Annotated in this window: 42 protein-coding genes; 36 read left to right on the forward strand and 6 right to left on the reverse strand. The window is 59.3% G+C overall.

From position 1 onward, the window contains the following. Positions 1-176: 176 nt before the first annotated feature. Genes GOB87_RS11355 through GOB87_RS11375 form a run of 5 tightly spaced genes read left to right on the forward strand, consistent with a single transcriptional unit; the run spans position 177 to position 5,247 of the window. Entirely contained in the window at positions 177-1,568 is a 1,392-nt protein-coding gene (locus GOB87_RS11355; protein ID WP_166316710.1) for an ANL family adenylate-forming protein, read from the forward strand. Then, positions 1,561-1,806, forward strand: coding sequence for an acyl carrier protein (locus GOB87_RS11360; RefSeq protein ID WP_166316713.1), 246 nt, complete (start codon positions 1,561-1,563; stop codon positions 1,804-1,806). Before GOB87_RS11355 ends, GOB87_RS11360 begins: the two co-directional genes overlap by 8 nt. Then, positions 1,803-2,816 carry a ketoacyl-ACP synthase III gene (locus tag GOB87_RS11365; protein ID WP_166316716.1) on the forward strand — a complete coding sequence of 338 codons (1,014 nt, stop codon included), beginning with the start codon at positions 1,803-1,805 and terminating at the stop codon, positions 2,814-2,816. Before GOB87_RS11360 ends, GOB87_RS11365 begins: the two co-directional genes overlap by 4 nt. Positions 2,817-2,843: 27 nt before the next feature. Next, positions 2,844-3,491 (forward strand): prephenate dehydratase domain-containing protein, encoded by a 648-nt coding sequence (locus GOB87_RS11370; RefSeq protein WP_166316719.1) that lies wholly within the window; start codon positions 2,844-2,846, stop codon positions 3,489-3,491. 43 nt (positions 3,492-3,534) lie between these two features. Continuing rightward, the gene (locus tag GOB87_RS11375; protein WP_166316722.1) at positions 3,535-5,247 is read left to right on the forward strand and encodes an alpha-keto acid decarboxylase family protein; all 1,713 of its coding nucleotides are present in this window, start codon (positions 3,535-3,537) and stop codon (positions 5,245-5,247) included. Positions 5,248-5,292: 45 nt separating this feature from the next. On the opposite strand, the gene GOB87_RS11380 is transcribed toward GOB87_RS11375, so the two are convergent. Beyond that, a complete protein-coding gene (locus tag GOB87_RS11380) occupies positions 5,293-6,003 on the reverse strand; it encodes a UvrD-helicase domain-containing protein (RefSeq protein ID WP_242006331.1) in 711 nt (236 codons plus the stop codon). Positions 6,004-6,159: 156 nt separating this feature from the next. On the opposite strand from GOB87_RS11380, the gene GOB87_RS11385 reads away from it, so the two are divergent. The 5 genes from GOB87_RS11385 to GOB87_RS11405 all read left to right on the forward strand — a co-directional run bounded on the left by GOB87_RS11385 (position 6,160) and on the right by GOB87_RS11405 (position 14,797). Then, positions 6,160-6,975, forward strand: a complete 816-nt coding sequence (locus GOB87_RS11385) for an ImuA family protein (RefSeq protein WP_242006332.1) — start codon at positions 6,160-6,162, stop codon at positions 6,973-6,975. 10 nt (positions 6,976-6,985) lie between these two features. Next, entirely contained in the window at positions 6,986-8,413 is a 1,428-nt protein-coding gene (locus GOB87_RS11390) for a DNA polymerase Y family protein (protein ID WP_264805305.1), read from the forward strand. Further along, positions 8,410-11,577 carry an error-prone DNA polymerase gene (locus GOB87_RS11395; RefSeq protein WP_166316728.1) on the forward strand — a complete coding sequence of 1,056 codons (3,168 nt, stop codon included), beginning with the start codon at positions 8,410-8,412 and terminating at the stop codon, positions 11,575-11,577. Before GOB87_RS11390 ends, GOB87_RS11395 begins: the two co-directional genes overlap by 4 nt. Before the next feature lie 369 nt (positions 11,578-11,946). Further along, the gene (locus tag GOB87_RS11400; protein ID WP_166316731.1) at positions 11,947-12,546 is read left to right on the forward strand and encodes a glutathione S-transferase family protein; all 600 of its coding nucleotides are present in this window, start codon (positions 11,947-11,949) and stop codon (positions 12,544-12,546) included. A 163-nt stretch (positions 12,547-12,709) separates the two neighbouring features. Next, complete coding sequence (locus GOB87_RS11405) at positions 12,710-14,797, forward strand: ParB/RepB/Spo0J family partition protein (RefSeq protein ID WP_166316734.1); 2,088 nt, start codon at positions 12,710-12,712, stop codon at positions 14,795-14,797. 76 nt (positions 14,798-14,873) lie between these two features. On the opposite strand, the gene GOB87_RS11410 is transcribed toward GOB87_RS11405, so the two are convergent. After that, on the reverse strand, positions 14,874-15,791 hold the full coding sequence (locus tag GOB87_RS11410) for a LysR family transcriptional regulator (protein ID WP_166316737.1): 918 nt from the start codon (positions 15,789-15,791) through the stop codon (positions 14,874-14,876). A 50-nt stretch (positions 15,792-15,841) separates the two neighbouring features. On the opposite strand from GOB87_RS11410, the gene GOB87_RS11415 reads away from it, so the two are divergent. The 6 genes from GOB87_RS11415 to GOB87_RS11440 all read left to right on the forward strand — a co-directional run bounded on the left by GOB87_RS11415 (position 15,842) and on the right by GOB87_RS11440 (position 20,501). Further along, positions 15,842-16,735 carry a 2OG-Fe dioxygenase family protein gene (locus tag GOB87_RS11415; RefSeq protein WP_166316740.1) on the forward strand — a complete coding sequence of 298 codons (894 nt, stop codon included), beginning with the start codon at positions 15,842-15,844 and terminating at the stop codon, positions 16,733-16,735. Next, complete coding sequence (locus GOB87_RS11420) at positions 16,732-17,358, forward strand: LysE family translocator (RefSeq protein WP_166316743.1); 627 nt, start codon at positions 16,732-16,734, stop codon at positions 17,356-17,358. Before GOB87_RS11415 ends, GOB87_RS11420 begins: the two co-directional genes overlap by 4 nt. Further along, positions 17,355-18,038 carry a bifunctional phosphoserine phosphatase/homoserine phosphotransferase ThrH gene (gene thrH / locus GOB87_RS11425; protein ID WP_166316746.1) on the forward strand — a complete coding sequence of 228 codons (684 nt, stop codon included), beginning with the start codon at positions 17,355-17,357 and terminating at the stop codon, positions 18,036-18,038. The genes GOB87_RS11420 and thrH overlap by 4 nt, the downstream gene beginning before the upstream one ends. 146 nt (positions 18,039-18,184) lie before the next feature. Then, positions 18,185-19,372, forward strand: a complete 1,188-nt coding sequence (locus tag GOB87_RS11430) for a DUF932 domain-containing protein (RefSeq protein ID WP_166316749.1) — start codon at positions 18,185-18,187, stop codon at positions 19,370-19,372. 81 nt (positions 19,373-19,453) lie between these two features. Next, positions 19,454-19,864, forward strand: a complete 411-nt coding sequence (locus GOB87_RS11435) for a hypothetical protein (RefSeq protein WP_166316752.1) — start codon at positions 19,454-19,456, stop codon at positions 19,862-19,864. Then, positions 19,857-20,501: an antitoxin of toxin-antitoxin stability system gene (locus GOB87_RS11440; RefSeq protein WP_166316755.1), complete on the forward strand. Its 645-nt coding sequence runs from the start codon at positions 19,857-19,859 to the stop codon at positions 20,499-20,501. The genes GOB87_RS11435 and GOB87_RS11440 overlap by 8 nt, the downstream gene beginning before the upstream one ends. 16 nt (positions 20,502-20,517) lie before the next feature. On the opposite strand, the gene GOB87_RS11445 is transcribed toward GOB87_RS11440, so the two are convergent. The 4 genes from GOB87_RS11445 to GOB87_RS11460 form a co-directional block, all read right to left on the reverse strand. Further along, a complete protein-coding gene (locus tag GOB87_RS11445; protein WP_166316758.1) occupies positions 20,518-21,306 on the reverse strand; it encodes a hypothetical protein in 789 nt (262 codons plus the stop codon). Then, a complete protein-coding gene (locus tag GOB87_RS11450; protein WP_166316761.1) occupies positions 21,275-22,258 on the reverse strand; it encodes a nucleotidyl transferase AbiEii/AbiGii toxin family protein in 984 nt (327 codons plus the stop codon). Before GOB87_RS11450 ends, GOB87_RS11445 begins: the two co-directional genes overlap by 32 nt. Next, complete coding sequence (locus GOB87_RS11455) at positions 22,239-22,670, reverse strand: DUF6088 family protein (protein WP_166316764.1); 432 nt, start codon at positions 22,668-22,670, stop codon at positions 22,239-22,241. The genes GOB87_RS11450 and GOB87_RS11455 overlap by 20 nt, the downstream gene beginning before the upstream one ends. Before the next feature lie 114 nt (positions 22,671-22,784). Continuing rightward, positions 22,785-23,066, reverse strand: a complete 282-nt coding sequence (locus tag GOB87_RS11460) for an HU family DNA-binding protein (RefSeq protein ID WP_264805304.1) — start codon at positions 23,064-23,066, stop codon at positions 22,785-22,787. Between the two features lie 191 nt (positions 23,067-23,257). Here GOB87_RS11460 and GOB87_RS11465 point away from each other — a divergent pair, with 191 nt between their 5' ends. The 20 genes from GOB87_RS11465 (at position 23,258) to GOB87_RS11555 (ending at position 40,786) form a co-directional block, all read left to right on the forward strand. Continuing rightward, positions 23,258-27,562 carry a bifunctional class I SAM-dependent methyltransferase/DEAD/DEAH box helicase gene (locus GOB87_RS11465; RefSeq protein ID WP_166316767.1) on the forward strand — a complete coding sequence of 1,435 codons (4,305 nt, stop codon included), beginning with the start codon at positions 23,258-23,260 and terminating at the stop codon, positions 27,560-27,562. Continuing rightward, on the forward strand, positions 27,523-28,623 hold the full coding sequence (locus GOB87_RS11470) for a DUF7146 domain-containing protein (protein ID WP_242006333.1): 1,101 nt from the start codon (positions 27,523-27,525) through the stop codon (positions 28,621-28,623). Before GOB87_RS11465 ends, GOB87_RS11470 begins: the two co-directional genes overlap by 40 nt. A gap of 322 nt (positions 28,624-28,945) precedes the next feature. Continuing rightward, positions 28,946-29,881 carry a DUF2493 domain-containing protein gene (locus GOB87_RS11475; protein ID WP_166316770.1) on the forward strand — a complete coding sequence of 312 codons (936 nt, stop codon included), beginning with the start codon at positions 28,946-28,948 and terminating at the stop codon, positions 29,879-29,881. A gap of 136 nt (positions 29,882-30,017) precedes the next feature. After that, complete coding sequence (locus GOB87_RS11480; protein ID WP_166316773.1) at positions 30,018-30,614, forward strand: hypothetical protein; 597 nt, start codon at positions 30,018-30,020, stop codon at positions 30,612-30,614. A 541-nt stretch (positions 30,615-31,155) separates the two neighbouring features. After that, a complete protein-coding gene (locus tag GOB87_RS11485; protein WP_166316776.1) occupies positions 31,156-31,371 on the forward strand; it encodes a hypothetical protein in 216 nt (71 codons plus the stop codon). An 18-nt stretch (positions 31,372-31,389) separates the two neighbouring features. Beyond that, positions 31,390-31,713, forward strand: a complete 324-nt coding sequence (locus tag GOB87_RS11490; protein ID WP_035378674.1) for a DUF736 domain-containing protein — start codon at positions 31,390-31,392, stop codon at positions 31,711-31,713. A 343-nt stretch (positions 31,714-32,056) separates the two neighbouring features. Next, positions 32,057-32,203: a hypothetical protein gene (locus GOB87_RS11495; protein WP_014106184.1), complete on the forward strand. Its 147-nt coding sequence runs from the start codon at positions 32,057-32,059 to the stop codon at positions 32,201-32,203. Positions 32,204-32,367: 164 nt separating this feature from the next. Beyond that, positions 32,368-32,805 carry a hypothetical protein gene (locus GOB87_RS11500; RefSeq protein ID WP_166316779.1) on the forward strand — a complete coding sequence of 146 codons (438 nt, stop codon included), beginning with the start codon at positions 32,368-32,370 and terminating at the stop codon, positions 32,803-32,805. A 115-nt stretch (positions 32,806-32,920) separates the two neighbouring features. Then, positions 32,921-33,133 (forward strand): transcriptional regulator domain-containing protein, encoded by a 213-nt coding sequence (locus GOB87_RS17165; RefSeq protein WP_408737142.1) that lies wholly within the window; start codon positions 32,921-32,923, stop codon positions 33,131-33,133. After that, positions 33,099-33,740 carry a DUF2285 domain-containing protein gene (locus GOB87_RS11505; protein WP_166316782.1) on the forward strand — a complete coding sequence of 214 codons (642 nt, stop codon included), beginning with the start codon at positions 33,099-33,101 and terminating at the stop codon, positions 33,738-33,740. The genes GOB87_RS17165 and GOB87_RS11505 overlap by 35 nt, the downstream gene beginning before the upstream one ends. 213 nt (positions 33,741-33,953) lie before the next feature. Further along, entirely contained in the window at positions 33,954-34,220 is a 267-nt protein-coding gene (locus GOB87_RS11510; RefSeq protein WP_081477936.1) for a helix-turn-helix transcriptional regulator, read from the forward strand. After that, entirely contained in the window at positions 34,217-35,044 is an 828-nt protein-coding gene (locus GOB87_RS11515) for a replication initiator protein A (protein ID WP_166316785.1), read from the forward strand. The genes GOB87_RS11510 and GOB87_RS11515 overlap by 4 nt, the downstream gene beginning before the upstream one ends. 253 nt (positions 35,045-35,297) lie before the next feature. Beyond that, complete coding sequence (locus GOB87_RS11520; RefSeq protein WP_166316788.1) at positions 35,298-36,041, forward strand: DNA-methyltransferase; 744 nt, start codon at positions 35,298-35,300, stop codon at positions 36,039-36,041. After that, positions 36,038-36,514 carry a DUF2840 domain-containing protein gene (locus tag GOB87_RS11525; protein WP_166316791.1) on the forward strand — a complete coding sequence of 159 codons (477 nt, stop codon included), beginning with the start codon at positions 36,038-36,040 and terminating at the stop codon, positions 36,512-36,514. The genes GOB87_RS11520 and GOB87_RS11525 overlap by 4 nt, the downstream gene beginning before the upstream one ends. After that, positions 36,511-37,140 (forward strand): S26 family signal peptidase, encoded by a 630-nt coding sequence (locus tag GOB87_RS11530; RefSeq protein ID WP_166316794.1) that lies wholly within the window; start codon positions 36,511-36,513, stop codon positions 37,138-37,140. Before GOB87_RS11525 ends, GOB87_RS11530 begins: the two co-directional genes overlap by 4 nt. Before the next feature lie 54 nt (positions 37,141-37,194). After that, entirely contained in the window at positions 37,195-37,536 is a 342-nt protein-coding gene (locus GOB87_RS11535) for a DUF736 domain-containing protein (protein ID WP_166316797.1), read from the forward strand. Beyond that, positions 37,533-37,982 (forward strand): hypothetical protein, encoded by a 450-nt coding sequence (locus GOB87_RS11540; RefSeq protein ID WP_242006335.1) that lies wholly within the window; start codon positions 37,533-37,535, stop codon positions 37,980-37,982. Before GOB87_RS11535 ends, GOB87_RS11540 begins: the two co-directional genes overlap by 4 nt. Before the next feature lie 145 nt (positions 37,983-38,127). After that, positions 38,128-38,793, forward strand: coding sequence for a lytic transglycosylase domain-containing protein (locus GOB87_RS11545; RefSeq protein ID WP_166316800.1), 666 nt, complete (start codon positions 38,128-38,130; stop codon positions 38,791-38,793). Further along, positions 38,790-39,044, forward strand: a complete 255-nt coding sequence (locus GOB87_RS11550; protein WP_166316803.1) for a hypothetical protein — start codon at positions 38,790-38,792, stop codon at positions 39,042-39,044. Before GOB87_RS11545 ends, GOB87_RS11550 begins: the two co-directional genes overlap by 4 nt. Then, the gene (locus tag GOB87_RS11555; RefSeq protein ID WP_035353783.1) at positions 39,041-40,786 is read left to right on the forward strand and encodes a relaxase/mobilization nuclease domain-containing protein; all 1,746 of its coding nucleotides are present in this window, start codon (positions 39,041-39,043) and stop codon (positions 40,784-40,786) included. Before GOB87_RS11550 ends, GOB87_RS11555 begins: the two co-directional genes overlap by 4 nt. Positions 40,787-41,589 lie beyond the last annotated feature (803 nt).

Raw genomic sequence — 41,589 nt, forward strand, 5'->3', positions numbered from 1 at the left:
GGAATTCAAACGCATCGCAATGCGGGCAGACAAAACAGACAAAAGCTTCAGCGCCATGATCTATCTCGCCGCAGCCATTATCCATTCACGGTGAATCCCCACAAGCCCTAGCGCAAAATGCGCTTAATGGAAAATAAAATATCTCAAAATAGGCATCTGGAAATTGGGGGGAAGGCATGGAACTGGAGGAATTTCTATCACCGCTGCCGTCGGTTCGCGCACGTGACGCGATCGTGTTCGGGAACGACATCATTTCATATGATGATCTGATCCTGAAAATAGAGGAAATTAAGTCCAATCTTGTGAATCGTAACCTATCGGGAAATACGATTGTATTTATTGGAGATTATGGATCAAGTGCAATCGCAACGCTTGTTGCGCTCTGGCTCTGCGACAATACCGTATGTATGATTTCCAAGGACAAATGTGATCAAGTTCGAGAGATTTCAGGTTTAACTGGCGCCGCGGTCGTCGTTGATGTCACAAATGATAATGCTATCGTCTTCACGAATATCGAAAACGAAAGCTATGAATCGCATAATAGTGAAGATGAAACAACACACGCACGTGCCAAGTTTATCATTTTTTCATCGGGCACAACCGGATCACCAAAAGGAATAATTCATAGAGTTGATAATTTCACAAATCTTTACCGTGATCTTTATTCGTCTCCTCGAAAAATGCTTGGCTTTTATTTCTTTGACCACATGGGAGGGATCATAACGGTATTAAGTACACTTGCCTCTGGTGGTACTCTCGTTATTCCGCAATCCAGATCTCCCGCTGACGTTTGGAAAACCATTCACGCGCACGAAGTTGAAGTCGCGTCATTTTCACCAAGTTTCATAAATCTCTCCCTGGCAAGCGGGATATTTCACGAAGCTTCTTTCCCTGCGTTGAAGGAGGTGAGATTTGGTACTGAACCGATGAACGACATCACCTTGACCGGCTTAAAGGCGGCGCTGCCCACTGTTGTGATTTCACAGTTGTACGGCATGTCAGAAGTTGGGGTGCCCCCTGCCTACACCAATCCGTCCAACCCGCTCGAGTTACGGTTCGACCCGAGATTTAGCGATACGAAAATCGTCAATGGCGAACTCTTTATTCGCACGACCACTATGGCCGATGGTTACGTGGGAAAGGGCAATCTTCCGTTAACGGAGGGATATTTCGAGACAAGGGACCTAGTCCAGGAAGATTCCTCGGGCTTTATAACTATCCTGGGGCGCCAGGACGACCTGATCAACGTTGGCGGCGAAAAATATGTTCCTTCCGAGATCGAACGTGTTCTCATTTCGGTACCCAATGTTGAAGATGTCGCGGTCTACGCGGTCCCGCACGTTTTGATGGGAAATGTGGTTGGCGCGACCTTCAGGTTAAAGGAACCTGAAGATCCTATTGAACTCCGAAGGCGCATACGATGGGCCGTGCGAGATATACTCAAGCGTGGCCAGGTTCCGCAGCAAATTGAGATTGTTGAGGATCAACTTTATACCGATCGGTATAAAAAGAAAAGGAAATCCTTAACAGATAACGGCAATCAAAGGATCCAGAAGAACCATGTCTGATAGAAATAAGCTACTCGAAGATCTCGCATCTGTTCTGCAAGTTGAATCGTCTGGGCTCGGGCAGGATAGGAAGCTGAATGCAGATGGACTTTGGGATTCCCTCGCGCGAATGTCCATGACGGCAGCCCTGATTGCATATGCTGGCGCTCAGGTGTCTGTCGACGATCTTCAAAATCTCGAAACAGTAGGAGATTTTCTTAATTTCGCGGATAGGCAACGCGGAGATACAGGAAAATGATGCGCGAAATAACAGGTATTGATATTCGTTCTATCGCAAGCGCCGTTCCACAACATACAGTGGGACAAGATGAATTTTGTAAGATGTTTCCGCGTGAGGAGGTTGAGCGTATTGCTCAGGGCGTGGGCATTCACACTCTCCGACGAGCGCAGAATCTCAGCACGGTTGATCTCATGGTCAGTGCCTGCGAGCAGATATTCAAAAGCGATACCGCCGGTAGGGAGGATATCGATGGATTGGTTGTTCTGACACAGACTCCACCCAGTTGGGCACCTGGTGCTTCGTATCAGGTGCATCAACGTCTGGGTCTCCGGGAGGATTGCCTGAACGTTGATATGGTTGGAGGATGTAATGGCTATGTGGCAGGCATTGTACATGCGTGCGCGATGGTCGCATCTGGCGCCGCGACGAATGTTCTTGTCTGTACGGGCGATACGATGAGCAAGTTAGTGGATTTCAGTGAAAGGCAGCTCTCTATGCTTTTTGGTGATGGCGCTTCTGCCACGTTGATCACTCAGGGCGCAGGCAGCATTCGGTTTCTTAATCGCGTAGATCCCACCGGAGGGCAGGCGCTTTCTATTCCGTTGTCATATGCCGAAACGGAAAGTGGCTCGGTTAGCGCAACAATAGGGCGACTGTCGATGGACGGACACTCTGTCATGAATTTCGTTTTGTCGCGTGTGCCGAAGCTGATCGCAGATCTGTTATCAGTAGAGAATTCTTCTAATGTAAAGCCGACTTTGTCGGTCTTTCATCAAGCGAACGCGTTTATCGTGGGTTACTTGCGGCGCGTTGTCGGGATTCCGGAGGACAAAGTGGTTCTCTCGGTGGATGGATACGGAAATACGAGCGCTACCTCAATCCCTCTCGCGATTTGTAGCGATCGACTAAGCAGTACACGAGATTATTCAAAGACTCTTCTTTGCGGTTTCGGTGTCGGGCTGAACTGGGGAGCGTTGGTGACAGATCTTTCTAAGACGGTGCGATTTCCAGTCATTGAAATCCCGTGATTGCAGATGTTTTTGGGGGAATTCCCAATGAAGCCGTACAAGGTTAGCCATGTGAGAGATAAAGAAAGCGGATTTTTCCTGTCTTCGGGCAGGTTGCTCCAATCGAAGGCTCACTACCGTTCGGTGATGAGTTTCTCCGCTATCGGATACCTTGGCCCTTGTGGATCTTTCTCTGAGCTTGCTTGTGAAAATGCGGCTCCTGAGACCCCTCGCATCCCTTTCACGACGTTTGGTGATATTTGCCGCGCGTTGTTTAGTGGGATTATCGAAGCGGCCATCTATCCCATTTATAACTCAACAATTGGATGGATTGCTGAGACGCAGGGTTTCCGTGCTTGCACGGAAATATGTGAACTAGCGCGTTGGCGACAGCGTATCGAGTTATGTCTGATAGGCGCAATTGCGTCCGAATTACCCAAGATCAAACGGGTTGTATCACATCGCGCGGCTCTCGAGCAGTCCAGAAACTGGATCTTCGCACATCATTTTTCAACGCAGGAAACGACGAGCACGGCTGCTGCCATGCAATTGGTGTTGAGTGATTGTACCAAAATGACTGGAGCTATTGGTTCCCGAAGGATGGCGTTAAATAATGACGCAAAGATTCTTGCTGTTGGAATAGAGGATAGCAATCGAAACTACACGGATTTCTCTATTTCACGATTATTATCCTAGGATGGTATTTTTTCTATCTCAATAAGAATATGGAGGGGCCGACATGACACAGAATGCGGGTTCGAGTGAAAATACTGAACAAATTCGTGGAACGGTTGGAGAAATTCTTCTGGATGCGCTCATACAAACTGGTGTGAGATATATTTTCGGAGTTCCAGGCGATTTTAACCTGACATTTCTTGATGTTGTCGAAAATCATCCAGACGTTGATTTCATTTCATGCCGTAATGAACTTAATGCTTCATACGCTGCGGATGGATATTCAAGGGTGGCGGGACTTGGTGTTCTCGTGACGACGTATGGTGTTGGAGATCTGAGCGCACTGAACGGTGTCGCGGGTGCATATGCGGAAAAAATTCCTTTGATACACATCAGCGGTTCTCCGCCTACGCATGCGGTCGATCGAGGACTGCCACTACATCATACCGCCGCAGATGGAAATTTTAATAACGTGTTGAACTGCTTCAGGGAGTTTACGGTAGAGAGCTTGCGGTTGTCTTTGTCGGATACAGCTTCCGAAATTTCACGAGCTATCCGCATCGCTCTGACCCAGAGCCGGCCTGTCTACATTCAACTTCCTTCCGATATAGTGAACCGTGAGATTTTCGGTAATGTTGTTGCGCGACCGTCTGCGTTATTTGCAGACGCTGTTACAAAAAAAATCGCACGGAGAATATTTGACCGAATTGACCGATCCGTAAATCCTGTTTTCTTGGTCGGCGGTGCATACCCCCGATCTCATTTTATGGAACTCTTGCTGGAATTGGCGGGTAGTAGAAAGATTCCTGTCATTCTTTCACCGACAGCGAAAGGTATTTTGTCCGAGTACGATACTAGATTTTGTGGGTATTATAAGGGAAAGCAATCGGAAAAAAGCACGAGCGATTTGTTAGATCGCGCTGACAGTATTGTGGCAATCGGAATGAGATACTCTGACGTAGAGACAGGACTTTTCTCTGATAATATCGACCCGTCGGCGCTGATTGATATCCAGCCAGAGATAGTGACGTTCGATCAAGATGCGGTTACCATCCCGTCTGAAAACATCCTGATAGAAGAGATAGTTAATATCGCGGATCTTCCCTTGGCAGCTGAGGGTGATACGAGCAGAGCCGCCCCTGCCCAAAAACGGGACTATAAACGGGGTGAGCAACTTGACTCACTAACTCATGCTTCACTCTGGACATGTATTGAGGATTTTCTTGACGAAGACGATATTGTGGTAGCGGACACGGGCACCGCATTTTCTGGATTAATGTCAGTGAAGATGCCGCAAAGGATCACTGTTATTTCTCAACCGACCTGGGCTTCACTCGGATATGCTTTGCCGGCGGCATTAGGGGCCTCGGTGGCTGCCCGAGGTCGCAGAGTAGTGGTATTTCTTGGGGATGGAAGTCTTCAGATGACCATTCAGGAATTCTCGACAATAGTTTCATTGAATTTGCCCATTCTATTCTTTTTTATAAATAATAAAGGATATACCATAGGAAAATTAATAAACGGGTTCCATGCTGAGTATAATAAAATTCCTGGATGGGATTATTTACAAATTATAAATGCGATGTCACCTGGATATGATATTTTTTATCGCAAGGTCAGCACCGTAGATGATTTTTATTCCGCGATGAACTGTATGGTCTCGCATAGTAAGCTATCTTTCATCGATATGGTGCTACCTGCGGATGATTTCCCGAAGGGTCTTGATAAATTCTGTGCTGAATTCGCGAATTTCGATTACGGAAAACCAAGGGAGTAGCACAATTTTACGTCGTTTTTTCTGTGTGATGTCTCCGGTCATCTCTCATGAGTAAACGTGAGTGCATGAATGGGCTTCGATGTGCCGAAAGCGATCATTCAGCCTGCTTAGCTGATTGCGATGAACGTGACGCCTCTCGAAGAATTTCTGTAGCTGGGCTTCCCAGCCCGCGCACCACGGATAGTGCTTCAGCAGCACATCGGCGAGCGGCGCACCGGAGTTCACCACGCGGGAATAGATGGCAAGGCACGTGCCCTTGCCGGGAAACCGATTCTCGGTTTTCGAAAACCCCAGATCGTGCCGGATCAGATTCATCAGATCGGCTGAATCCTCGCGGTCATGGATCGAAAAGGCCGGGTCCATGCCGATCTGCCGGGCATATTCCCGCAGCAGCCGCGCGCCGATGGAATGAAACGTCCCGGCCCAGGCCAGCGCGTCGGCCAGAGGACCAGCCTTGTCTCCCAGCACCGTCTTGCAGGTGCGCTCCACACGCCGCGTCATCTCGACGCTGGCCCGGCGCGAGAAGGTCAGCAGCAGGATGCGCCGTGGATCAGCCCCCGAGGCGATCAGATGCGCGACCCGGTGCGCTAGTGTGTTGGTCTTGCCCGATCCGGCGCCAGCGATGACCAGCAGCGGGGATGAATCCGCGCCGCCTGCCGAGACTCCGGTCCCATGCGTGACGGCCTGCCGCTGGGCATCATTCAGACGGGACAGATAATCGTCGTTGCCTGGAGAGGAAGAAGGTTCTGGATTCAATTCCTTAGCGCACTTTCATCAACGATACCGAACCGACATCGCTACCCAGCATGCCGGATACGGAGCGAATTTGCATTGACTTGCGTAGCATGAATGGAACAAATCAAGAACATATAATCAGGAAATCCGTATGCTCAAGGGACGCCAGACCGTGAAATGACTGCTGAACCCCATAAAAAACCCGGCCTGGAGACGCTGCGGGCTGCGATCAGCCGTCTGGAAGGACACACTAGCCGCAAGCGTGCCACACTGCCCTTCGGCGTCCGGGACATCGACCGGAAGCTCCCGGGCGGTGGTCTGACGCTGGGTACCCTGCATGAGGTTGCGGGGGGCGGCAACGACGCCCTGAACGCCGCCGCTGCGGCGCGTTTTGCCGCGGGGATTGCCGCGCGAACCAAAGGTCAGGTTCTTTGGATCGTCACGGTCGCCGATCTGTTCGCACCCGCGCTGCAACAGGCCGGGCTGGCGGCCTCGCGGGTGCTGTTCGTCGAGGCCGGGACTGATCGCGACGTACTGGCCTGTTTCGAGGAAGGGCTGCGTCACCCGGGTCTGGGCGCGGTCGTGGCGGAAGTCGGACGCCTGACCATGACTGCTTCGCGTCGGTTGCAACTCGCCGCCGAAAGCGGCGGTGGAATCGGTCTCGCCCTCCGGCGCTGGCGCCGGCAGACGGATGCGGCGGATTTCGGCCAGCCGACGGCGAGCACGACGCGATGGCGGGTCTCACTCCTGCCTTCTGCTTCGCTGCCGGTGGCGGGAGTCGGCGATAGCCGGTGGTTGCTGGAACTGATCCGGACGCGTTCGGGGGAAAGTGCGGATTTCGAGGTGGAGGCGAGGCATGGACAATCGAAATTGCGGCTCGCAGGAGCATCGGACCGGCCTGCGACCGACACGGCGGATCACGTCGATCTGGCTGCCTCTATGGGCGACCGACCGACTTCGCCGCGAGCAGGGCGACGCCGCGCCTCCGCCTGAGACGCCACTGGTGCTGGCGGGCCGTAACGGCCGCCGCCGTGTTGTGTTCGCGGCGGACCGCGCAGCGCGCAAAGCAGGGCTCGTGGTCGGCATGCCAGTCGCCAAGGCTCAGGTCCTGCTGCCGGGCCTGAGCGTGATGGACGCGCGGCCCGACGAAGATCGCGCCGCCCTCGAGCGGCTGGCACTCTGGCTGCAACAACGCGTCACGCCGATCGTTGCGCTCAATGGGATGGACGGCCTGATCCTCGACACGACCGGTGCCGATCATCTCCTGGGTGGCGAGGCGGTAATGCTGCGCGACATCGTCCGTCGCTTGGAAGGCGCCGGGATTTCAGCGCGGGCAGCGGTTGCCGACACGCTGGGAGCCGCTTACGCCGTGACGCGAACCACGTCGGGCGCGGCGATCGTCGTCCCACCCGGTGAACATGCGGCAGCTCTCGCGGATATGCCGGTCGCGGCCCTCCGTCTCCCGGCCGAGACCGTGATCGGCCTTGCCGATCTGGGCCTGACCCGGATCCGCGATATCGAGACTGCGCCCCGCGCTCCTCTGGTGCAGCGCTTCGGCGCGGAAATCACCCGGAGGCTGGATCAGGCCTATGGCCGGGTCGATGAACCGATCCTGCCGATCCGTCCTGCCGATCCCGTTGCTGTGTCGCGCAACTTCGCCGAACCGATTGCCGCGGCTGAAACCATCGCGCGCTATATCGGTAAACTGGTGCCACCGCTCTGTGCCAGTCTGGAAGAACGCGGCCTCGGCGCCCGGCGACTGGACCTGCTGCTGCACCGCGTCGACAGCGCCGTGCAGGCGGTGCGCGTGGCATTGGCCCGTCCGGTCCGTGATCCGAAGCATCTCCTGCGCCTTCTGTCCGAACAGATCGAGATCATCGAACCCGGTTTTGGCATCGAGCGTATGGACCTGGTTGCGGTGCTGGCCGAACCGATGGAACGGCGTCAGCAGGTCTCGTCCCTGATTGAGGAGCCGGAGGCCGATCTGTCGGGACTGATCGATATGCTGGCCAACCGGCTGGGTGACGGGGCGCTTTATCGCGTCGCGCCGGTGGAAAGCGACGTGCCCGAGCGCTCGGTGCAGCGCGTGCCACCGCTCGCCCCCGTCACTGACGCCGCCTGGCCGGAAGGCTGGCCACGCCCGACCCGGCTGTTGCCGCGTCCCGAGCCGATCGAGACCATGGCCATGCTGCCCGACCACCCACCGGTGTTCTTCGTCTGGCGTGGGATCCGCCGCAAGGTGAAATGCGCCGATGGGCGGGAGCGGGTTTTCGGAGAATGGTGGAAGGGTGATACGGAACTGACCGCCGCCCGGGACTATTTCCAGGTTGAAGATACGTCCGGCGAGCGCTTCTGGATCTATCGCGCCGGCGACGGTGAGCACGGCGAGACCGGATCGCAGCGCTGGTTCTTGCATGGCCTGTTCGCATGAGCGCCACAGCGCCCCGCTATGCGGAGTTGCAGGTCACGACCTATTTCTCCTTCCTGCGTGGCGCGTCGTCGCCCGGCGAGCTGTTCGGACAGGCGAAGGCGCTCGGGATCACCGCTCTTGGCGCCACGGACCGCAACACGCTCGCTGGCATCGTTCAGGCGCATCTGGCGGCGAAGGAATTCGGGGTGCGCCTGGTCGTCGGCTGTCGGCTCGATCTGGAGGACGCGCCGCCGGTCCTGGTGTATCCAATCGACCGGGCCGCCTATGGCCGGCTCTGCCGCCTGCTTTCCCTCGGCAAGGCCCGCGCGGGAAAGGGCAAATGCAGCCTGCTCTGGCGTGATCTCGTGGAGTGGGGCGAAGGGCTGATTGCCGTACTGGTGCCTGATGTCGCGGATGACGAGTGTGCCGCGCATCTACGGCGGTTGCGGGACGCTTTCGGCGATCGGGCCTATATGGCGCTGACCCTGCGCCGCCGCCCCAACGACCAGATGCGGCTGTACGAACTGACTAATCTCGCACACAGCCAGCGCGTCCGGACTGTTGTTACCAACGACGTGCTGTTTCACACCCATGACCGGCGCATTCTGCAGGATGTCGTGACCTGCGTGCGGCACAACACCACCATCGAGCACGCCGGCTTCGCGCGGGAGCGTCATGCCGACCGCTATCTCAAGCCGCCGGAAGAAATGGCACGCCTGTTCGGCCGCTATCCGGAGGCGATCGATCGAACGATGGAGATCGTGGAGCGTTGCCGGTTTTCTCTCGACGATCTGGCCTATCAGTATCCCGACGAAATCGAAATCCCCGGCCAGACCCCGCAACAGGCGCTGGAAGCGCTGACCTGGCAGGGTGCGCGGGAGACATATGGCGCAGACGTGCCTCCGGATGTGGCAAAGATCCTTCGCCACGAACTCGCTCTGATCGGGCGCATGGATTACGCGCCCTATTTCCTGACGGTCCATTCCATCGTTCGCGAAGCCCGACGGCGCGATATCCTCTGTCAGGGGCGGGGCTCGGCTGCCAACAGCGCGGTGTGTTTCGTGCTCGGCATTACCGCCATCGATCCCTTGCGCACCACACTGCTGTTCGAGCGCTTTATTTCCGAAGAACGGGCTGAGCCACCTGATATCGACGTTGATTTCGAACATGCGCGCCGTGAGGAGATCATCCAGTGGGTCTACGACCATTACGGACGCGATCGTGCCGCGCTGACCGCCGTGGTGATCCGTTACCGCGCCAAGGGCGCGCTGCGCGACGTCGGCAAGGTGATGGGTCTGCCAGAAGATGTCATTGCACTATTGAGCAAGCAGATCTGGGGCTGGTCACGCAATGTCGATGCGGAGAAATTCGCCGAGACGGGAATTGACCTCTCCGACCGGCGTATCCGCCTGACGTTGGATCTGGCGCGCTGCCTGATCGGCGTGCCCCGCCATCTCTCTCAGCATCCCGGAGGCTTCGTGCTGACACACGACCGGCTCGACGAACTGGTGCCGATCGAACCGGCTGCGATGGACGACCGTCAGATCATCGAGTGGGACAAGGACGATATCGACGCGCTGAAATTCATGAAGGTCGATGTCCTGGCCCTTGGCATGCTGACCTGCACGAAGAAGGGCCTCGACCTGCTGGCCGCGCATAAAGGGCAGCATTTCACGCTGCAGACGATCCCGGCCGAGGATCCCCGCACCTATGCCATGATCCGCAAGGCCGATACGATTGGCGTGTTCCAGATCGAATCCCGCGCCCAGATGTCGATGTTGCCGAGGCTGAAACCCCGGACCTACTATGATCTGGTAATCGAAGTGGCCATCGTCCGTCCCGGCCCCATACAAGGCGATATGGTCCATCCCTATCTCCGCCGGAGGGAAGGGCTGGAAGATCCGGATTATCCGACACCCGAACTGGAAGAGGTGCTGAAACGCACACTCGGCGTACCGCTCTTCCAGGAGCAGGTGATGCAGGTCGCGATGGTCTGCGCGGATTTCACCGCCGCCGAAGCGGACGGATTGCGCCGGGCGATGGCGACCTTCAAGAACACCGGCACGGTGTCGCACTTCCAGACCCGTCTGCTCGAGGGCATGACCCGCAAGGGTTCCCCCGAGGAGTTCGCCCAACGCATCTACCAGCAGCTCGAAGGGTTCGGCTCCTATGGCTTCCCGGAAAGTCACGCAGCCAGTTTCGCGATCCTCGCCTACACGTCGTCCTGGCTGAAATGCCACCATCCCGACGTTTTCCTGGCATCCTTGCTCAATTCCCAGCCCATGGGCTTCTATGCTCCGGCCCAACTGGTGCGCGACGCGCGTGATCATGGCGTTGCAATCCGACCGGTCTGTATCAACGCCTCGCGCTGGGACAGCACCCTGGAAGGTACGGAAGACGACAAGGGCCGCTTCCCGGTGCGGCTGGGTATGAGCCTGGTCAAGGGACTGGCCAACGCGCATGTGGCGGCGATCGTCGCCGCCCGCCAGCGGCGGCACTTCGCCTCGATCGACGATCTGTGGCGCCGGGCCGGCGTGCCGCAGGAGGCGCTGGTGCGCCTGGCCGAGGCCGATGCGTTCCGGGAGGCGTTCGGGTTGGCGCGGCGGGAGGCGCTGTGGGCGATCAAAGGCCTGCACGACGCACCCCTGCCGCTGTTCGCAGCGGCCAACGAGCCGCGGGAGGCCCACGAGTCCGTCATGGTGCTCGCACCGATGACCGACGGTGCAGAGGTCGTGGGTGACTACAACCATATCGGGCTCAGTTTGCGCGCCCATCCCGTGTCATTCCTGCGTGAGGATTTGCGGCAGCGGAAGATCGTGCCTTGTGGGGTCGCCATGGCGTCGCGTGACGGAAAGCGTGTTGAAGCGGCCGGGCTTGTGCTGGTCCGCCAGCGGCCGGGATCGGGCGAGGGGGTATGCTTCATCACGCTGGAGGATGAAACCGGCATCGCCAATCTCGTCGTCTGGCCGGATATTTTCGAGAAATACCGGTCCATCATCCTCTCCGCGAGCATGATCGCAGCGAAAGGACGCATCCAGCGGGAGGGTGACGTGGTGCATCTGGTGACGCTGGAACTGACGGACCTTTCGGGGCTGCTGCGGCACGTAGGGGAGCGGGGTGGAAAGGATGATCACGCGAGGCACGATCTCGCCCCACTCAATTTCAGATCGCGGAATTTCCATTGATTTCTTTCAATTGGCTTTTCTTGATGCCCGGATTTGGGTAGATTCCGCATCGGCGTGTGGAAACGCTTTTTTGCACTGGGCGGCCTCCTATGTCGGGTGGCCTGCCAAATAGAACACCCGGACCTATGGTCCTGTGGTGAACGGCCTCGGCTGCTCACCGCTGGGAAATAGGCAGGAGGTGAATACGCCCAGCGCAAAACACCTTTCCAACCGCCCGACGCCAGGGAGGGGCGCGGGGAAGTGCGGGCAGTCAGTAGTGTACGAACCGGTCAATCAGAGCGTCGTTTAAGGTTTTCGTTTTGACTTAAAACTGCAAACGCTGAAGATGCGCCACCTCGCACAGGCGGTGGAGCAAAGGAACGACCGGTCATGACATTACCGATACTCTATAACTGTCCACCTTCCGGAAACTGTTACAAGGTCCGGCTGTTCGCAGCATTGGTTGGCATCGAACTCGAGATACGAGACGTCGACCTCGCCGCCGGAGCGCAAAAAACAGCAGAATTCACAGCACTCAATCCGTGGCAGCAGGTGCCCGTGTTCCAGGACGGCGAAACCGTCATCTGGGATTCTCAGGCTATCCTCGTCTATCTGGCGGAAACCTATGGCAAGCATGACTGGCTTCCGTCCGATTCTGTCGGACGCGCCAAAGTGACCCAGTGGCTCTCAGTCGCCGTGAATGAGATCCAGCATGGTCCCGCAGACGCACGACTGGTCAAGCTGTTCGGCTATCCGCTTCGGTATGATGATGCGGCCAAAGCGAGTGAACGGACCCTGAAGATCATCGACGTTTATCTTTCGGAGCACACATGGTTGGCGGCAGAGCATCCAACCATAGCCGACTGCGCGGCCTATCCCTACCTGGCGCTCGCGCCACAGGGCGAAATTTCACTGGAGTCCTACCCATCATTACGTCGCTGGATCAGCGATGTCGAAGCATTGCCTGGCTACATACCGGTCGATCAGTAAGCAGATATATCGACCGGCGAAAGTAATTTTCCCTGCTTCTGGTCACCATGGCTCCGGCTTTTTCGGTGGGGGAGCACGGAGAGAAAGAGTGAAGTTGGAAATTTCATGACAGGTTGAAAGGAGGGGAGAGAGTCTCCGCTCCGCCCGTCATGGAGTTTTCGCCATGGCTACCGCCATCCAGAAAATCAGCCTGAGTTCGTCACGGGATATTCCCTTCAATAAGCTTGTTCTGTCACAGTCCAACGTCCGGCGTGTGAAGTCAGGGCTCTCGATTGAGGAACTGGCCCGCGACATTGAACGCCGCGGCCTGCTACAGAGCCTGAACGTCCGTCCCGTCCTCGACGACGAAGGCATCGAAACCGGTCTGTTCGAGGTTCCCGCAGGCGGCCGCCGTTTCCGGGCACTCGAACTGCTAGTCAAACAGAAGAAACTCAACAAGACGGCGCCGGTGCCCTGCGTCGTGCGCGAGGCCGGTTCAGCCATTCTCGCCGAGGATGACTCTCTCGCCGAAAACGTCCAGCGCGTGGCCCTCCATCCGCTGGACCAGTTCCGGGCGTTCCGCGGCATGCTGGAAAAAGGCATGTCCGAAGAGGAAATCGCAGCCGCGTTCTTCGTTCCGGTCTCCGTCGTCAAACAGCGTCTTCGTCTGATGACGGTCTCTGAAAACCTGCTTGAGGTTTATGAGCAGGACGGCATGCGGCTGGAACAGCTGATGGCCTTTTCCATCAGCGACGATACCGCCCGCCAAGAGCAGGTCTGGGGGATCATTGCCCAGAGCCATAACCGCGAGCCCTACGTCATTCGCCGCATGCTGACCGAGAAGACCGTGCGCGCGTCGGACGCGCGTGCCCGCTTCGTCGGGCTCGATGCCTATGTCGCGGCCGGTGGTCACGTGATGCGTGACCTGTTCGAAGCCGATGATGGTGGCTGGCTTCAGGATCCGGCCATTCTCGACCGGCTGGTTATGGAGAAACTGCATGCGGCAGCCGAACAGGTCCGGGCCGAAGGCTGGAAATGGGTTGAAACCGACCTGTCGTTCCCATGGGGGCATACACGTCATCTTGCCGAGATTGACAGTAAGGCGGTTCCACTCTCGGAAGAAGAGACAGCACGCCTTGAGGCGCTCCGCAGCGAGCAGGAGGCGATTGAGGCGGAATATGCTCAGGCGGATGAACTGCCCGATGAGGTGGATAGCCGTCTCGGTGAGATCGAACAGGCGATCGAGGTCCTCGAAACTCGTCCTGCGATCTTCGACCCTGGCGACGTGGTTCGCGCAGGGGCTTTCGTCAGCCTCGATAGCGACGGCACCCTCCTGATCGAACGCGGTTTTGCCCATCCGGAAGATATGGAAGATGAAAGCCCATCGGACACGCACACTTCTGCGCAGGCCGAGGAAGCCAGCGCAGCGCATGACGAAAACGATTATCCCGCAGTCGACGGGGCAGGGGAAACCGAAGGGTCTGATGATCCCGAGGATGAAGAAGATGTCCGCCGCCCCATCCCGGACCGGTTGCTCTCCGAACTGACGGCATGGCGCACGCTCGCCCTTCGTGACGCGCTGGCCAACAATCCTCATGTGGCGCTGACCGAGTTTCTCCATACACTCTGCCTGAACCTGTTTCGCGATGACCGCTCGGGCTTCTGCCTCGAAGCCGGTGTTCGTTCCGTCGGCCTGCCGATGCAGTCCGCGGATCTGGCGACCAGCATGCCGGCGCAAGACGTCCGCGCACGACATGAGGGATGGAAGCAGGATCTGCCGCAGGATGAGGACGCATTGTGGGTATGGCTGGATCGTCTGGATGAAACCAGCCGTCTGGCGCTGCTGGCGCATTGTCTGTCATTCGGGGTTAACGCCCTGTTCGAGAAGACAAACCCGCATGCGGCGGTCTCGCCGCGAACCATTGAGCGGCGTCTGGCCCGAAGCGACCGGCTGGCCTCAGCCCTGCGGCTAGATCCGGTGGAAGCAGGATGGCAGCCGACGGTCGAAAATTACCTGGGACGCGTCACCAAACCGCATATTCTCGACGCGGTAAGTGAAGCGCGGGGCGAGCAGGCGGCAGAGATGATCGCCCATCTCAAGAAGGCCGACATGGCCCGCGAGGCCGAACGGCTGCTCGAAGGGGCAGGCTGGTTGCCCGATGCATTACGGGCGGGCGCTCCTCAAACAGGAGATTCCGTCACTGAAGACGATAACGGAACAGGTGACGTCACGTTACCGACTTTCCTGAGCGAGGAGATCGCTGCGGAGTAAATCATCGAGGTTTCTTGCACGAATGCGACTTCCGTAGTCCGGAAGTCGCATTTTTTATTGGTTCGTGTTTTCCCGATCAAGGTCTGGATACAGTTTCACGATCCACAAATTTTTCGAGGGTGCGATTCATCCGCTCAGCAAGCCACGTGCAGAATGCCCGTTTTCGGTCATCCTGTGCGATGTTGGCCGACGACAGGCAGACATAGCGCGTTCCGTCGCGCGCAAACCGCCGCGGCGCGACGAGGAGCCCTGCCTCGATATCCCCGGCCGCCATGAAGACTGATACGAGCGCCGCACCTTGTCCGGCCTGCGCGGCCTGAAGCGCCAGGTAAAAATGCTCGAACGTGAGTTTGGGAGCACGTGTGCGTTTTAAACCCGAAAGACTTAACCATTGTTTCCACGCGTCGGGACGCGTCATCGTGTGCAGCTGAGCACTCCTGAACAAAGAGTCCGCCTTTCCATCCGCGACCAACATGGGGGTGACCACGGGCCCGGTCGCCTCGTCGCAGAGCGGATAAATGTGCAGGTCCCGATCGACCCGAAAATCTTCCCGGCGAATAGCAAGATCGATCCGGTCTTTCTCGAAATCGATCGGTCCCCCGGCGGCAAAGACCTTCACATCCAGACCGGTATCGCGCTTCAGGTCGCCAAGTGCCGGTATCAGCATTTTCAGACACAGCGTTGGTTCACATGAGATCGACAACGGCGGAATAATGCCATCGCGATGAAAGTCCTCCAGTGCCTGTGCAAGATCCTGAAAGACGTCATGAAGCTTTGCCGCAAGTGCACGGCCACGGTCGTTCAGAACGTTGGCACGCGCACGACGTATGAACAGCTCTTCGCCCAGTTCATCTTCGAGTTGTCTGATCTGCCGGCTGACGGCTCCGTGGGTGACGTGCAGTTCGTCTGCGGCCGCTTGCAGCGTTTCATGCCGGGCTGCGGCCTCGAAAGAGCGAAGTGCGTTGAGCGACGGAAGGCGGACAGGAATACGCATGCTTTATTCATCTCCGCGTTGCGACCGGGACATGTGAGATTACCTCACGAATGAGCGTCAGAACAAATCGATTTTTTGCCCTGCCACAGCATGTCATTTGCAGAATTTTCGCGAGTGCGGCACTGGCAGAAACTGTTGTGGACACAATCATGTCGTTACCAATATTCGCCGATAGTTCCGATGGCCATCGCACAATCGAACACTCCTTGCAGGCTGCTCAGAATGCAATCACGTCACAAAGCTATTTCATGTCGGACCGACAGATACTGAGAAACGTTTTTCAATCTTCTTCGGGATGCAGCACTGTTCGTCTCAATGACTTCTGTGATTCCTGGAACGATATGCCAGTCGATACCTATATGGGGGATCGCGGTGTTTATCGCCGACGTCGACATGCCGCATATCATGTCTCGAACGATCACAGAATTAAGAGACTGCCGCACCGACCACATTATCAAACGGTCAGCTACAACCATCTCAATGGCGGGGTAGAGCGTCATTTCGAGCCGATCCCTGACACGATCGCCGACGGGGTCGTGCTCAATACTCTTCTTCAGTTTGCTTCGGCGGTCTTTTCCGGTGTCGATCCCGTGGCATCCTGGTTTGTCGAAGTCCACCAGTTCCGCATCGAAGCGATCGAACACGGCGGGAAACCGACCCCGGAGGGGGCTCATCGCGATGGGGTCTCCTATGTGCTGATGGTGCTGATTGATCGTCAGAATGTCACAGGCGGGGAGACGACCATCTACTCCCTCGCGGGCGTTCCCCTGACGGATTTCACGCTCCAGGAACGTTTCGATATCGCGCTCGTGGACGACGAAAAGGTCGTTCATGGCGTCAGTCCGGTGTTTCCGAAAGACGGAAACCAGTTGGCATATCGCGACGTGCTCGTCATCACGTTCCGGGCGGAACGAAACTCTGTCGTAGAGGAGGCATGTCCATGAACCAGCTCGCTCTCGTCTTCGGTGTGACCATGCTGGCTGTGATAAGTCCGGGCGCGGATTTCGCCATGGTGTCGCGCAACAGTTATCTTTATGGCCGACAGGCAGGCATTCTCTCGGCCCTGGGCATAGCGGCATCATGCTGGACCCACGTTTTTTACGCCGTCTTTCTCCTCTCATCAATGCAGGTGATCCTGCCTGATCTGCTTCTCTATGTTCGTTACGCCGGAGCCGCTTACCTGCTGTATGTGGGTATCAGGACCATTTTGTCCGGGTCTGCGATCGAGGAGGCCGAGGAGCGTGTCTCATTGGTGACCCCTTCGCGCTCCTTTCTCGACGGTTTCCTCACCAATGCACTCAACCCGAAGACCGCCGTCTTCGTCATCAGCCTCTACACGCAGGTCATCGGACCTGCGTCACCGCTCAGCTACGCGCTGATGTGTGGCATGATGATTTCGCTTTGTCATCTGGCCTGGTTCGTCGCTGTCTCCTATGTGCTGTCACAGAGTGCGACCCGCCGCTGGATACTTGCCCGGGCCGGAATGTTCAATCGTGTGATTGGTGTGTTTCTCGTCTGCATTGGTCTCGCTCTTGGCTTCTTCGATCATGGGGGGGCGCACTCATGAAACAGGAAAAGACGGTCTTTCTCGATCTTGAGGGCGTTCTGGCCCCTGAAATGTGGCCTTATCTCGGCAAGAAATTCGGCCTCGACGCATTGATGGCCACGACGCGCGAGGAGCCGGATTACCGGCACCTGATGACGCGGCGGGTCGAAGCCCTGAATGCGCACGGCATATCCATGTCAGACATTCAGAAAACACTCGCGACGCTTCCCCTTTTTGATGGCGCGGTCGATTTTGTGAAGCACCTCGCCCGCGAGATGACAGTCATCCTGGTCACGGACTCGTTCCGACCGATGAACCAACCCTATATCAGGGAACTGAAGCCCGACGAGGTCTTCTGCCACCATTTTCTCCTGGACGACCGGGACCAAGTAGTCGGCTTTGATTTCTGGAACGATTTGCGGGGCAAGCATGAGGCAGTCTCCGCCTCCAGCACGACCGCCGCGATGACGTTTGCGGTAGGCGACGCGTTCAATGACCTGAGCCTCTTACGGGCGGTCGACCGGGGTATCCTGTTCAGACCGTCTCGAGCCACCCAGGCAGCGGCGACTGACCTGCTCTGGGTATCCACTTACGAAGAACTGCTCGGATTGTTTATGGCAGAGCAGGAGCCAGCAGTTATTGCCCACACCGTAGTGCCTGACGGACGTGATGGCTTTGCCGACGATAACAGGCGAGCATAAAGTCCTCCGTCCGGGTGGCAATCATGGTGTTTTCTCGCTGCTTCCGGTTCCCGGAAGCAGCATTTTCCATGCAGGTCCGGCCCTGAAAGAGGGAGAGGGCGGCTTCGCCTTTTGTGCCGAATATCCGGCGCAAGAGGAGAGTTTCCATGACCATGACCGTTCTTCCTTCGACCCGCTCGGGCAGCGGGTTTCGCGTCGATCCGTCCCGTGGCCGGGTGGATCACCGTGTATCGTCCGAATGGTTTTCCCGTCCTGACGATGAACGCTATCTGTCTCTCGCTGACCTGCACGCTGCGACCCTGAACCGTGCGGAGCGGGCAACCGCACGCACCGTGGAGAGCCGCGCCATTCGCGTCGAGGCCTCGCGCGATAATGCCGAACGGCTTACCCTTTCGGTGCCCGGACAGAGCGCACCCGTTGCACCGACCCACTGGTCCTTCGGGCAGTTGTGCAGTCTGGTCAGTGCGCCGTCGTCTTACCTGCGCAGCCTTCCGGCTCCGCTCGCCGCCATCAACCTGCAGCACGGACTGCTGTCCCATCGGGCCGAACTGGTCAAGACACTGGAAACGGGTGATGGCCGTGTGGAACTGCGCGCTGTCACCGGCCCGGATTATGGCCGGATCTGGGACCATGAACTTGTCGGCGCCGTGCGCAAAATCGCTGGAAACGGGACGGGCGATACGAACTGGAAGGTTCCGGGTGTCATCGACTGGGCGACGATGACGCATAATCCGCATGTCGATATCACGAAGGAAACCACGACACTTTACGCGTCAGACAGGGATGTTTTTCTGTTTCTTGTCGACGATACGCATCCGATCGAGGCCGGACGACTGCCGAATGGTGAACCTGATCTGTTCTTCCGGGGATTTTACGCCTGGAATTCGGAAGTCGGTAGTAAAAGTCTTGGAATTGCCTCTTTTTATCTTCGCGGGGTGTGTCAGAACCGCCTGATCTGGGGGCAGGAAAACCTGCAGCAGATCACGATCCGTCACAGCAAGTTCGCCGCAAACCGCTTTGTCCATCAGGCGACGCCAGCACTGCGTAATTTCGCAAATGCCAGTGCAGCGACGTTCATTTCCGGCATTCAGGAATCACGCAGGCAGGTTGTCGCGCGTGACGAGGAGGATCGTGAACGGTTCCTGCGGCGTCAAGGTTTCTCGAAGCCGGAAACCGCAAAAATCATTGAAACCGTGCTGCATGAGGAAGGCCGGCCCCCGGAAAGCGTGTTCGACTTCGTTCAGGGCATCACGGCGTTCGCGCGGACGAAGAGCAACCAGGACACGCGCCTCGACCTTGAAGGCAAGGCACGCAAACTCATGGAGCGTGTCTGACACCGCACCAGATCATTTTGCCCCGTTTCTCGCGAAAGCCCGGATCCATTCCGGGCTTTTTCTTTATAGGGAGGTTTCCCGATGGCCGACTATTTCACCCATTTTTCGTGTGTCCTGGATGTCGGGACGTATGAAAACGCGACGCGTGCGCTCGAGTTATATACAAACGAGCCGGAAGATAGTGATGGATTCCGGGTTGCCGACGGCTTCACGCTTTCCCTGTCGGGCGAATGCAGCTCGGAGCTGTGGATCCGTGACGACATCAGCGGAGACCCTGAATGTGTCATCGCGTTCGTCCTGGGATGCGCGGCAGAATTCCATCTCTCGGGCTTATGGGGTTTCGAATACGCTAACACATGTTCCCGACCCCGTCTGGAAGCTTTCGGGGGAGGGGCGCACATGATCGATCTTGGCGCGCGAAAGTCCGTTGGCTGGACCAGCACCAACGAATGGCTGGCAAGCGCCCTTGAAGGAGATGATCCCGATGCCTGAGATCATCTCCATTACGGTTTATCAGATTGATGAACTGTGCGACGCGGCCCGTGAAAGAGCCCGCTGCTGGTATCGCAACACTCTGGACGGCTTTCCCTGGTGGGATAGCGTTTATGAGGATTTTTTGAGGATATGCACCATAATCGGGGTGGACGTAGCGATGGCATCATGGCACTCGGCAGGCGCATCCCGCGTAAGCGATCCCTGTATCTATTTCCGGGGGTTCTCCAGTCAGGGGGACGGCGCTTCGTTCGAGGGTGTCTATAAATATGCCCGACATGCGTCCTATGAAATCCGTCAGTACGCGCCGCAGGACGAGGCACTTCATGCCATCGCAGACCAGCTATTGGAGATCCAAAGGCGGAATTTCTACCAGATTACCGCGCGGATCACGCAACGCGGCCTCTATTACCATGAATATACGATGCGTATCGACGTCAGTCGCGACAGCCCGTCGGGTCAGGACATGACGACAGACGCGGAGGAGGGGATTATCAAGGCCCTGCGCGATCTGGCGCGCTGGTTGTATCGTTCTCTTGAACGCGAATGGGACTATCAAACCACCGATGGGGCGATTGATGACGCCATCCGCGCCAACGGATATACATTTACCGTAGGAGGAGACCGGTTTTCATGATTGGCAAAGGCGCAAGCTAGAGACGTGGAGACAATAAATGCGCGAGACTGGAGAGCATGTGCCAAAAATGTATCCCGGATATTTTAGCCGAAAAATATCCCACCCCCCACATAGTAAGAGCGTTACGTAACAAAATAATAAAAGCGCATAGCAAAGGAGGAAACCCCTCCATAGATTTTGATGTTGTCAGTAAGCGCAAGAATAAATAGAACCGAGTTTCTAGGTATTTTATAAATCCAGAGAATGAGGAATATGTGTTGGACCACGCATTAAAATTAATGCCTCGGGCAAATATTTCTTGGCGTCGTATGAGTCCTTTTTCCCACTGATTTTCTGTCGTTAATAAGAACTCGCGCGCGATGGCAGAAAGCGCATGGGCAAAGAAAAACAGATCCATTCCAATCATGATCATGTTGCCTGATATGGAGGACCATTCCTGCGGCTGCGCGATATGTGGCAGACAAAGGTAAAGTCCCATCGCGGTTAGGCCACCAGTCAAAGTGCCCCTGAACAGCGGCCGGATAAATTCAGGACCTCCTCTGACAAGACCGTACCAGGTTCCAGCAGCAGCTACGGAGGTGACATAGACCCATATCGGAAGCTGGCCGGAATCCGGATGTTTGTCAGCCCAGAGGAATGCCATGAGTGTGAGGACGGCGGGTGCGGTGACAGTTTCATCAACGGTTTCTGGCCGCTTGCCAACGCGGAGCAGCCAACGGACGATCCTGCCGGTTTTTCCTTTGGAAAAGTGATAATATTTATCGTCGTTATCTTTATTTCGGTCGTTTTTTATTTGGTTCGACATCGTTCTTTTCATCTACATGATTTTCGGTTTCTTTAATGGCGGCATACAGGCTCTGTACTGACGCCATTGCCGTGTCGTAGGTGAAATGTTCGCCGTAAACCATGGATGCCTGAAACCGATCGAAGGAATCACGACATTCTGAATTCGTCATAAGATAAGCTAACGCCTGTTCGGTGCATGCTTCTGAGTTTGCGCCATACGCAGGGAACCACTTCTTAAACTGCTCTGCGTCACTGACCATGATCTGTCTGGCAAGTGTCGAGACACGAGGCAGATCGAGATGGGGCAGGATGCAATGCAGGTCGTAGACGTGCCTGATCAGGAAGCGGTCATAAGCGTCTGTCTTCCGTCCTTCCAGATAACCTGCTGTCCGACGGGTCAGGGCCACGAATTTCTCTGCTGCGGTCTCGTCCACGGAAATGCAGGTGATCTGCTGTATTTCCGGTTCGGCATCCGTCGCCTCGCTTACGAAAGACCGTACCGATCTTTCGACGGTCGGGAGAGCCGCAGGCGCATATGTCAGTTCGACGAGAAGGTGCGGGCGCAGTTCGACATCTTCGCCCGTACTGTCCGCATAGCTCAGTTCGGCACGGATATAGTGGTTTTCGTTTTTGGCGGAAATGACGGGTTCGGGAAAACCGAGGTCCATCGCGATTTTACTGATGGTGTCCTTCAGCGTGCCCAGAATCTTCCGAGCCGCACTCTTGCTCGACGGCAGCGGCGTTATGGCGACCTTCAAATCCACGTCTTCGGACATCCGGGCAACCAGTCGATGGGCGCGAGCTAGGCATGTGCCGCCAGCAAAAACCAGACTTATCCCTTGAGGGAGGTCCGCATGCTGAAGTGCTGCCAGCACCTCTACAACGCGATAGTCCTTTTCCACGAGAGCTGCGGATGACAGGTCAAGCGCATCGGCAACTTCGGCGAGCAGATCAGGCGTAAGGCTTTTCAAACCGCGCCTCAAGATTTCGATAGCGCAGCTTCCGGTTGAACCGGCTCTGGACTTCGAAGACCGGATTGGCCTGAACCTGTGTCGTGCGCCCGTTATTGTATTGTCGGACCGTATCGGACTCCCGCCAGTCGACCTTCAGTTTGCTGAGAGTCTGACGCACGGCTCCATCGAAGCCGCCGCGGACGGCAAGCATCGGCCGACCAGTCAGGCCGTTCGTTTTTACGCGGGCATAGACCCCGTAGCCCAGACGCGCGATCTCGCCTTCGACAATGAGCTGTCGAAGGGCTCTTTTGACACTGTCATATTCGCCGAGATCGGCGAAGTCACGCGGCACGAAGACGTCGCCGCGCGCGCGGCGAATGCGTGTCTTCAGCCGCTCTTTCAGCGTTCTGGTGCGACGTAGCTGGGTCATGATGACCTCAATGGACCTCCCTGATGGTCCTACACAGTAACAGAAACAGGACATTCCGATCCACAAAAATAGGACATCCTCCTGTTTGACGGGACCATCGGGGAGGGAGTGTTTTCAGCCGTTCAGCGCGTCTTTCAGGGCTTTGGCAGGTGTGAACGACAGCTTGCGCGATGCCGCGATCTGGATCTTGTCGCCGGTCGCCGGATTGCGTCCCTCGCGGGCCGGCACGTCCTTCACCTTGAACTTGCCGAAGTCGGGCAGCGAGATCTCCTCGCCCTTTTTGGCGGCAGTGGTCATCGCTTCCACGAGGGCGTCGAGCACCTTGCGGGTATCGGTCTTGCTGGCGTCGGTCGTCTCGGCGATCTGGTCGACCAGTTCTGAAATCTTCATGCGCAATGCCTTCTGTACGAATGGTTCAGGCGTGAGCCTCACAGAACCGTTACGGGGAGATTGTGGCGGCTTCAAGCCCGGCGTTCTCCTGTGGGCGGGGACGGGAAGGGAGAGGGCTGTTTTGGGCCGGGTGGTTCCGGCGCGGGAGAGAGAGGCGTGCCGGGACCGTTCCTCCTTCCCTCCCGGAGACCACCGTTATGGATTGCCCTGTTACACCCACTCCCAACCTGCGCGGCTTTGCCGCCGCGGGGTTGCTTTTGTCCCACCTCGAACGCGGGGAGACGCTCGACGCCAGCCGACTGCGCCGCGCCATGCAAACCGCCTTCAACGCGGCTGACGCAACGGGCGCATGGGACTGGAAGATGGCCTATGACGCCGCCGAGGCCGCGTCCGTCCTGTTCCTGCGGCGCTACGGTCCGGCCCTGATGACCAAAGCATCCGACTACACAGATTTGCTGGCCCGTATCGCGCGTCTGGCGTCTCTTCTCCCCTCGCAGACGCGTCGCTCGGACGACAGTCAGACCTGGCAGCAGTTCTCGACGCCCTTGCCGCTGGCTTTCTGCCTTGCTCGTGGGTCAGATATCGGGCGCGGTGAGCATGTTTTGGAACCCTCGGCAGGGACCGGTCTTCTGGCCGTCTTCGCCGAACTGGCGGGTGCGTCGCTGACTCTCAACGAATTTGCGCCGCGGCGTGCAGACTTGCTGACCGCGCTGTTTCCGGCGGCCCGCCTGTTCCGGCATGACGCTGCCCAGATCCACGACTATCTGCCCGAGAGCGTTCAGCCGGATGTCGTCATCATGAACCCGCCCTTTTCGGCGACGGTGCATGTGGCGGGGCGGGCGCCTGACACGACGTTCCGGCATATCGCCTCCGCACTCGACCGGCTGAAGCCCGGTGGGCGGCTTGTCGCCCTGACCGGTGCGTCCTTCGGCCCCGACAACCCGCGATGGACCGATGGCTTCACCACTCTGCAGGCCAAGGCACGTCTGGTGTTTTCGGCCGGTGTGGCGGGGCATCTGTACCGGCAACATGGAACGGCTGTCGAAACGCGGGTGCTGGTGTTCGACCGCACACCCGCTTCCCAGCCCTCGCATTTTGTCGCGGCCCGTGGCACTGCTCCCGATTTTCCGACGCTGCTGGGCTGGATCATCGGTGATCTGCCGTCACGTCAGCCACAGGCGCACCAGTCGTCGGCAGTGTCACGCTCTGCTGCTCTCTCCTCGCCTCGCACCGTGCGGGGCTATCTCGGGCGCAAGGCAGCCGTCGCATCCCGCCAAAGGACGGTCTCGGAGATGCAGGGCGCGCCCCTGTCCTACGAGATCCTGCCGCCGGATGGAGACGGAACCGCGACGACACGTCTGTCTGACGCGCTCTATGAGGACTATCGCCTCCAGACCATTGCGCTCCCCGGGGCACGACCGCACCCCACCAAACTGGTGCAATCAGCCGCCATGGCCTCGGTGCGCCCGCCCGGGCCTTCCCACAAGCCAACCCTCCCTGATGCCGTCATCCGTGACGGCCTGCTCTCTGACGCGCAGCTGGAATCTGTCATCTACGCCGGTGAGGCCCATGATCGCTATCTGGCAGGCCGATGGAAAGCCGATCTGGCATGGGATGTCCTCACTCGTGTCGGTGAGGATGACCCCGACGGCGTCCGTTTCCGTCGTGGTTGGTTCCTCGGCGACGGTACCGGCACCGGAAAGGGCCGCCAGGTCGCGGGTATCATTCTCGACAACTGGCTCAACGGCCGCAGGCGTGCTGTCTGGGTGTCTAAATCCGACAAACTTCTCGAAGACGCGCAACGTGACTGGTCGGCGCTCGGCATGGAGCGGCTGCTGGTCACGCCCCAGTCACGCTTTGCTCAGGGAACACCCATTCGTGTCTCCGAGGGCATCCTGTTCACGACCTATGCGACACTCCGCACGGAAGAACGCGGCGCGAAAGCCTCCCGCGTCCAGCAGATCGTCGAGTGGCTGGGGACTGATTTCGACGGGGTCATCATCTTCGATGAAGCGCATTCCATGCAGAACGCCGCCGGCGGTAAGGGAGAGCGGGGCGATCAGGAAGCCTCCTTACAGGGGCGTGCCGGGTTACGCCTGCAACATGCTCTGCCGGACGCGCGGGTGGTCTATGTCTCCGCCACGGGTGCTACGTCGGTCCACAATCTGGCCTATGCCCAGCGTCTGGGTCTCTGGGGCGGGGAGGATTTTCCCTTCGTGACGCGGGCCGATTTCATCGCCGCCATCGAGGCAGGCGGTGTGGCGGCCATGGAGGTGCTGGCGCGCGATCTCAAGGCCATGGGACTCTATGCCGCCCGGTCGCTCTCCTACGATGGCGTGGAATATGAACTGGTCGAGCATCAACTCACGCCGGAGCAGATCCGCATTTATGATGCTTTCGCACGCGCGTTCATGGTCATTCATAACAATCTCGACGCCGCCATGCAGGCCGCCAATATTACCGGCACGGACGGTACGCTGAATCGTCAGGCCAAGGCGGCAGCACGGTCGGCCTTCGAAAGCACCAAGCAACGGTTTTTCAACCATCTGATCACGGCCATGAAGACCGTGACCCTGATCCGCTCGATCGAGCGCGATCTGGCCGAGGGCCATGCTGCCGTCATCCAGCTTGTCTCCACAGGCGAAGCCCTGACCGAACGCAGGCTGGCGGAGATCTCGCCGGAAGACTGGAATGATCTGCGGATCGACGTGACCCCGCGGGAGTATGTCCTTGGGTATCTGGAACATTCCTTCCCGGTTCAGCTTTATGAGCCCTATAGCGATGGGTCTGACCATGTGTATTCGCGGCCAGTGTTTCATGACGGCAAGCCTGTCCTGAGCCGCGAGGCCGTGGCCCGGCGTGATGCGATGATCGAACAGCTTGCCGCACTCCCGGCACTGCCCGGCGCACTCGACCAGATCATCCAGCATTTTGGCACGGACTCTGTCGCCGAGGTGACTGGCCGCTCGCGCCGCGTGGTGCGCAAGGGGGACCGGCTTGCCGTGGAAAGCAGGCCAGCAGCGGCCAGCCTGATCGAGACACAGGCATTCATGGATGATGCCAAGCGCATTCTGGTCTTCTCGGATGCAGGAGGTACGGGCCGGTCCTATCATGCCGAACTTTCGGCTGCGAACCGCCGTCTGCGCGTACACTATCTGCTGGAGCCCGGCTGGAAGGCCGATGCTGCCATTCAGGGCCTGGGGCGTACCAACCGGACCAACCAGGCCCAACCGCCTCTGTTCCGACCGATCACGACGGATGTGAAGGCGGAAAAACGTTTTCTTTCCACCATTGCCCGGAGGCTGGACACGCTTGGCGCCATGACCCGGGGGCAGCGTCAGACGGGCGGGCAGGGGTTGTTCCGGCCGGAAGACAATCTTGAAAGTCCCTATGCCCGGGATGCGTTGCGGCAGTTCTACCGTCTTCTTGCCCGTGAAAAGGTTGAAGGCTGCACGCTGACGGACTTCGAGGCGGCGACAGGTCTCTCGCTCGTGGATGACAATGGGCTGAAGGATAAACTTCCGCCGATTTCCACCTTCCTGAACCGGATGCTCGCCCTGCCGGTTGTCCTGCAGAACCTGCTGTTCGCCACCTTCGAGGATTTATTGGCCGGACGGGTGGAAGCCGCAAGAACAGCTGGTGTGTATGATGCCGGGCTGGAAACGCTGCGTGCCGATAGCTTCACCATCCTTGCACGACAGATCATTCATACGCACGCTGAAACCGGGGCTGATACGGAACTGCTGACCATTCGGGAACGCAGGCGGTCCGAACCCGTTACGGCACCGCAAGCACTTGATTTGGGTCGTGAACGGGAGTCCGGATACGTCCGGAATACGCAGTCCGGACGCGTCGCGGTCCGTATCCCGGCGCCGGGACTGGTGACGGAAGAGGGAGAGTACGAGCGGCGCGTCCGGCTGGTCAGGCCTATGGAGACGCAACTCCACTCCGTCAACGCGTTTTCGGCCAGCCATTGGAAGCCCATTGATCAGGAGACTTTCGTCCCTCTCTGGGAGGCGGAGTTGCGCACGGTTGATGAATTCGTCGAAACCGAATTCCATATGGTGACGGGCCTGCTCTTACCGGTCTGGAAACGTCTGCCGATGGATCATGCCCGGGTCTACCGGCTGCAAACCGATGACGGCGAGCGCGTGCTTGGCCGGCGCGTGCCTGCGACCTGGGCCGCGAACGCAGGTGCAACGGGCAGTCCTGCACTTTCAGGTGGTGACGCGCGCGCTGTACTGCTGGACGGTGGGACGGTCCTCCATCTGGCCGAACGGATGCAGGTGCGGCGGGTTCGGGTTATGGGACGGCAGCGTATCGAACTGACCGGTTTTACCGAAGGGATGCGGGAACGGTTGCGGGCCTATGGCCTGTTTTCGGAAATCATCTCGTGGTCATTACGGTTTTTCGTGCCGGTCGATGAGGTCGGGGATAAGGTTCTCGAACGGCTGTTCGAGACATGGCCGATCGAACGCGTGACGGAAAGGGAGGCGGCATGATGGCCGATTATGATGCGCGGGATCTTTCACGTCGCCTCGCCGAACAGGCGGAGGCGGTGTGCCGTCATTACCTCTCTGCCGGGCGGCAGCATGGCAATTACTGGCTGGTCGGCGACGTGCGCAATACACCGGGACGGTCGCTCTATGTGCGCCTGCACGGCCCCTCGGAAGGGCGGGGCGCGGCTGGTCGCTGGACCGATGCCAGCACGGGTGAATTCGGCGATCTGCTCGATCTGATCCGTGAGACTCTGGGTTTGCTTGATTTCCGTGACGTCGCTGACGAGGCACGCAACTTTCTGGCGTTACCGCATCCCGAAGCAGACCGTGCGGAGGATCGTCTGCGGACCGCTCCATTGCAGCGCCACGAGACGGGTGGCACCAGCACGGAGGCTGCGCGCCGTCTGTGGGATGCCAGCCGATCTCTGTCGGGCATTGCAGACGCCTATCTGCGAAGCCGCGATCTGGCCAATCGCTCAGGATTGGCCGCGCTGCGTTTCCATCCTGACTGCTACTACCGCGCCGATGCCGACAGTCCGACCGAGACATGGCCCGCGCTGATCGCCGCCGTGACCGACCTCAAAGGCCGTGTTACCGGCATCCATCGCACCTGGCTGGCGCGGGACGGAAAGGGCAAGGCGCCCATCGCCATGCCCCGTCGGGCCATGGGCGACCTGCTCGGCCAGGCCGTGCGCTTTGGCACGGTGTCTGACGTGCTGGCGGCAGGCGAGGGGATCGAGACGGTGCTCTCGCTTCATGAGGTCATGCCCGCTCTGCCACTGGCCGCCTGCCTGTCCTCGGCGCATCTCGCCGCCATGGTGTTTCCGCCCACGCTGCGCCGCCTCTACGTGCTGCGCGATGACGATCCCGCTGGGGATCATGCGGTGGCGACCCTGCTGGTACGGACGCAGGAGGCCGGGATCGAATGCCTCGTGCTGTCACCGCGTCTGGCGGACTTCAACGATGATCTGCGCTACCTCGGGCGTGGGGCGATGCGGGCGATCCTGCATCCCCAGCTTGCCCCGCAGGACGTGGCGCGGTTCCTGCAACCCGTCACGCACTGAGGCGGGCCGGGAAGGGGGTGTGAGGGTCATCGTCTTTCCCTGCCGTGCGGGGTGCTGTCCCATTTCCGGATGGGGCGCGCCCGCGGCCTTTTCTGGAGGGGAGCGGGCGTCAGCCAGGCCGGGCCTGCAATGGCGGAGCCGGCTATTTTCCGCCGCGCGGGACTGCGTCCGCGCTTTGCATCGCGAAGCAAAATAGCCGTCTCCCTGCCATCCTCCACGGCGTTCCGGCCACGCGTTGCGCGGTTCCGGCCCGGCCTTCGTCTGCCGCTATCCGCCCCCGGAAAGGCCGCGAGGGGCGCGGCCAGAACCGGAGGACAGACCCATGACCCGCACACAGGACGATTTCGAACCTGCACACGCCACATCTTCCACCGCCCATGTGCTGGCCGAACTCCAGCTTTACGGCCACCGTCCCTTCGAGGACGAGCCAGACCCGAGGCCCTTGCCCGACGCCAGCCAGATCGAGGGCGCAGTCGCCGATATCTTCGACGCCCTGTCCGCCACGCTGACCGAAACCCGGCTGGAGCCCGATCTTGAACCGCTGCTCTGGTCCACGGTCAACGTCTTCCATCGCATGGTCGGGCAGGTGGAGCGTGATCTCGACCGCAACGAGCAGGCGCAGAAACGCAGCCAGCAGGAACAGGATGGCAGCGAGATCCGCTCCGTGGAACTGGAACGCCTCATCGCCGAGGGGCTGACCCTGCTGGAGCGACGCAACGCCTGTGAGATATTCCGCGATCTGGCCTGCGACCAGTTCGAGCGCCTGACGATGTCGCCCTGGCGGCCACGCTCAGGCTCGCTGGTCAGCCGCAGCACCCTGACGGCGTCCATGATCGACAGCCGCGATTTTCTCAACGCCCGCAGGAAAGCTGAAACGGAACTGCTCGTGCCTCCCGGACCAAAGGTCGCGGTCACCGGCGGACTCGATTACGAGGACCACCATCTGATCTGGAACCGGCTGGACAAGGTGCGCGAGAAGCACCCCGACATGGTGCTGCTGCACGGCGGCTCACCCAAGGGGGCGGAATTCATCGCCTCCCGCTGGGCGGATCATCGTGATGTCGCGCAGATTGCCTTCAAGCCGGACTGGAACCGGCATGGCAAGGCCGCCCCGTTCCGGCGCAACGACGCCCTGCTGAAAGTCCTGCCCGTCGGGGTCATGGTGTTTCCGGGTTCCGGCATTCAGGACAATCTGGCCGATAAGGCCAAACAGATGGGTATCCCGGTCTGGCGGTTCCGCAAGGAGGCTGGCGCGTGAGCGCTAGTTTCTCTCTCGTGACACCCCTCGTGGTTTACATAGCTGACCATGTCATGGAATTTGCAAACAGGAACTTGGTGACAGTAACTTGCCGTGCTCTGCAAATGGAAAATTTATCGTTTAACCGAGTGTCATTGTGAGAGAAGAGGACAGGAAAATGGACAATAATCGACAGGTCGAAATCGGGAGTGATCCACAGGACGCGTCGTCGCATAAAGAAACGGATCATTTTTTCGGGGACGTTTCTGTCTGGATCAACGGCGAGGGTGCGCTGCTTCATGCAACTCTGTCACTGGAGGATGTTATCCGGTCGCAGCGGAAGGTCGTGAGCAAAATTCATCTGACACAGCAGTTGCGGCGTCTAACAAAGAAATACGGCAATATTCGCTTATTAGATTCGCGTAGTAGCCCACCATTTTGGAAACTTCTTTCCCTCCTGAATCTGGACGACATTCATTTTCTGTCCATAGGGCTTTGGAAGGAGAAACAGTCCGATATCACAGGCGTCATGGCAAACTGTACCCTTCATTTTCTGGAAGGTAATGTAACCGTCTGGCCCTATTGGACATTGTATAAAACCGATGAAGAATTTCTTGGTAGTCTGGTCGGTCCATTGCGAGATAATAATCTGATCGAGCGAACCGTAAAACAGACAGATGCATCAAGAATTACGGATAACTCTGATGTAAACAGGCAAAATAGTGATTTCCTCGGATATCTTCGGGATTATTGAAAAAACACTTGCTGAATAAGATGACGAACTCCCTCCCGCAAAAACGAGGTAATAGTCGGTCTCGGCTAATCGACTGACCACACAAACACGTCGGGCTCCCCATTACCTGCACTCCCGGTTGAGGAAAGCGCGGGTAACCGCGCCCCGGAAAGCCCCGCCCGGAGGAGAACGGTTGCAGGGCGGGACCTCTTTTCCCCGTTTCGGCTGCGGGGACGATGGATGAGGGAGGCGACGGCTCCCTTCCTCATCGGTGAAACGGTCGGACCGTCCGTGGCGAAGGAGGGATCGTCCAGCGGGCAACCAACTGGCCAGCCTTCGTTGGAACGGCGGGTCCATAGGATGCGGCCCTAACCGTTCGTAGAAGGGACGCGGCAGTCGGGGGCGGTTGTCTGGCCGCGATCCGCGCCACCAGCAGGGAAGACGGTCGCACCGGGCGAGCGCGATATCCTCCTGTGTCGCACGTTCCCCACCTGACGGACCGGTCATGCCGGCATCATATCTCCATGGGGCTGGCGGGTCCGCACACCATGGCCTCTGTCGGATGGCTGATCTAGCCGAAGACCGGCTGCGCCTCGATCGGCTGGCCGCAACGGCGTTCCTGAACTTTCTTCCCCTGCCGGCTGCGCCGTCATTCCTCGCGAGACAAGAAAGTTCCGGCCCTGCCGTCCTCCGCTGCGCTTCGGCCCTGAAGGGTGCTCTGCCGCTCGCCTCCGGCTGGTCGATCGCCATCGAGGCCACGGTGGTCGCGGCCCGATAACAGCATGGAGATACGACAATGGCTAACATCGGTTCCTTCAAGAAGGTGGGCGAAGGCTTCGAAGGCGAAATCGTCACCCTGGCCCTGCAGGCCCGCAACGTCCGCCTGGTGGCGGAAACCAACCGGGCCAACGACAACGCCCCCAACTACCGCGTCTACCTCGGACGGGTTGAACTCGGCGCCGCATGGACCCGCCGCTCCAACGAAGGCCGCACCTATCTGAGCCTGAAGCTGGACGATCCTTCCTTCGCCGCCCCGATCTTCGCCAACCTGTTCACCGACGAGGAAGGGGAAGGCTACACCCTCATCTGGACCCGGCCCCGCAGCCGGAACGGGGAGTAAGCGCCCCACCACCAACCCCGCCCGGTCTCCCCGGGCGGGGCCTTCCGGGGCTTCATTTTCCCACGTGCTCTTCCGGGGCGGGGGCGGCAGCGCTGGTCGCCCGACGTGAGAGGTCGGAGGAATACGAGGCTTTCCCTCAGCCTTCCCATTGTACCATGCGCGAGGGCGAACCGCGTCAAGGATGCGTGGTCCCCCCAATTTTGCCCGACGCACCCTTCGGGCGCGCCGAACAAAATCGGCTCCCCCACGCGCCGGCAAGCCGGTCGCCTGCGGCGATCCCTGACCCGGTCCGCCCCGGCATGAGCCGTCCGTCCTGTCTTCGAGAAACGAAAGGAGCAGGACGATGACCACACTGCACGACCACATTCAGATGCTGCGGGCCGAACTCACCAGCTTTCACCTCAGCAAATGCGAGCGCCGACAGATCGAGCGCGAACTCAAAGAGGCGCTGGTCCGGGTCGCGACAACGCGCCGCCGCTCGGAGGAATGAGCCCGGCGCGACATTGATCTCCCGCACATCAGGTGGGAGATTTTTGCGGTAACCCCATTAACGGGAGATATCTGCAATCCGTGCTATCAGGCATGTCTTTTTTTCTGGAAACAATACCGAACAGTACGTATTATCATGTCCCGTACTATTTGCCGGAGGTGGAGATGATTGTCATCGGGCTCATCTCATGGGTCGTGGGGACCGGACTGCTCTGTTGGGTCTTCTTTACTCTTGTCTCAATGGCCGTGCCCACGATGGCCGGACTGATCGTCTTCTTCTGGACATATCGTATGGGGGCCGGGCTTGCCGCCGTCTTTTTCGGTCTTGTCGCGGGCATTTTCGTGCTGTGGCTGTTTCGTGTCGCGCTCGCGTCGATCCAACGTCCAGACATCCGACTTGCCGTGGTGCTTGCCTTCTGTCTCCCGGCTTGTATTGCCGGATACTCGGCTACGGTTGGACTGGCGCAACTCGGTATTTCATCTCCTGCCTTGCAGATCATCATGGGAGTAACCGGCGCAGCTACCGTCGGGGCGGCTTCATTCGTGCGCCTGGCCCCGGACGCCGGTCGAGGCGGCAGAACGTTCCTTTATCGGCACGATTAATGCGTGCCTCACATTATTCCCCTTCGACGGACGCCGTGTACCGTGAACTGATCAGATACGGCTCGCAATGACCCGTGGCTGATGCGTCACCGTAATGACTGGAGATTGGCCGACGATGCAGACGCGACCTGACTGGCATACTTCCGGATTTCTTGACAGGGCGCTCACGCTCGACCTTCCTGATTTCGCACAGGAGTTTCTCCTCCTGAATCAGGATTACGTCCGTGGTTATCGAACGCTTTCCAGATACGAAGATGCTGACGAGGTAGTCCGTCAGCGAAATCTGCACATTTTTGCACGTCAGTGGGGGCTCCGATTTCCCTGTTGATCCTTCGATCCCTGCGTGGTCTGTCCCCGCGCTCTGGGCACCGGAGGCGCTCTCCGCCATCATCGCGCTGGTACGCGCTCCTGAAATCTATGCGGCCGGACGTTTTGCACCGCTGATCCTGACGCCGCAGACCAATGCGGTCGTAGCGGATGATGGCCTCCATGTCATCGTAGGCGACCGGGGTGGCCCACTCCGGCTGTGGATTTCCGATGATTGCCACGAACGAGCTGCTGTCGTGATCCCCCTTGATGAATCCTGCTGGGTTCGCCTGCATCATTTGCGTCGCTTCATCGAGCGTCTGTATGGTCGGACGGCAGGTCCATTGCCCAACACCTTTCGGCCCACACGTTACAGGGTCAGGCGGCTTGCCCACGCGCTTCAGGCTCTCACCGCCAAACAGGCCGGGGCCACGGCTCGTGACATCGCGGCACTGACGGATCCGGGAGTGAAGACCCTGAGCGGTTCCATCTGGAAGGACGTTCACCAACGTGCGCGCGTCGAGCGCCTGCTGACCCTTGGTGAACAACTTGCTGCTGGAGAATATCTCGCCCTGCTGCAATACGGCCGCCGCCCGTTTCCGCCACCGGCGTCGAGAGAAACCAGCTAAAAACATCGAGATTCCTCCATCAGATATCAAAAAATTTTCTGTCCTGCGCAAGGTCGCCTGACGTCTGGAACGTAGTGCATCTTCGGTGTTCAGGGGGTGGACGATTTCTTGGGGCACCCCCTGTTTTCGTCCACCACCCCGTGCGTTTTTTTTCGCCAGTCTCCGCCCCAGTACGCGGCGTTACGCCACGTCCTGTTTCAGTGGAGAACAGTCATGGTCCGAAAAAGACCCCAGCCGAGACCGGCCCGGCATCTGCGAACCCCGCAGGCCGCTGAATGGCTCGGCATTTCACCAAGAACACTCGAGCGATACCGCACAATTGGCGGTGGTCCCGTCTTCTATAAGCTGGGTAATCGCGTCACCTACACGATCGGTGACCTGAAAGCGTGGGTTGAGAACGGCATTTCAAAGTCGATCTTTTCGAAGAACTACATTCTCATGCGTGCTGGTGTTGCGCGGCGCGGAAGGGGGCGGTCATGACCCCCTGCATGCCGCGCCTGCTCATGTCCAATGCGTTCTTCGCACTGGGGAAGGGACGCCGCCGCGCCCCGCTGCGCTTCAGGCAGGGAAGCCAAAACATCCTCGTTTCGTCCCCGATGGCGCTTGCGACCATCTGGGATGCGGACATCCTGATCTGGGCGACATCGACGATGATCGCCGCACAGCGTTGCGGCGCGCCGATCCCAACGGTCCTGCAGGCAACACGATATGAAATCCTCGGATTTCCCGGGCGTGACGTGTCGGGCGGATATTATGAGCGTCTGCCAGACGGCCTTGAACGGCTGAGCCGGACCAACGTCGTCATCAGCGCGTCCGAATGGACCGATGAGCAGACCGGCGCTCCGTGGATCGAAGACTGGCAGATCTCCGCCGGTGTCGTTCACATCCGTCTCGCAGCCTGGTTCCGCGAGGCGGTGCTCACGCCTCGGGCCGTGCTTGCGCTCGACCCGGCCTACTTCACCCTCACCAGCGGCTTCGAGCGCCTGCTCTACCTGATCGCACGCCGGCATGCGGGACGGCAACGTGACGGCTGGGCCTTCGAGGTCGCCCATCTTCATCGCAAGACCGGGATCACCCAGACGCTTGTCGCATTCGTGGCTCTCCTTCGACGTTTGGCCCGCAGCAACACGCTCCCCGGTTATCGCATCGAACTGTCCGACCTGAGCTGGCCGAAGCACGTGCGCTTTCGACCAATCGGCGGTCCTTCTGTGGATAAACTTGTGGGTATCCCTGTCGATAATTCTGAGCGGACACGCCTATCGACCGTCGAATCCACGCCTATCGCATGCGAAAATCATGGATAAGAGACTGGAAAATAATGACAAATCGCCTCTCTCTAAAGAGTCTAAATAGACTCTCTTTGTACATGCATACCGCGCGCGACCCAATGCATGGTCCATGGCATCCGGTCCTCTCCGTGCCTCAGGGTGGTTGCGGGCACTGCGGCGACAGCGGAACCGATCCGCTTTTTTCGTCTCATGTCCGGCTCTGCCAAAGCCGCCGCCTTGCCCGGCCAGGCAATAGCTGCTGCCGATTGGTTGGTGTGGAGGCACCGTCATGACGCTGCTCTGCGGCGACTGCCGCGACGTCATGCCGGCGCACGGACCATACGACCTGATCCTTGCAGATCCACCTTACGGCGAGACGTCCCTGTCCTGGGACCGTCGCATCACAGGCTGGCTGCCGCTTGCGGCGCAGGCCCTCACGCCATCCGGTTCGCTCTGGGTGTTCGGCTCCCTGCGCAGCTTCATGGCGACGAGCGGCGACTTCCGCGCGGCTGCCCTGCGGCATGCTCAGGAAATCGTCTGGGAAAAGCAGAACGGCAGCGTGTTCCATGCCGACCGGTTCCGTCGTGTCCACGAACTGCTCGTGCAGTTCTATCCTGCCTCCGTCCGCTGGCAGTCTGTCTACAACGCTGTCGCGACAACGGATGACGCCCGGGCGCGGGTCATACGTCGTAAGCAGCGTCCCCCGCATACCGGCGCGATCCCGTCCTCGATCTACCGTATTCTCGACGGCGGCCCGCGTCTCGCCCGCTCCGTGCAGCGCTTCCGCAATGTTCATGGCCGCGCCATCCATCCCACCGAAAAGCCCGTGGCGCTGCTCGACCTGCTGGTGCGGATGAACTGCCCGCCCGACGGCCTTGTGGGCGACTGGTTCGCCGGGTCCGGCGCCGCCGGCGTCGCCTACCGGCTGGCCGGACGCCGCTATGTCGGCTGCGAGATCGATCCGGATATGGCCCAACGCGCCCGCGATCGCCTTGCTGCCATTCTTCCCTTTCCTGTCGGAGAACCGTCATGAACGATCTTCGCTCCCCCGCCGGCGCGCAGCTCGATCTGGTCTGGATCGAGACCCGCATCGAGCAATGGCTGCGGTTCGGCTATCCCGAAACCAGCGTCAGAATTGACCGTCACAGGCGTCGCGTAAGTTTCGCCGCAGGCGATGTGTTCGCCCTGATGCGCTGGCTTGCCAGCGACACGGGCGCCGTCACGGTGTCCATCGACATCGTGCGAGCCATGCCGCCGGACGAGCCATGCGCCGTCCTGCCATGGATCACCGGCGCTGCCGACAGGCTGCTGCGCCAGACCGGTGATGCTCCGGTCCGGACGGTGCTCGACACCATCACTCGCATCGAGCGGCAGGGCCTCGATCCTCGCGCTGTGTGCCCGGACTACTGGCGCGATCTCGACGAGCGGTTGCGGACCAGTCGGCCCGTGCCGCCCTATGACCGCGCCCGCCACGAGGCGTGGCTCTGGCGGAGGGCTGCGTCATGACCCGCCGCGCCTGGCTCTTCACCACGTATTTCGCTGCCCTCATGACCCTGGCGACGACCGGTGTCTCGCCCAGCCCGCGCTGGGTGTGGAACGCCACCGCCAGCGTGCCGGTGGGCCTCTATCGGGTCACACCCACTCCGGCGCTGCGCGTCGGCGACATCGTGGCGCTGCATCTGCCCGAGCGCGACGCGACGTTGCTGGCCACGCGTGGCTATCTGCCCTTCGGCGTGCCGCTGCTCAAGCCGGTCGCGGCGCTCGCCGGTCAGACCGTCTGCCGCCTCGGCCCGCACGTCACCATCGACGGCAAGGCGGCGGGTGACGCCAAACCTGTCGATCATCGGGGGCGTCCATTGCCCGTCTGGCGTGGCTGCATCCGTCTCGGCCCGGGACAGGTCTTTGTCATGAACCCGGCGGTCCCGACCAGTCTCGACGGGCGCTATTTCGGTGTCCTGTCGGCCGACACAGTGATTGGTCGCGCCACGCCCGTCTACCTGCGGACGGGCGACGCCGAACCGCCGCCCCCGCGTTTCGAACCCCTTCCGGATCTGACGGATCCGGGTCGACATCCCCCCATGATGATGGCGCGCCCCGCTCCCGTGAAGAGCGCCGGGCCTCCGCTGGAGTGACGCCATGACGCCGCCATACATCATCTCAATTCTCGACAGGAAAGCGTTCAACCTATGAGCCAGATCGGTTTCTTCACGCGCACTGCGAATGGCTTTGCCGGGCGCCTGCGCACGCTCGCCCTCGACGCGGAACTGACCTTCGTACGCTCCGAGAATGCAGACGCGGAAAACGCCCCAGACTATCGCATCCACCTCGGTGACAGTGCCGAAGCGCCGGAGATCGGGGCCGGCTGGACCCGCACCGGGGAACGCGCCGGGGAATACGTCTCGGTGTTGCTGGACGATCCCTCGCTCGCCCAGCCGATTCGCGCCACCCTGTTTCAGGCTGGTCGTGGCGGACGCGTCTGGAATCTTGTCTGGGCGCGCGCCACGAAGCGTCAGGGAGGTCGGGAATGACACTCACCCGTCTCCGGCTCGGCTATGCCGATCCCCCTTACGTCAATTGTGCCCATCTCTATCGCGGACAGCCGGACTACGCGGGGGAGGTCGATCATGCGGCCCTCGTGCGGCATCTCGACGCGACCTATGACGGCTGGGTCCTGCATGCTGCCGCGACACCGGCGTCGATCGCAGTGTTGGCACCACTGGTCGAGGCCACGGGCGCACGCTGGATGGCATGGGTGAAGGGCTTCGCCGCCTTCAAACGCAACGTCCCGGTCGCCTATGCGTGGGAGCCGGTCATCATCAAGGCGGCGCGTCGTCCTGTTGTCAGCCCTCGCCTGGTCATGCGGGACTGGATTCAGGAGAGCATCACCCTGCGTCGCGGATTGCCGGCGCGAAGCCCGAAGCGGTGTGTCACTGGGCCTTCGAAATGCTCGGTGCCCGTCCGGACGACGCGCTAGACGATCTCTATCCCGGGACCGGAGCGGTGACGCGGGCATGGGAGTCATGGCGCCGGAAGTTCTTCCTGCCGCAGGTCTGCCTATCGCCGCCGAAACATCGCCCGGATGATCCGCCGCTCGATCTGCTCATACCGGAGGATTTCTAATGAGGGGGGCGGCTTTCTGTCGAAGGGGCGCCCTGGCGGTCGCCCGGTTCGGGCTCGCGCTGGTGCTCTCGCCCGTTCCGGGACAGGCGCAGGATCTCGATGCGCTGGTGCGGGAGGCCGCCCGGCAAGCCGCTATCCCGCCGTCATGGATCCGTGCAGTATTACGCATCGAGAGTGACGGTGATCGGCACGCCGTGTCGTCGGCGGGGGCCATGGGGCTGATGCAGATCATGCCCGGCACGTGGCGTGACCTGCGCCGCACCCTCAATCTCGGTGCCGATCCGTTTGACCCGCATGACAACATCACCGCCGGCGCCGCCTATCTGCGCTGGCTTCACGACCGTTATGGCGATGTCGGGTTTCTGGCCGCCTATAATGCCGGCCCCAGACGTTATGACGAGCATCTGGCGACCGGCAGACCGCTACCCGACGAGACGCGGGCGTATGTGGCTTCGGTTGTGCGGTGGATGGGGGATGACGCTGTTCCGACCGTTCTCAGTCAGCTGTCGGGCACCCCGTCTCCGCTCATTCCTGTAGCCATCGGTGGTCTTTTCGCCGGGCCTGCCCATCCTGTCGCGAGCGATACGGCTGCGGTCGGCGACAGTCTGGCTCCAGGAAGGTCTGCGGGACTCTTCGTCCCGGCTGGCTGGAGGGAAGCACCATGAGCAGACACTTCATGCTCACCTTCGACGTGCGGCCTGGTCCGGGTTTAGAAGGGCCGGTGGGGATGCTGGGGGAGGGGGTAGCGTATAGGCAGGATAAAAGCCGCGAGGTGCGGCACGGTTGGGGGTGGTTTTGTGGCGGGTTTCTGCGGATTTTCGGCACCCTCTGCGAGGTGCGCGGAGCTTTGAAGCCTGCCGGTTCCCGTTTCTGGCGGTTTACCGCCATTTCGCGCACATCGCGGGCATTAGCATGAAGAATGACGACGATTTCCGGGTTCGTCCCGGACGCATCCGTTCCCCTGGCGCCCAGCGTGCACGTCCCTTTATCGCGCAGGCCCTGGCGGCAACCCAGCGTGCTGGGGGCATGGGGCGGGGACGTCAGGGAACTGGAGGAAGTGGTCGCTCGACCTTCGGGCGTGGCCGTGTCGCGAGCGCGCATGCCAACCGGTTTCTGACCACCCGATCGCGTGGGGTGGTGATCAAGGCCCGCGTGGTGAAGCACGGCCCTCGGGCCGCACCGCTGACGCCCCACCTGCGTTATCTGCGCCGCGAGGGCGTCACGAAGGACGGCGCGAAGGCAAAGATGTTCGGCCCGGAACAGGACGAAGTCGATCCCAAAGCCTTCGCCGAGCGCTGTGCCGATGACCGTCACCATTTTCGTTTCATCGTCTCGCCAGATGATGCGGTGGAAATGGCGGACCTGAAGCGCTTCACGCGCGATCTTATGATGCAGGCTGAGCATGATCTCGGCACGAAGCTCGACTGGGCGGCGGTTGATCACTGGAACACCGAACATCCCCATGTCCATGTCATCGTGCGCGGCAAGGCGCAGGACGGCGAGGACTTGGTAATCTCGCGCGATTACATCCGTGAAGGCATGCGTGGTCGTGCGCAGGAACTCGTGACCCGCGAGCTTGGTGTGCGCAATGACATCGAGATCCGGCGTGCCGTCGAACGTCAGGTCGAGGCGGATCGCTGGACGCAGCTTGACCGCCAGCTTCAGCGCGATGCAAATGAGCACGGGATCATCGACATGCGTCCCACGCCCGATCGCCGGTCCGATACGTTCGAGGTACTCAAGGTGGGCCGTCTCCGGCGCCTGGAAGGCTTGGGGCTGGCGCAGCAGATCGGGCCGGGTCGGTGGGCGTTGGAGGAACACGCGGAGGCCACGCTGCGTGAGATGGGTGAGCGCAACGACATCATCAAACGGATCCACCGTGGTCTCGCCGAGCAGGGCGTCGAGCGCCCGCAATCCTCGTGGGTGCTGGCCGCCGAGGAAACCGCCCATCCCGTCATCGGCAAACTGGTCGGGCGCGGGCTGGATGATGAGCTGAAGGGTACGGCCTTCGCAGTGGTGGATGGGATCGATGGGCGTACGCACCACATCCATCTTCCGAGCCTGGAGGCAACCACCGACGCTCCAATGGGGGCGATCGTTGAATTGCGCCGGTTCGAGGACGCAAAAGGACGGGCACGTGTTGCGTTGGCGGTGCGGTCGGACTTCACACTAGACCAGCAGGTGGAGGCGCAGGGGGCGACGTGGCTGGACCGACAGGCTGTAGCGAAGGAACAGCCGGAACTCGGGGGTGGTTTCGGGGCTGAGGTGCGGGATGCGATGCGTCAGCGCGTTGATTATCTCGCACGGGAGGGGTTCGCACAACGGGAAGGGGGGGAGCGCGTCAAGTTCGAGCGTGGCTTGCTCACTGCGCTCCGTAATCGGGAGGTAAGGGCACTGGGCGAAAGGCTTGCGCTGCAGGAGGGAAAGGCCTTCGACTTTGTTGCTCCTGGCGACAACGTGGCCGGTGTCTATCGGAAACGTCTTGCTCTTGCATCAGGGCGGTACGCGATGATTGACAACGGCTTGGGCTTTCAACTTGTCCCGTGGACGCCATCTCTGGAGAAACAGATCTGCAATGCGGTCTCCGGGGTGGCGAAGAGCAATGCATCTATCGCCTGGGAATTCTCGCAGCGACGGGAGGCGGGGATTGCGATGTGAGCTAAACAGACAAATCGAATGTGAACGATATCAACGCTGTCGAGTTTTGGTCTAAATTAAACAAACAATCTATAATGGTTGTCTCAATCTTTACGTAAATATACAAAGTAGTTTTGCCTCAAGCCCCCATAATAAACCTGAAAATATCTCTTTTATAGACCTACGAATCCACTTCGTTGAAAACCTCAGGTTTAAAGTTCTTCCCCCATAAGAAGATCCTTCGGCGTCGCCTCAGAGAAGAGACAGAGCTTGGTGAAGTTTAGGTGTCCCTAGGGAAAAAGAGGAAGCTCTACCGACTCAGGCTTCGTCTGTCCTGACATAGCGGACCACAATGTCGCTCATTCTGATGATAAAGGGGGAAATAGGCGCGAATGGGCGGGCTAGACCTTAATCGCTAGGTCGCCCCGAAATAAACTTCTCAGCGAAAGGGTATAACAATGAGTCAGTTGTGTATCGATGAACCACGAGACGAGGTTCAAGATCTCCGACGTCGCGCTCACGAACTGCCGAAAGGAAAACTACTGGCGCTGGCATGCGCTGGATTTATTACGATCTTGACGGAGGCGTACCTGCCGGCCTCCTCCCGCAAATAGGGCAAGGCTTACACGTTTCTGGCGCTGCAGTCGGACAACTCGTAACGATATACGCCATCGGATCAATGATTGCGGCAATACCTTTAACATCTTTGACTCAGTGTCTGACCGAAAATGAGTTGAGTGATTTCAGCGGGTTATGATTCATGGGTTTGCGATAACCTGATGAGATCAAGATGGCCTGGACTGAAATCACCCGCGCGCAGTATC

Origin of the sequence: Acetobacter estunensis (genome assembly GCF_011516945.1) — a bacterium.
In the GTDB taxonomy this organism is placed as follows: Bacteria; Pseudomonadota; Alphaproteobacteria; order Acetobacterales; family Acetobacteraceae; genus Acetobacter; species Acetobacter estunensis.

Bases quoted from the DNA above. Each gene is read 5' to 3' on its own strand.
- GOB87_RS11490 (WP_035378674.1), top strand. From the start codon at position 31,390: ATGGCTAACATCGGTTCCTTCAAGAAGGTGGGCGAAGGCTTCGAAGGC.
- GOB87_RS11435 (WP_166316752.1), top strand. From the start codon at position 19,454: ATGGCCGACTATTTCACCCATTTTTCGTGTGTCCTGGATGTCGGGACG.
- GOB87_RS11445 (WP_166316758.1), bottom strand. From the start codon at position 21,306: ATGTCGAACCAAATAAAAAACGACCGAAATAAAGATAACGACGATAAA.
- GOB87_RS11510 (WP_081477936.1), top strand. From the start codon at position 33,954: ATGGTCCGAAAAAGACCCCAGCCGAGACCGGCCCGGCATCTGCGAACC.
- GOB87_RS11465 (WP_166316767.1), top strand. From the start codon at position 23,258: ATGGATTGCCCTGTTACACCCACTCCCAACCTGCGCGGCTTTGCCGCC.
- GOB87_RS11485 (WP_166316776.1), top strand. From the start codon at position 31,156: ATGGCTGATCTAGCCGAAGACCGGCTGCGCCTCGATCGGCTGGCCGCA.
- GOB87_RS11440 (WP_166316755.1), top strand. From the start codon at position 19,857: ATGCCTGAGATCATCTCCATTACGGTTTATCAGATTGATGAACTGTGC.
- GOB87_RS11420 (WP_166316743.1), top strand. From the start codon at position 16,732: ATGAACCAGCTCGCTCTCGTCTTCGGTGTGACCATGCTGGCTGTGATA.
- GOB87_RS11455 (WP_166316764.1), bottom strand. From the start codon at position 22,670: ATGACCCAGCTACGTCGCACCAGAACGCTGAAAGAGCGGCTGAAGACA.
- GOB87_RS11530 (WP_166316794.1), top strand. From the start codon at position 36,511: ATGACCCGCCGCGCCTGGCTCTTCACCACGTATTTCGCTGCCCTCATG.
- GOB87_RS11410 (WP_166316737.1), bottom strand. From the start codon at position 15,791: ATGCGTATTCCTGTCCGCCTTCCGTCGCTCAACGCACTTCGCTCTTTC.
- GOB87_RS11520 (WP_166316788.1), top strand. From the start codon at position 35,298: ATGACGCTGCTCTGCGGCGACTGCCGCGACGTCATGCCGGCGCACGGA.
- GOB87_RS11535 (WP_166316797.1), top strand. From the start codon at position 37,195: ATGAGCCAGATCGGTTTCTTCACGCGCACTGCGAATGGCTTTGCCGGG.
- GOB87_RS11515 (WP_166316785.1), top strand. From the start codon at position 34,217: ATGACCCCCTGCATGCCGCGCCTGCTCATGTCCAATGCGTTCTTCGCA.
- GOB87_RS11545 (WP_166316800.1), top strand. From the start codon at position 38,128: ATGAGGGGGGCGGCTTTCTGTCGAAGGGGCGCCCTGGCGGTCGCCCGG.
- GOB87_RS11495 (WP_014106184.1), top strand. From the start codon at position 32,057: ATGACCACACTGCACGACCACATTCAGATGCTGCGGGCCGAACTCACC.
- GOB87_RS11550 (WP_166316803.1), top strand. From the start codon at position 38,790: ATGAGCAGACACTTCATGCTCACCTTCGACGTGCGGCCTGGTCCGGGT.
- GOB87_RS11525 (WP_166316791.1), top strand. From the start codon at position 36,038: ATGAACGATCTTCGCTCCCCCGCCGGCGCGCAGCTCGATCTGGTCTGG.
- GOB87_RS11395 (WP_166316728.1), top strand. From the start codon at position 8,410: ATGAGCGCCACAGCGCCCCGCTATGCGGAGTTGCAGGTCACGACCTAT.
- GOB87_RS11365 (WP_166316716.1), top strand. From the start codon at position 1,803: ATGATGCGCGAAATAACAGGTATTGATATTCGTTCTATCGCAAGCGCC.
- GOB87_RS11475 (WP_166316770.1), top strand. From the start codon at position 28,946: ATGACCCGCACACAGGACGATTTCGAACCTGCACACGCCACATCTTCC.
- GOB87_RS11405 (WP_166316734.1), top strand. From the start codon at position 12,710: ATGGCTACCGCCATCCAGAAAATCAGCCTGAGTTCGTCACGGGATATT.
- GOB87_RS11540 (WP_242006335.1), top strand. From the start codon at position 37,533: ATGACACTCACCCGTCTCCGGCTCGGCTATGCCGATCCCCCTTACGTC.
- GOB87_RS11375 (WP_166316722.1), top strand. From the start codon at position 3,535: ATGACACAGAATGCGGGTTCGAGTGAAAATACTGAACAAATTCGTGGA.
- thrH (WP_166316746.1), top strand. From the start codon at position 17,355: ATGAAACAGGAAAAGACGGTCTTTCTCGATCTTGAGGGCGTTCTGGCC.
- GOB87_RS11555 (WP_035353783.1), top strand. From the start codon at position 39,041: ATGAAGAATGACGACGATTTCCGGGTTCGTCCCGGACGCATCCGTTCC.
- GOB87_RS11355 (WP_166316710.1), top strand. From the start codon at position 177: ATGGAACTGGAGGAATTTCTATCACCGCTGCCGTCGGTTCGCGCACGT.
- GOB87_RS11385 (WP_242006332.1), top strand. From the start codon at position 6,160: ATGACTGCTGAACCCCATAAAAAACCCGGCCTGGAGACGCTGCGGGCT.
- GOB87_RS11360 (WP_166316713.1), top strand. From the start codon at position 1,561: ATGTCTGATAGAAATAAGCTACTCGAAGATCTCGCATCTGTTCTGCAA.
- GOB87_RS11400 (WP_166316731.1), top strand. From the start codon at position 11,947: ATGACATTACCGATACTCTATAACTGTCCACCTTCCGGAAACTGTTAC.
- GOB87_RS17165 (WP_408737142.1), top strand. From the start codon at position 32,921: ATGCAGACGCGACCTGACTGGCATACTTCCGGATTTCTTGACAGGGCG.
- GOB87_RS11430 (WP_166316749.1), top strand. From the start codon at position 18,185: ATGACCATGACCGTTCTTCCTTCGACCCGCTCGGGCAGCGGGTTTCGC.
- GOB87_RS11470 (WP_242006333.1), top strand. From the start codon at position 27,523: ATGGCCGATCGAACGCGTGACGGAAAGGGAGGCGGCATGATGGCCGAT.
- GOB87_RS11370 (WP_166316719.1), top strand. From the start codon at position 2,844: ATGAAGCCGTACAAGGTTAGCCATGTGAGAGATAAAGAAAGCGGATTT.
- GOB87_RS11500 (WP_166316779.1), top strand. From the start codon at position 32,368: ATGATTGTCATCGGGCTCATCTCATGGGTCGTGGGGACCGGACTGCTC.
- GOB87_RS11415 (WP_166316740.1), top strand. From the start codon at position 15,842: ATGAGCGTCAGAACAAATCGATTTTTTGCCCTGCCACAGCATGTCATT.